General features: G+C 38.0%; 57 protein-coding genes and 2 other annotated features (1 of these 59 running past the window's edge). Of the genes, 4 read left to right on the top strand and 53 right to left on the bottom strand.

Annotated features, from left to right (window positions below; genetic code table 11):
* From dtd to GH754_RS18425, 7 genes are all read right to left on the bottom strand, one after another.
* On the bottom strand, nucleotides 1-75 hold the 5' end (the start) of the coding sequence (gene dtd, locus GH754_RS18455; protein WP_153730127.1) for a D-aminoacyl-tRNA deacylase. It extends 375 nt beyond the left edge of the window; only the first 75 of its 450 coding nucleotides appear in the window; it begins with the start codon at nucleotides 73-75; its stop codon lies beyond the left edge, outside the window.
* A 5-nt stretch (nucleotides 76-80) separates the two neighbouring features.
* Nucleotides 81-2,285 (bottom strand): RelA/SpoT family protein, encoded by a 2,205-nt coding sequence (locus GH754_RS18450; protein WP_153730126.1) that lies wholly within the window; start codon nucleotides 2,283-2,285, stop codon nucleotides 81-83.
* A gap of 185 nt (nucleotides 2,286-2,470) precedes the next feature.
* On the bottom strand, nucleotides 2,471-2,983 hold the full coding sequence (locus GH754_RS18445) for an adenine phosphoribosyltransferase (RefSeq protein WP_153730125.1): 513 nt from the start codon (nucleotides 2,981-2,983) through the stop codon (nucleotides 2,471-2,473).
* Nucleotides 2,973-5,312, bottom strand: coding sequence for a single-stranded-DNA-specific exonuclease RecJ (gene recJ / locus GH754_RS18440; protein WP_153730124.1), 2,340 nt, complete (start codon nucleotides 5,310-5,312; stop codon nucleotides 2,973-2,975). The genes GH754_RS18445 and recJ overlap by 11 nt, the downstream gene beginning before the upstream one ends.
* A gap of 493 nt (nucleotides 5,313-5,805) precedes the next feature.
* A complete protein-coding gene (locus GH754_RS18435) occupies nucleotides 5,806-6,141 on the bottom strand; it encodes a LapA family protein (RefSeq protein ID WP_323742109.1) in 336 nt (111 codons plus the stop codon).
* Between the two features lie 121 nt (nucleotides 6,142-6,262).
* Entirely contained in the window at nucleotides 6,263-8,533 is a 2,271-nt protein-coding gene (secDF, locus tag GH754_RS18430; protein WP_153730123.1) for a protein translocase subunit SecDF, read from the bottom strand.
* Nucleotides 8,534-8,618: 85 nt separating this feature from the next.
* Entirely contained in the window at nucleotides 8,619-8,924 is a 306-nt protein-coding gene (locus tag GH754_RS18425; RefSeq protein WP_153730122.1) for a post-transcriptional regulator, read from the bottom strand.
* A 179-nt stretch (nucleotides 8,925-9,103) separates the two neighbouring features.
* Between GH754_RS18425 and spoVB the strand changes: the two genes are divergently transcribed.
* Nucleotides 9,104-10,654, top strand: a complete 1,551-nt coding sequence (spoVB, locus tag GH754_RS18420) for a stage V sporulation protein B (protein ID WP_153730121.1) — start codon at nucleotides 9,104-9,106, stop codon at nucleotides 10,652-10,654.
* A 39-nt stretch (nucleotides 10,655-10,693) separates the two neighbouring features.
* Here the strand turns inward: spoVB and GH754_RS18415 are convergent, their stop codons facing one another.
* Together GH754_RS18415 and GH754_RS18410 are read right to left on the bottom strand one after the other, a co-directional pair.
* Nucleotides 10,694-11,344 (bottom strand): DUF421 domain-containing protein, encoded by a 651-nt coding sequence (locus tag GH754_RS18415; RefSeq protein WP_323742108.1) that lies wholly within the window; start codon nucleotides 11,342-11,344, stop codon nucleotides 10,694-10,696.
* A gap of 54 nt (nucleotides 11,345-11,398) precedes the next feature.
* Nucleotides 11,399-12,703: an ArsB/NhaD family transporter gene (locus tag GH754_RS18410; RefSeq protein ID WP_153730120.1), complete on the bottom strand. Its 1,305-nt coding sequence runs from the start codon at nucleotides 12,701-12,703 to the stop codon at nucleotides 11,399-11,401.
* Nucleotides 12,704-12,878: 175 nt separating this feature from the next.
* Between GH754_RS18410 and GH754_RS18405 the strand changes: the two genes are divergently transcribed.
* Complete coding sequence (locus GH754_RS18405; protein WP_153730119.1) at nucleotides 12,879-13,256, top strand: TIGR04086 family membrane protein; 378 nt, start codon at nucleotides 12,879-12,881, stop codon at nucleotides 13,254-13,256.
* A 50-nt stretch (nucleotides 13,257-13,306) separates the two neighbouring features.
* Here GH754_RS18405 and yajC read toward each other — a convergent pair whose 3' ends face one another.
* From yajC to GH754_RS18230, 35 genes are all read right to left on the bottom strand, one after another.
* Nucleotides 13,307-13,564, bottom strand: coding sequence for a preprotein translocase subunit YajC (yajC, locus tag GH754_RS18400; RefSeq protein ID WP_323742107.1), 258 nt, complete (start codon nucleotides 13,562-13,564; stop codon nucleotides 13,307-13,309).
* Between the two features lie 21 nt (nucleotides 13,565-13,585).
* On the bottom strand, nucleotides 13,586-14,722 hold the full coding sequence (gene tgt / locus GH754_RS18395) for a tRNA guanosine(34) transglycosylase Tgt (protein WP_153730142.1): 1,137 nt from the start codon (nucleotides 14,720-14,722) through the stop codon (nucleotides 13,586-13,588).
* A gap of 24 nt (nucleotides 14,723-14,746) precedes the next feature.
* Nucleotides 14,747-15,775 carry a tRNA preQ1(34) S-adenosylmethionine ribosyltransferase-isomerase QueA gene (gene queA, locus GH754_RS18390; RefSeq protein WP_153730118.1) on the bottom strand — a complete coding sequence of 343 codons (1,029 nt, stop codon included), beginning with the start codon at nucleotides 15,773-15,775 and terminating at the stop codon, nucleotides 14,747-14,749.
* A 24-nt stretch (nucleotides 15,776-15,799) separates the two neighbouring features.
* Nucleotides 15,800-16,000, bottom strand: a complete 201-nt coding sequence (locus GH754_RS18385) for a DUF2905 domain-containing protein (RefSeq protein WP_153730117.1) — start codon at nucleotides 15,998-16,000, stop codon at nucleotides 15,800-15,802.
* Nucleotides 15,993-16,997 carry a Holliday junction branch migration DNA helicase RuvB gene (ruvB, locus tag GH754_RS18380; RefSeq protein WP_153730116.1) on the bottom strand — a complete coding sequence of 335 codons (1,005 nt, stop codon included), beginning with the start codon at nucleotides 16,995-16,997 and terminating at the stop codon, nucleotides 15,993-15,995. The genes GH754_RS18385 and ruvB overlap by 8 nt, the downstream gene beginning before the upstream one ends.
* 17 nt (nucleotides 16,998-17,014) lie before the next feature.
* Nucleotides 17,015-17,638 carry a Holliday junction branch migration protein RuvA gene (gene ruvA, locus GH754_RS18375; protein ID WP_153730115.1) on the bottom strand — a complete coding sequence of 208 codons (624 nt, stop codon included), beginning with the start codon at nucleotides 17,636-17,638 and terminating at the stop codon, nucleotides 17,015-17,017.
* Nucleotides 17,639-17,739: 101 nt separating this feature from the next.
* Nucleotides 17,740-18,324, bottom strand: coding sequence for a BofC C-terminal domain-containing protein (locus tag GH754_RS18370; RefSeq protein ID WP_194841409.1), 585 nt, complete (start codon nucleotides 18,322-18,324; stop codon nucleotides 17,740-17,742).
* Between the two features lie 103 nt (nucleotides 18,325-18,427).
* Nucleotides 18,428-19,153, bottom strand: a complete 726-nt coding sequence (locus GH754_RS18365) for a YebC/PmpR family DNA-binding transcriptional regulator (protein WP_153730113.1) — start codon at nucleotides 19,151-19,153, stop codon at nucleotides 18,428-18,430.
* Between the two features lie 93 nt (nucleotides 19,154-19,246).
* Nucleotides 19,247-20,005: a (S)-benzoin forming benzil reductase gene (locus GH754_RS18360; protein WP_153730112.1), complete on the bottom strand. Its 759-nt coding sequence runs from the start codon at nucleotides 20,003-20,005 to the stop codon at nucleotides 19,247-19,249.
* Nucleotides 20,006-20,068: 63 nt separating this feature from the next.
* Complete coding sequence (locus GH754_RS18355; protein WP_153730111.1) at nucleotides 20,069-20,542, bottom strand: YhcN/YlaJ family sporulation lipoprotein; 474 nt, start codon at nucleotides 20,540-20,542, stop codon at nucleotides 20,069-20,071.
* A 70-nt stretch (nucleotides 20,543-20,612) separates the two neighbouring features.
* Complete coding sequence (nadE, locus tag GH754_RS18350; protein ID WP_153730110.1) at nucleotides 20,613-21,356, bottom strand: NAD(+) synthase; 744 nt, start codon at nucleotides 21,354-21,356, stop codon at nucleotides 20,613-20,615.
* Nucleotides 21,353-22,348 carry a protein kinase family protein gene (locus GH754_RS18345; protein WP_153730109.1) on the bottom strand — a complete coding sequence of 332 codons (996 nt, stop codon included), beginning with the start codon at nucleotides 22,346-22,348 and terminating at the stop codon, nucleotides 21,353-21,355. The genes nadE and GH754_RS18345 overlap by 4 nt, the downstream gene beginning before the upstream one ends.
* Entirely contained in the window at nucleotides 22,345-23,532 is a 1,188-nt protein-coding gene (safA, locus tag GH754_RS18340; RefSeq protein WP_153730108.1) for a SafA/ExsA family spore coat assembly protein, read from the bottom strand. Before safA ends, GH754_RS18345 begins: the two co-directional genes overlap by 4 nt.
* Nucleotides 23,533-23,695: 163 nt before the next feature.
* A complete protein-coding gene (pheA, locus tag GH754_RS18335) occupies nucleotides 23,696-24,574 on the bottom strand; it encodes a prephenate dehydratase (RefSeq protein WP_153730107.1) in 879 nt (292 codons plus the stop codon).
* A gap of 16 nt (nucleotides 24,575-24,590) precedes the next feature.
* Nucleotides 24,591-25,043, bottom strand: coding sequence for an ACT domain-containing protein (locus GH754_RS18330; protein ID WP_153730106.1), 453 nt, complete (start codon nucleotides 25,041-25,043; stop codon nucleotides 24,591-24,593).
* Between the two features lie 21 nt (nucleotides 25,044-25,064).
* Nucleotides 25,065-26,351, bottom strand: a complete 1,287-nt coding sequence (gene obgE, locus GH754_RS18325; RefSeq protein WP_153730105.1) for a GTPase ObgE — start codon at nucleotides 26,349-26,351, stop codon at nucleotides 25,065-25,067.
* A 150-nt stretch (nucleotides 26,352-26,501) separates the two neighbouring features.
* On the bottom strand, nucleotides 26,502-27,026 hold the full coding sequence (locus tag GH754_RS18320) for a Spo0B domain-containing protein (protein WP_153730104.1): 525 nt from the start codon (nucleotides 27,024-27,026) through the stop codon (nucleotides 26,502-26,504).
* 518 nt (nucleotides 27,027-27,544) lie between these two features.
* Complete coding sequence (gene rpmA, locus GH754_RS18315) at nucleotides 27,545-27,835, bottom strand: 50S ribosomal protein L27 (RefSeq protein WP_153730103.1); 291 nt, start codon at nucleotides 27,833-27,835, stop codon at nucleotides 27,545-27,547.
* 17 nt (nucleotides 27,836-27,852) lie between these two features.
* A complete protein-coding gene (locus tag GH754_RS18310) occupies nucleotides 27,853-28,179 on the bottom strand; it encodes a ribosomal-processing cysteine protease Prp (protein WP_153730102.1) in 327 nt (108 codons plus the stop codon).
* A gap of 11 nt (nucleotides 28,180-28,190) precedes the next feature.
* A complete protein-coding gene (gene rplU / locus GH754_RS18305; RefSeq protein WP_153730101.1) occupies nucleotides 28,191-28,499 on the bottom strand; it encodes a 50S ribosomal protein L21 in 309 nt (102 codons plus the stop codon).
* Nucleotides 28,500-28,513: 14 nt separating this feature from the next.
* Nucleotides 28,514-28,610 (bottom strand) — a sequence feature (ribosomal protein L21 leader region).
* A 39-nt stretch (nucleotides 28,611-28,649) separates the two neighbouring features.
* Nucleotides 28,650-30,104 (bottom strand): Rne/Rng family ribonuclease, encoded by a 1,455-nt coding sequence (locus tag GH754_RS18300; protein WP_194841408.1) that lies wholly within the window; start codon nucleotides 30,102-30,104, stop codon nucleotides 28,650-28,652.
* Nucleotides 30,105-30,118: 14 nt separating this feature from the next.
* Complete coding sequence (locus tag GH754_RS18295) at nucleotides 30,119-30,985, bottom strand: site-2 protease family protein (RefSeq protein ID WP_153730099.1); 867 nt, start codon at nucleotides 30,983-30,985, stop codon at nucleotides 30,119-30,121.
* Nucleotides 30,969-31,763, bottom strand: coding sequence for a peptidoglycan DD-metalloendopeptidase family protein (locus tag GH754_RS18290; protein ID WP_153730098.1), 795 nt, complete (start codon nucleotides 31,761-31,763; stop codon nucleotides 30,969-30,971). The genes GH754_RS18295 and GH754_RS18290 overlap by 17 nt, the downstream gene beginning before the upstream one ends.
* Before the next feature lie 131 nt (nucleotides 31,764-31,894).
* The gene (gene asnB, locus GH754_RS18285; protein WP_153730097.1) at nucleotides 31,895-33,742 is read right to left on the bottom strand and encodes an asparagine synthase (glutamine-hydrolyzing); all 1,848 of its coding nucleotides are present in this window, start codon (nucleotides 33,740-33,742) and stop codon (nucleotides 31,895-31,897) included.
* 158 nt (nucleotides 33,743-33,900) lie between these two features.
* Nucleotides 33,901-34,698, bottom strand: a complete 798-nt coding sequence (minD, locus tag GH754_RS18280; RefSeq protein ID WP_153730096.1) for a septum site-determining protein MinD — start codon at nucleotides 34,696-34,698, stop codon at nucleotides 33,901-33,903.
* Nucleotides 34,691-35,377, bottom strand: a complete 687-nt coding sequence (minC, locus tag GH754_RS18275; protein WP_323742106.1) for a septum site-determining protein MinC — start codon at nucleotides 35,375-35,377, stop codon at nucleotides 34,691-34,693. Before minC ends, minD begins: the two co-directional genes overlap by 8 nt.
* Before the next feature lie 61 nt (nucleotides 35,378-35,438).
* Nucleotides 35,439-35,969, bottom strand: a complete 531-nt coding sequence (mreD, locus tag GH754_RS18270; protein WP_153730095.1) for a rod shape-determining protein MreD — start codon at nucleotides 35,967-35,969, stop codon at nucleotides 35,439-35,441.
* Nucleotides 35,966-36,850 carry a rod shape-determining protein MreC gene (gene mreC, locus GH754_RS18265; RefSeq protein WP_153730094.1) on the bottom strand — a complete coding sequence of 295 codons (885 nt, stop codon included), beginning with the start codon at nucleotides 36,848-36,850 and terminating at the stop codon, nucleotides 35,966-35,968. The genes mreD and mreC overlap by 4 nt, the downstream gene beginning before the upstream one ends.
* A 39-nt stretch (nucleotides 36,851-36,889) precedes the next feature.
* Nucleotides 36,890-37,918, bottom strand: a complete 1,029-nt coding sequence (locus GH754_RS18260; RefSeq protein ID WP_323742105.1) for a rod shape-determining protein — start codon at nucleotides 37,916-37,918, stop codon at nucleotides 36,890-36,892.
* Between the two features lie 162 nt (nucleotides 37,919-38,080).
* Nucleotides 38,081-38,758, bottom strand: a complete 678-nt coding sequence (gene radC, locus GH754_RS18255; protein WP_153730139.1) for a RadC family protein — start codon at nucleotides 38,756-38,758, stop codon at nucleotides 38,081-38,083.
* 36 nt (nucleotides 38,759-38,794) lie between these two features.
* The gene (locus GH754_RS18250) at nucleotides 38,795-39,379 is read right to left on the bottom strand and encodes a Maf family protein (protein WP_153730093.1); all 585 of its coding nucleotides are present in this window, start codon (nucleotides 39,377-39,379) and stop codon (nucleotides 38,795-38,797) included.
* Between the two features lie 209 nt (nucleotides 39,380-39,588).
* Complete coding sequence (locus GH754_RS18245) at nucleotides 39,589-40,578, bottom strand: hypothetical protein (RefSeq protein ID WP_153730092.1); 990 nt, start codon at nucleotides 40,576-40,578, stop codon at nucleotides 39,589-39,591.
* 167 nt (nucleotides 40,579-40,745) lie between these two features.
* A complete protein-coding gene (locus GH754_RS18240; protein ID WP_194841407.1) occupies nucleotides 40,746-42,482 on the bottom strand; it encodes a sensor domain-containing diguanylate cyclase in 1,737 nt (578 codons plus the stop codon).
* Between the two features lie 117 nt (nucleotides 42,483-42,599).
* Nucleotides 42,600-43,892, bottom strand: coding sequence for a bifunctional folylpolyglutamate synthase/dihydrofolate synthase (locus GH754_RS18235; RefSeq protein ID WP_153730090.1), 1,293 nt, complete (start codon nucleotides 43,890-43,892; stop codon nucleotides 42,600-42,602).
* Nucleotides 43,893-43,958: 66 nt separating this feature from the next.
* Complete coding sequence (locus tag GH754_RS18230) at nucleotides 43,959-46,601, bottom strand: valine--tRNA ligase (protein WP_153730089.1); 2,643 nt, start codon at nucleotides 46,599-46,601, stop codon at nucleotides 43,959-43,961.
* 86 nt (nucleotides 46,602-46,687) lie between these two features.
* Nucleotides 46,688-46,929: a binding site (T-box leader), on the bottom strand.
* 119 nt (nucleotides 46,930-47,048) lie between these two features.
* Here GH754_RS18230 and GH754_RS18225 point away from each other — a divergent pair.
* Nucleotides 47,049-47,237: a hypothetical protein gene (locus GH754_RS18225; RefSeq protein WP_153730088.1), complete on the top strand. Its 189-nt coding sequence runs from the start codon at nucleotides 47,049-47,051 to the stop codon at nucleotides 47,235-47,237.
* On the opposite strand, the gene GH754_RS18220 is transcribed toward GH754_RS18225, so the two are convergent.
* The 8 genes from GH754_RS18220 to hemA all read right to left on the bottom strand — a co-directional run bounded on the left by GH754_RS18220 (nucleotide 47,234) and on the right by hemA (nucleotide 56,020).
* Nucleotides 47,234-48,241, bottom strand: a complete 1,008-nt coding sequence (locus tag GH754_RS18220; RefSeq protein WP_153730087.1) for a protein kinase family protein — start codon at nucleotides 48,239-48,241, stop codon at nucleotides 47,234-47,236. The two genes, GH754_RS18225 and GH754_RS18220, sit on opposite strands and share 4 nt — an antisense overlap.
* Nucleotides 48,242-48,263: 22 nt before the next feature.
* Nucleotides 48,264-49,370: a stage VI sporulation protein D gene (gene spoVID / locus GH754_RS18215; protein ID WP_194841406.1), complete on the bottom strand. Its 1,107-nt coding sequence runs from the start codon at nucleotides 49,368-49,370 to the stop codon at nucleotides 48,264-48,266.
* A gap of 378 nt (nucleotides 49,371-49,748) precedes the next feature.
* On the bottom strand, nucleotides 49,749-51,041 hold the full coding sequence (gene hemL, locus GH754_RS18210; RefSeq protein WP_153730085.1) for a glutamate-1-semialdehyde 2,1-aminomutase: 1,293 nt from the start codon (nucleotides 51,039-51,041) through the stop codon (nucleotides 49,749-49,751).
* A 31-nt stretch (nucleotides 51,042-51,072) separates the two neighbouring features.
* Nucleotides 51,073-52,050 (bottom strand): porphobilinogen synthase, encoded by a 978-nt coding sequence (hemB, locus tag GH754_RS18205; RefSeq protein WP_153730084.1) that lies wholly within the window; start codon nucleotides 52,048-52,050, stop codon nucleotides 51,073-51,075.
* Nucleotides 52,043-52,834 carry a uroporphyrinogen-III synthase gene (locus tag GH754_RS18200; protein ID WP_153730083.1) on the bottom strand — a complete coding sequence of 264 codons (792 nt, stop codon included), beginning with the start codon at nucleotides 52,832-52,834 and terminating at the stop codon, nucleotides 52,043-52,045. Before GH754_RS18200 ends, hemB begins: the two co-directional genes overlap by 8 nt.
* Nucleotides 52,831-53,766, bottom strand: a complete 936-nt coding sequence (gene hemC, locus GH754_RS18195) for a hydroxymethylbilane synthase (RefSeq protein WP_153730082.1) — start codon at nucleotides 53,764-53,766, stop codon at nucleotides 52,831-52,833. The genes GH754_RS18200 and hemC overlap by 4 nt, the downstream gene beginning before the upstream one ends.
* Nucleotides 53,767-53,781: 15 nt before the next feature.
* Nucleotides 53,782-54,606, bottom strand: a complete 825-nt coding sequence (locus GH754_RS18190) for a cytochrome C assembly family protein (protein WP_153730081.1) — start codon at nucleotides 54,604-54,606, stop codon at nucleotides 53,782-53,784.
* Nucleotides 54,607-54,634: 28 nt separating this feature from the next.
* Entirely contained in the window at nucleotides 54,635-56,020 is a 1,386-nt protein-coding gene (gene hemA / locus GH754_RS18185; protein ID WP_153730080.1) for a glutamyl-tRNA reductase, read from the bottom strand.
* Nucleotides 56,021-56,288: 268 nt separating this feature from the next.
* Here hemA and GH754_RS18180 point away from each other — a divergent pair, with 268 nt between their 5' ends.
* On the top strand, nucleotides 56,289-56,765 hold the full coding sequence (locus tag GH754_RS18180; protein WP_153730079.1) for a LiaI-LiaF-like domain-containing protein: 477 nt from the start codon (nucleotides 56,289-56,291) through the stop codon (nucleotides 56,763-56,765).
* Nucleotides 56,766-56,824: 59 nt separating this feature from the next.
* Here GH754_RS18180 and GH754_RS18175 read toward each other — a convergent pair whose 3' ends face one another.
* The gene (locus GH754_RS18175; protein ID WP_456114940.1) at nucleotides 56,825-57,469 is read right to left on the bottom strand and encodes an IS3 family transposase; all 645 of its coding nucleotides are present in this window, start codon (nucleotides 57,467-57,469) and stop codon (nucleotides 56,825-56,827) included.
* Nucleotides 57,470-57,671 lie beyond the last annotated feature (202 nt).

The following is a 57,671-nucleotide window of genomic DNA, read 5'->3' as shown; positions in this document are numbered from 1 at the left end:
GGTTGCAATTCTTCCTGATTCTTGATTTTCCACTTTCACATGTGCTTGATTGACTTTTTGAACGACTGCTCTCATAACTGTTACTGCACCTTTCTTCTCACGGTATAAACATCAGAAATTTGTTTAATTCTATCCACAATTTTACGTAAATGGCTGATATTATGAATCGATATCGTGACATTAATCGTCGCCATTTGCTTTTGATCTGATTTTCCCGTTACAGCAGTAATACTTGTTTTGGATTCATTAATGGCCTGTAGAACCTCATTTAATAATCCATTACGATCATATCCGGTGATTTCAATGTCTACACTAAACTGCTTACCTTCATCACCAGCACTTTCCCAGTCGACCTCAAGGAGTCTACCTTTAATATCATCATTCTTAACATTTGGACAATCCTCTCGATGGACCGAAACGCCCCGTCCTTTTGTAATATAACCGACAATTTCATCACCAGGAACTGGGTTGCAGCATTTGGATAATCGGATTAAAAGGTTATCAACACCTTTAACCTTTACACCAGAGTCTGTTTTTCGCCGTCTAAAAGTAGAGCCAACCTCCTGCTTAGCTTCCTCTAGTGCATGTTCAAAGTTTTGAACCTTCTTTTGATTCCGAACCTTATCTGCTAAGCGATTGGCAATTTGTGCTGCTGTAATCCCTTGATATCCTACTGCTGCGTACATATCTTCTTCATTGTTGAAATTAAATTTCTCCCCTACCCTGGCTAAATTATTAGGTGTGAGAACTTCTTTTGCATCAATGTTTAAGTTTTCTAATTCTTTTTCAACCAGCTCTTTACCCTTACTGATGTTTTCATCACGTTTCTGTTTCTTAAAGAACTGTTTAATTTTGTTTTTGGCTTGTGAGGTCTTGGTGATTTTTAACCAGTCCCGGGATGGACCATAGGAATGCTTGGATGTCATAATTTCAATAATGTCGCCTGTTTTCAGCTGATAATCTAACGGCTCCATTTTGCCATTAATTTTTGATCCAATTGTTTTATTTCCGATTTCCGTATGAATACGATAAGCAAAATCAATCGGTACAGAACCCGATGGCAATTCGATAACATCACCCTTAGGCGTAAATACATACACCATATCTGAAAATAAATCCATTTTTAAGGTTTCCATGAATTCCTCTGCATCATGAGTCTCATTTTGCCATTCTAGTATCTCTCTAAACCAGGTTAGTTCATCTTCAAAGGATTTCTTTGTTTTCGTATTTACATGTTTACCCTCTTTGTAAGCCCAGTGAGCCGCTATCCCGAATTCTGCAATCTCGTGCATTTCCTTCGTACGAATTTGGACTTCAAGCGGTTCTCCTTTAGGACCAATTACGGTTGTGTGTAGAGATTGGTATAAGTTCGGTTTAGGCATGGCAATATAGTCTTTAAATCTACCTGGCATTGGCTTCCAACAGGTATGGATAATGCCTAATACTGCATAGCAATCCTTAATACTATTGACCATTACACGGACAGCTAATAAATCATAGATTTCATTAAATTGCTTGTTTTGCATAACCATTTTTCGATATATACTATACAAATGCTTAGGACGTCCTGATATATCTGCCTCAATTTGGACATCTTCTAGCTGCTTATTAATCTCGTCAATCACTTCATGAATATAGGATTCACGCTCATTACGCTTTTGTTTCATTAAATTGACGATGCGGTAATATTGCTGTGGATTTAAATATCGTAATGCAGTATCTTCTAATTCCCACTTGATGGTTGAAATCCCGAGTCGATGAGCGATTGGAGCAAAAATCTCCAATGTTTCATTGGCTATTCTCCGTTGTTTTTCCGATGGTAGATGCTTTAATGTGCGCATATTGTGAAGACGATCGGCAAGCTTAATTAAAATCACGCGGATGTCTTTTGCCATGGCAACAAACATCTTACGGTGGTTTTCAGCCTGTTGTTCTTCTTTTGATTTATATTTAATTTTCCCCAGTTTGGTTACCCCATCAACAAGCATGGCTACTTCTTCATTAAATTCTTTTTCTAAATCCTCTAGTGTTATTTCTGTATCCTCGACTACGTCATGTAAAAATCCGCAGGACACGGTTGCAGGGTCCATTTCTAAATCAACCAAAATACTCGCTACTTGAATTGGATGATTTATATATGGTTCACCAGATTTACGAAACTGGTCCCTATGTGCATTGTCTGCGAATTGATATGCACGCCGAATAAAGTCTACATCTTTCTCTGAAAGATATTTAGACGCTCCCTTTATAACCTCATCCGCTATTGTTATATTATCTCTAGACATGAAATCACCTTATATCTACCATACTAAATTTTTTATATGTTTTATTCATTATTATAGAAATTGTGCACGTTTGTAAAGTAAAAAAGGATAGAAATGGAGGAAAATTTGTACATTTCTGTCCAATCCATTCTAAACCTCTATATTAATACAAAGAGTACCCTTAATGAAGAGTACTCTTTCCGATATTAATACTGCATGAGTGTTAACACATTGTAGTCTTTTAGTTTATCTCGTCCGTGTAAATATGTTAATTCAATAAGGAAGGCACAACCAACTACAATACCACCTAATTCTTCAACAAGCTTGATTGTTGCTTCGATGGTACCCCCAGTAGCGAGTAAGTCATCTGTGATTAGAACTCTTTGTCCAGGTTTGATGGCATCCTTATGAATAGTTAACACATCTTTTCCATATTCCAAACCGTAATCAACTTTAATTACTTCCCGTGGTAACTTCCCTTCTTTTCGAACTGGTGCAAACCCAACCTCTAGGGCATAGGATACAGGGCAGCCAATAATAAACCCTCGTGCCTCAGGTCCAACCACTACATCAATTTCAAGATCACTGGCATAGGCAACAATTTCATCTACAGCTGATTTAAAAGCCTTCCCATTATCCATCAAAGTAGTAATATCTTTAAATTTAATTCCTTCTTTTGGCCAGTCATCAACAACTGTGATGTATTTTTTATAGTCCATGAATGACTTCCTCCTTCAATTGGCTCACCTGAATGTGACCATCTATCCAATTTTTCAATTCTTTATAGGTTGAAAAATACAACGTTTTTTCGACTTCTATTTGGCTAAGCTTTAGTTGATAGGTAGCTGATTCTGTCAAATCTCTTTTAGCCGGTTTTGTAACATAATGTAAAACTCTATCCTCTATTTTAACAAATTGCAACTCTAAAAACACTTTAATTATAAAATCCAGAAAGTCGAGTGACCAACCACGGGACTTGGCAAATGAATTTTTCTCCTGATTTAGGTCGAGCTTTCCCCGTTTCATCATCATGCCATAAAATGTTTTAAAGTGCGATCTCGTTGGCACTTGACTGAAAAAATTCTGTTGATTTGTTTTAAAATATGCGTAAATATTTTTCGGTTTAATCTGGCTTAAGACATCACTTAATTCCTGTAATGATGACGGTAGATCAAGCAACCATAAACCGGACACTTTATCCCACTCATGTTCTTGCCATTCATCTATATGAACACAGCTAAATTGCTCAAAGGCCCATGGTTCAACTAATGTAGAATCCCCAAAATATAAGCCCACATGTTCTTTCATATCTAAACCTTTTATCTGTTTAGCTACATGCTTTAAACCACGAAAATCGAACAGCTGCCATTCATTAACCTTAACATCTTTCAGCATAATTTGAAGCTTTTTTCGCCCGTTCCACTCATTTATCCCAAGTTCTCCTACCAAGGATAGTGCAGACTGTGGAGCAATTTTAGGAAAGAGGTCCCCCATCCCAAATCCAATGGCATCAAGTGAAACTGATTCTCTCTGAAAGTTCATTTTCAAATGGTTTTCTTTTGAACCAATTAATCTGATTTCACTAGGAGTTTGCTCATCTATTTGAAATAAAGGCTTCGGATTCGCCATTCCAAAAGGAGCTAATTGCTCGATTTCCTTGATTGTTTCTAGGGATATATCCTCAAGTTCAACCTTTTGATCGATGGATAGGACCGGCTGAAAATCTGCTTCTGTAAGTTTATCATTCGCTAATTTGTTAATTGCTGTTCGTAATTCATCTATCTTGTCCACTCCAACTGTCATCCCGGCTGCTTGTGAGTGTCCACCAAAAGCAATGAAAAGATGTTTAATTTCCATACAGTTCTCAAAAAGATTAAACGCATCAATACTTCGAGCCGAGCCTTTCGCTTCACCTTTTTCAGAATCAATACCAAGAACAATAGCGGGCTTATGATACATATTGCCAAGTCTAGATGCCACAATTCCTAGTACACCCGGATTCCAATCTTTTTTGGCAACAACTAACACTGCATCTTGCTCCATCTCTTGTTCTTGAATCATCTTTTTGGCTTCATTTGCTATTTCTGTTACCAACTGTTGCCTTTTTTGATTTAATTGTTGAACCTGTGCAGCGAACTCACGCGCCTGGTCTATATCACGCTCTAAAAGTAATTCAACTGCCAATGATGCATCCTGTAATCGACCAACTGCATTTAGTCTTGGGCCAATCCCGAAACCGATATTTTCTTCCGACACTTCGCCTGTTATCCCACACACTTCTTTTAGCATTTGAATTCCCGGACGTTGAGAGGAGGTTAAAAACTGTAGTCCATGAGCTACCATTACTCGGTTCTCGTCCTTTAATGGCACTAAATCAGCAACCGTTCCTATGGCAGCTAATTCAAGAAAATGCTTTGGTAATGTACCTAATAGCGCATGTGCAACTTTAAAAGCAACACCAACACCCGCAAGTTCATCAAATGGATAATCCTCGCATAGCTTTGGATGTATGATGGCATATGCATCTGGTAGTATTTCCTGTTGTTCGTGGTGATCGGTTATAATCAAATCCATGTCCAAATCTTTCGCGACCTTCGCTTCATCTACCGCTGCAATTCCTGTATCAACTGTCAAAATTAAAGAGACGCCAGCATCCTTAGCTTGTCTAAAGGCTGCCTCGTTTGGGCCATATCCTTCCGTAAAACGGTTCGGTATGTAAAAATCCACGACCGCCCCTTTTTCTCGTAAGGATTCTACTAGTAATGTTGTAGATGTTACACCATCTGCATCATAATCTCCAAATACTAAGATTCTTTCATTAGCCTCAATGGCTCTCTCTACTCTATCTTTTACTTTTTTCATGTCAGAAAATAAAAAGGGATCATGAAGATCCTCTAGTGAAGGTGATAAAAACTTTTTAGCTGTATTGGTATCACGAATTCCTCTTTGAAGTAAGAGGTCTTTCGTTACATTTGATATGGGTAAGTCAATGTCACACTCTATTTCCTGCTGTCGATTAGACTTCCATAGCGCTTTACTTTCTAACATATATTCACCCCTAACGAAACTATTATACTAGAGCTTGTTAGGGGGAGCAAATTGAATTTTGACATAAAAGATAGAAAATGTGACGTAGTTAAAACTTTTAAGAATCGTTCTGATGAATATTAGAGTGCATGCAAACCGTTCCGGAGGAAATACACGGAGACTCCTGGTCGGTTAAAAACGGCCACGTCCAGTGGCAGAGCACCGACACTTGAACGTCCGGTTCTTCGTGGGAGCAAAGAGACAGGTGAGACCCCGCAGCGTTAGCGAGGAGGCTCACCGCTCGCCCGCGGCAAAGAAGACACTATGAAAACGACCAAATGGAGTTTGAGTAGATGTCGCACTTGTGCCCTTGGGTGAAAGCGAAGTGTATTTCCGGAGCGATGGTTTCGTACTCATCAAATAGATATTTAGAAACGAGTCACGCTAGAGTTACGTCGCATTTTACATCTATTGTGAACTATAATAAACAAAATACCTTCATAAAACAGTCTCCTTATTTGCTTGGTTCCTGTTCCTCATTTTGGTTATCGTCAGTTTCTTCCTGTATGTCTTCGCCTTCCTGAATTTGCTCTGCTGGAGTATCTTGTTGGAGGTTCATTTCTTTTTTCATTTGCCTAATTTGCCTCTGTAGCTGCAAAATCTTTACGAGTCCAAATGCTGCTGTGATAATACTTCCCATTAAAACAGATATTAAAATAACGAGAATAAGTGGTGCCTCTCTTGTTGCAAAGAAAAAGTTAACAGGTACGGAATCGACATTAATGACCGCAAATATGGCGACAATTAATGCAAAGATAATAGCTAATATAATGGACGTTTGACCTTTCACGCTCGTCACTCCTTTTATCTTTCTCTAATGTTATTGTTTTACCCAGCGTAAAACATATGTAAACCCTTGTCGTTTTTCGCCGACAAGGGTTTCATTCTTGATAACTTCTTTGAATTCCTATTTATACCTGTGGACCACCAGTATTTTTCTTCTTTTCAAATGTGATCGGTTTTTCATCTAGCTTTTTCCCTCTCCATATTAGCCAAAGTTGAGCTGCTAAGAAGAGAGAAGAATACATACCGGCTATAAGACCGACGATTAAGGCAAATGAAAAGTTTGTAATGGCTGTTGCCCCAAAGATAAACAGCATTAAGGCTGCAAATAAGGTTGTGATAGTTGTATTCACACTTCTTGTTATAGTCTGCATTAAACTCTTATTCACAATTGCCGCTAATTCCTTAAAGGACTTCACACGTCTTTTCAGTTTTAAGTTTTCTCGGATTCGGTCAAAGGTAACAATTGTATCATTGATTGAGTACCCCACAATTGTGAGGATTGCTGCAATAATGGTGATGTCAAATTCGAGATGGAAAATGCTAAACAATGCTAGTACAAAGAACGCATCATGTAATAATGCGATAATAGCTGTAATAGCAAAAAAGAATTCAAATCGAATCGTTACATAGATAATAATCCCGAGCGATGCGAATAGTACAGCTAATATAGCATTCTGTGCTAATTCCTTCCCGACTTCAGGTGTTACGGTGCTGGCACTAGGTTCGTTTCCATAAACAGAACTAAAGTGCTCCTTCACTTCTGCAATAGTATCTTCTCCCAAAACCTCGTCAAAGCGAACCATTGCGATTTCATTATCATCACCTGCTTGAGTAATTTCAACCGGTGTTAAACCTAAGCTTTCAAAATCTTCCTCAACCTCTTCCACCGTAATTGACTCGTCTGCAAGAACCTGAATTCTTGAACCAGCGGTAAAATCAATTCCTAAATTTAGGCGGAAGGCAGCTAAACATATAATTCCGACAATAACTAAAGTAGCCGAAACCGTAATGAATCTCTTTCGGTGTCTTACAATATTAAAGCTTTTACCAAACCATTTTGGTTCCACTTCTTCCCCTTTGGTAATATCCTTAATGTCTTCTTGTTTAACACCAAAGTAACCAGGCTTTTTATTTAGGGCTTTACTATTTACCCATAGTCCAAGTAACAATCTGGAACCATAAACAGCGGTCAAGAAACTAACTAAAATACTCACAATTAACATGGTAGCAAACCCTTTAACCGAGCTTGTTCCATAGATAAACAAAACAATGGCTGCAATTAAGGTGGTTATATTTGCATCAAAAATAGCAGTAAGAGAGTGTTTATTCCCTGCCCGAAAAGCAGAAAGTACTGTTTTACCTGCTTTTAATTCCTCTTTAATACGTTCCATGGTGATAATATTGGCATCGACGGCCATTCCAACACCTAATACTAATGCTGCAAGACCTGGCAACGTTAATACACCATTCATTGCGTAAAAGACTAGTAAAATTAAGAATATATAAATGCTAATGGTTATGGAAGCAATAAACCCCGGAAATCGGTAATAAGCAATCATAAATATAAAGATTAATCCAACTCCAATAGCACTTGCAATAACGGTCTTCGTTAAGGCTTGTTCACCAAACTGTGCACCTACCGATACGGAGTATATTTCCTCCATACTAACTGGTAGAGAGCCGGCATTTAGAATGTCAGCTAAGCGTTGGGCAGAATCTACTGTAAAATCACCATTAATCTCCACTCGTGTTCCGTTAATGATCTCATCAACCGTAGGTGCTGAGACAAACTTTGGATCTTCTTTTTGAGATTCTTCTTCATAGGAATCTCCTTCTTCATAGTCCATCCAAATGACAAGACGGTTCTCTGGCACTAATGGCGTACTTGGGTCATCCATTCCCATGATTTTTTCTGTCACTTCGGCAAACTTTTTTGCACTCTTTAACTGTAAGGTAACGTTGGGCCGGTTCATTTGGTCATAATCCTGTTGTGCACTACCTTCTACGATATCTGAACCATCTAAGTACTCTTTATCATTTACATCACGGAAAGATAACCTAGCCTCAGTTGATAAAAGTTCACGAGCCTCGGTTTGATCTTGAATACCCGCAAGCTGCACTCGTATTCGATTATCCCCTTCGATTTCAATTTGGGTTTCATTAATACCCAAAACATCGACACGCTCACGTAAAGCCTGGACAGTACCTTCCATCATGGTTGGGGTTACTTCTTGTCCGTCATCTAAAGGCTCTATTTCATACAGGATTTCAAAGCCTCCCTGCAAATCTAGCCCAAGTGGTATTCCTTTTGTTATATCTGTTGTCGTTGTGCCAATGATTCCTGCAAATATGAAAACAAGCAAGAAAAAGGCGACAATTCTTCCCTTTTTCACCATGTTGACGTGCTCCTCCTTTAATCCTCACACCGTAGCTATTCAACTTATCTTTATTATGTACAAATATATAGCTTGTGCATGTAAACTAGTTTTCTTGATTCTCCAAATCCTTTAATGCTTCAATTTGGGATAATAAGTCGTCATCTCGATCTCTATAAATCTCTATTGTTAAATAGCTCATATAAATACCCGCATTAAGGTGCAGAATATCCTGAACAATTTCATGTAGTCGTTTTTCAACGTTCTTTTTCCAAACCTTCTTCATCAAACAGTTCCAAACATCTTCTTCCGTTGCTTTATCGTATCCTAGTACATGAAGCTCGTCCACCTTACTCGCAAGTGCCGGTGCGACGAAAGGTCTCCATTCAGCTACATTCCTCACTTCCTTCATTCTTGTTCCCCCTTTACCGTCCCAGCTCCATTATGGTCACACAATTATATGTACGCAAATAAAGCTATTCCATCAATTTTTTTGAAAAGCCTAGTTAGGCTTGTCATGCTTGACCAACCTTCATGCATATACATTCATTGTATATGATTTTTAAACTTTTGAGAAGGCAGGGCGAACGCATGTCAAAACAAACATTCATCCAAGGCACTCTTGTATTAATTGTAGCCGGATTAATTACTAGGTTTCTTGGTTTTATTAACCGTATTGTTGTAGCACGAATTATGGGAGAAGAAGGTGTCGGACTTTATATGATGGCCCTTCCTACCCTATTTCTCGTTATAACTGTTACTCATTTCGGCTTACCTGTCGCCATATCGAAACGAGTAGCTGAGGCGGATGCAAAAGGGGACAAACCAAAAATAAAAAAGATTTTGCTTGTATCCTTTACCTTAACTCTAATCTTAAGCACTGTATTTACCGTAGCCTTTCTATTTATTTCACCAATAGTGGCGCAATATTTATTAACAGATGAACGAACACTGTATCCATTGTACGCAATCAGTCCAATTATTCCTATCGTTGCGATGTCCGCCGTATTACGTGGTTATTTTCAAGGTCGACAAAATATGAAACCACAAGCTATATCACAGGTAATTGAGCAAATTGTAAGGATTGCGCTCGTTGCATTTTTAACAAAAATGCTTCTTCCCTACGGTGTAGAATTTGCAGCAAGTGGTGCGATGATATCAGTTGTGATTGGTGAATTCTGTTCCTTGATGTATATTATTTATCAGTTTAAAACGAACAAGCGAATCAAGCTAAGAGTAAATATCGTTCAGTCCTTACAAAAAGCTACTGGAACACTGAAAGAATTAATGTCAATTGCTGTTCCAACAACAGGTAGCAGGCTGGTTGGAAACCTAACTCACTTTTTGGAGCCCATTTTAGTTTCACAAAGTTTAGCCATTGCAGGATATACAGTAACCCAAAGCACCAAACTATACGGTGAATTAACAGGATACGTTTTACCCTTGCTCTTTTTACCAACATTTATTACAACGTCATTATCAACAGCATTAGTCCCATCTATCAGTGAAGCAGAGGCAAAAAAACAAATCAGACTCATCCATTTTCGAATACATCAATCGATACGACTCTCGTTTGCATCTGGTGCTCTTGCCACCATTGTCCTGTTTATCTTTGCCAAACCAATACTGCAATTTATGTACAACGACCCTGATGCCAGTCACTTTGTTACGTTAATGGCACCATTTTTTATTTTGCTATATTTTCAAGCACCTTTACAAGCAGCTCTACAAGCTTTAGATTTGGCCAAGCAAGCTATGTACAATAGTATCATTGGCTCTATCGTGAAACTAGCAACACTACTCATTTTAGCATCTCAGCCTCAGTTTGGAATTGCCGGGGTAGTTTTAGCCATTATTGTAGGGGTAGTATTGGTAACCTTCTTACACTTTTCTGTTTTAGTTAAATATATTCAATTCAGATTACCACTTGTAGACATTTTAAAAATGATTAGCCTACTTCTTGTCACCTATTATGTTGGACATAAGCTGTATGAGTTTTTTCCACAGGCCGAGGAACAACTCATATCATTATTGATTATTTTTGTGCTATTGACTGGCATTTATATCATCCTGTTGTTTATGTTCCGATTTATTACAAAAGAAGAATTAAATCAGCTTCCGTTTTTTAATAAGGAAAAATAAATTAGGTGCCTGCACTTGTAAATCAAGTGACAGGCACCTTTACTGTTCTAGATTGGATTCATCAACATGGAGACTACCATCCTTATTCATTGAACAATATGAAATACTCTTGGTGTCTTCATACCCCATATGCCTTAATTGACCCTCTAACCATTCCTCGCTTTTTCCCATCCGTTTTAATACTTGATATTGAACCTTACCATCTGCAATCAAAGGTTCGTAATATTCAACTGGGTTATTTTTCTTTTCAAATACTGAAAGCTTTCCATTAGGCTCTAAAATAGCAAGCTCTACGTCTTGTACCAATAGGATACCTTTTTCGTGTAAATTAATTAACAAATCATCTATATTGTAGCGTTGATGTTTCATCTCTTTTTCATCTATTTTTCCATTTTGAATAATAATAGATGGCTTACCGTCGATGATTTCTCTAATCTTTTGATTTTTTAAAGAGACCTTTGCTGAAATACGTTGAATGATCAGCAAAACCACCATAGGGATAATACTGTAAAAGAAGCCCTTTTTAAGATCTTCAATTGATATAACAGCCATTTCAGCTAACATAATGAAGATTACTAAATCAAAAATACTAATTTCTCCGAGTTCTCTTTTCCCCATTATACGTAGGAGCAAATAGAGAATCAAATACATGCCAAAGGTACGTAAAATTACAAGAGCAACAGCTTCCACGTCTACACTTCCTCTATCATTGCTGCTATTATTTATGACCACAAGGAAGTGAATTTATACTAGTGACCCCTGTAAATAAGGTAATAAATAACGAATGATCATATATAACGTTGCAATCACTAAGGAGAAAATAACGATGGGAATCCCATACTTCATAAATCGGAGAAACGAAATTCCTTCTCCATGGCTAGCGGCAATCCCCGCTACTACCACATTCGCAGACGCTCCGACTAGAGATCCATTTCCACCTAGGCATGCTCCTAACGCTAACGCCCACCACAGTGGGTCCAAATTCATCATTCCGAATTCCTTGAACTCCTCAATAATCGGTATGGTCGCCGCTACAAATGGTATATTATCTACAATTCCGGAGAATAGTCCAGATATCCATAAAATGATGAGTGCAGTCTTAGGCAAGTCCCCTTCTGTGACGAAGATAACCCCTTTCGATATTTCATCAATGACCCCTGTTGCTTGTAATCCTCCTACCAAAACAAATAACCCAATAAAAAAGAATAAAGTAAGCCATTCAACCTCTTTAAACACAACCTCAGCATTCACATCCCTGTCTGTAAGCAATAGCAATAACAATGCACCACTAACTGCTATTGTCGTTAAATCAACATGTAATACTGGATGAAGGAGAAATCCAGCTATTGTTAAACAGAGTACAAGTAAAGATTTATAGAGTAATGGTGATTTCTTTAAATAGTCATCTGGATTTAACTCTTTTATTTTCACTAGATTTTGCTGATCCGCCTTTAAGGTTGAACGAAATAGGAATAACATGAGCATTAATGTACTGACAAAAATAACGACTACAATCGGAGCTAGGTTCGTTAAAAACGAAACAAAGGTTAAATGCTCTACAGCTTGACCAATCATGATATTGGGTGGGTCCCCAATTAAAGTGGCCGTTCCTCCTATGTTCGAACTAAATATGATAATGAGTAAATAAGGAAAGGAAGGCAATGATAAGATATTTGTTAGGTTGAGTATAACTGGTACAAATAGTAACACTGTTGTTACATTATCTAATAAAGCCGAACCCATCGCCGTTAAAATGGCAACTACAATAAAAAGTTTAACTGGCTCTCCATTTACACGTTGAGCTAAAAGTAGAGCAATGTATTCAAAGAACCCTGTTTTTTGTGTAATCGATACTAGTACCATCATCGAAAACAACAATGTAATAGTATGCCAGTCAATATAGGACTGAAAAGCATCATTCCAGGTGAATACTCCTGCACAAAGCATTAATACTCCACCTGTTAATGCTACGAGTGCCCGATTCACTTTTTCCAAAATAATAAACAAATAACTAATCAAAAAAATGGCAATTGAAAATGCAGCTTCCATATAATATCTCCTTTTACCCTTGTCTTTTTCCTTACTGTCCTGATGAATGGAAATGAAAATCATGGTGGTCATTACTATATATATTCATGTCCATATATAAAATATTTTCATTCTATTTTAAATATTCATGAATACAATAAATTATAAGTGGACAAACAAGGAGGAGGAGTTTTAAATGGTAATGAAAAGATTTACAGCCTTACTCTATGGTTGGATTACCATTTTCGCATTAATGCTGTTGAGTAGTTTTATTTTAGCGTTGGTCATACGCTATACAGAAATCGGAAACAGTACATTAAACTGGCTAACACTTGGGCTAGGTCTTATCTATCTTTTTGCTGGTGGTCTTCTGTCAGGTATGAAAGGAAAAGAGAAAGGGTGGCTGTTAGGGACTATTACGGGACTTGGTTATAGTATATTTATTTTACTCTACCAATTTTTAGCCTATGATCAGCTTTTTAGTGGTAGTCAGTGGATTTATCATGCCCTTTTTCTAGCTGCAGCATTGCTCGGTGGCATTAGTGGGGTAAATATGCAAGGAAATCGAGACTAAAAAATGCTGTCCCACCTGTTGATGTGGGACAGCATTTTTTTTAATGTCATTTATCCTTCTGTACTTACAACTTCTCGAACTGCAGATCGATCATATGTAAGCTTTGTTCCATCTTCTGTACTGATTACGATGGTGCCTTCATCTAGCGCATGAATAACGCCGTGCATACCGCCAATCGTAATAATCTTATCATCCTTTTTCAAGTCACTCTGCATTTGTTGAACTTTCTTTTGGCGTTTTTGTTGAGGACGAATTAAAAGGAAATAGAAAATGACAAAGAACAAAATAATTGGAATTAATGTTTCCACCTATGTTTCACCCCTTTCCACTTAGAAGTTTTTTGCATTCGGTTTATTAAAACCATATTGTTCAAAGAATTCTTCTCGAAAGTCACCTAGAGAATCATTTCGAATCGCTTGGCGTACTTGTCCCATTAATTTTATCAAAAAATATAGATTATGATAAGTGGTAAGTCTAAATCCAAACGTTTCATTTGCTTTTATAAGGTGACGGATATAGGCTCGTGAGTAATTTCTACATGTATAACAATCACAATTTTCATCTAAAGGAGAAAAGTCTCTCGCATATTTTGCATTCCGAACAACCAATCTACCTGTTGATGTCATACATGTTCCATTGCGGGCTATGCGTGTTGGTAATACACAATCAAACATGTCAATACCGCGAATGGCCCCATCAATCAATGAATCTGGTGAGCCCACACCCATTAGGTATCTAGGTTTATGTTTGGGTAATAAAGGAGTCGTGAATTCTAATACTCTATTCATGACATCCTTAGGTTCACCGACAGATAATCCACCCACAGCATACCCTGGTAAATCTAATGAAATTAAATCTTCAGCGCTTTGACGTCTTAAATCCTCATATTCGCCTCCCTGAACAATTCCGAAGAGACCTTGATCATTTGGTCTGGCGTGAGCATTTAAGCATCTTTCTGCCCATCTACTTGTTCGTTCAACTGACCTCTTCATGTAGTCATGCTCAGCTGGATATGGTGGACACTCATCAAAAGCCATCATAATATCAGAACCAAGTGCATTTTGAATTTGCATGGCCTTTTCAGGAGATAGGAATAACTTTTCTCCACTTAAATGATTCCTAAAATGTACCCCATCTTCGGTGATTTTTCGCATATCACTTAGACTAAACACCTGAAATCCACCTGAATCAGTTAAAATAGCCCCATCCCAATTCATGAATTTATGAAGCCCACCTGCATCCTTAATAATATCCTCTCCGGGACGTAACCACAAATGATATGTATTGGAGAGAATAATATTGGCCCCCATTTCCTCAATTTCTTCTGGACTCATCGTTTTTACTGTAGCTAATGTTCCTACAGGCATAAATACAGGCGTCTCAAAGGATCCATGAGGTGTGTGAACCTTACCTAAACGCGCTCCTGTTTGTTTACATTCTTTTATGAATTCATAGGTTATTGGCATTGTCATTCCGTTACACTCCTAAAGTTATTCAATCAACATTGCATCCCCAAAGCTGAAGAAGCGATATTCCTGTTGAACAGCCTCCTCGTATGCTTTTAAAACAAATTCTCGACCAGCAAAGGCACTGATGAGCATGATTAAAGTGGATTTTGGCAAATGAAAGTTCGTAATTAATCCATCAATTGCCTTAAATTCATATGGTGGATAAATAAAAATATCTGTCCACCCTGATTGTTTCTTAAATTCTCCATGCTGATCCCTAGCAATGGTTTCTAACGTACGAGTAGAGGTTGTGCCTACTGTTATAATTCGGCCACCTTTAGACCTTACATCGTTAAGCAATTGGGCTGTTTCATCATCCACATGATAAAATTCAGCATGCATCTCGTGATTTTCGATATCCTCCACATTCACTGGACGAAAGGTTCCAAGCCCAACATGAAGAGTGATATAGGCAATGTGAACCCCTTTTTGAGCAATTTCATCAAGGAGCTCCGTAGTAAAATGTAGACCTGCTGTAGGGGCTGCTGCAGAGCCTTGTTCCTTCGCATATACGGTTTGGTACCGGTCACGATCGTCAAGCTGCTCTTTAATATATGGTGGGAGAGGCATCTCCCCTAATTGATCTAGCAACTCGTAAAAAATCTCTTCATATTGGAAGGTCAAAATGGCACCACCATGCTCCTTCTTTTCCTTACATTCTGCTTTTAACAGCCCGTTACCAAAAATAATCTCTGTCCCTATTTTCACCTTTTTGGCTGGTTTCAATAACACTTCCCAGTTATCTGCCTCTTGCTGATGAAGCAGTAACACTTCTACCTTTGCACCTGTTCCTTTTTTCTCACCGAATAGCCTAGCAGGCAAGACCTTCGTATTGTTCAGTACCAAACAATCACCAGGATTTAAGTAATTGGTGATGGCACTAAAATATTGATGTTCAATCGTTTGTTTTTCCCGATTTAACACCATTAATCTTGACGATGCCCTGTCCTGAAGCGGCGTTTGTGCAATTAAGGATTCTGGTAATTGAAAATCAAAATCTTCTATTTTCATGATGCTCTCCTTACTTATTTAACTTTAGCGAAATTTTCCGATCAAATAAAAAATCAGTGATAAGACAATGCTAACAATAATAGAGGTCATAATCGGAAAAAAAACTGTGATATTGCCTTTTTTAAAGGTGAAATCTCCAGGTAATTTTCCGATAAAGCTCCATAAAAGCCCAATAACAACAAAAACGATTCCTATCACAATAAAAATCTTACCAAAATCAGTCAATCCGTGGTACCTCCCGATTGAAATGTTTATAGGCTAGTGGAGTGACCACCCTCCCTCTTGGTGTTCGTTGAATAAACCCTATTTGTAACAAAAATGGCTCATAGACATCTTCAATCGTTTGTGGTTCCTCCCCAATTGTAGCTGAAATCGTATCTAATCCTACTGGTCCACCCTTAAACTTATCAATGATTCCCTCTAAAAACTTATGATCAATATGGTCAAGCCCCCTGGCATCCACCTGGAGCATTCCTAAAGCCTTCTTCGTGGTCTTCATTGAAATGGTAGTCTCACCACTCACCTGTGCAATATCTCTCACTCGTTTCAATAAACGATTGGCTATCCGCGGTGTTCCTCTTGATCGTCCGGCAATTTCAGTTGATGCATCCTTTTCAATACCAATATGAAAAATATCTGCTGTTCTGCTGACAATATTACGTAAATCCTCGGTTTCATAATAATCCAAGCGACATAAAACACCAAAGCGATCACGTAATGGTGCACTTAATAGTCCTGCTCTTGTAGTGGCTCCAACCAGGGTAAATGGAGGCAAATCAAGACGTACAGACCGTGCACTAGAGCCTTGTCCTAACACTATGTCTAAGCAGAAATCCTCCATTGCAGGGTATAGAACCTCCTCAACAGAGCGAGGGAGACGGTGAATTTCATCTATAAACAGTACATCACCTGGTTCTAAGGAGGATAGAATAGCTGCTAAGTCACCCGCTTTTTCAATAGCAGGACCTGATGTAGTCCGAAACTGAACGCCCATCTCGTTTGCAATGATGGATGCGAGTGTTGTTTTCCCTAAGCCTGGTGGACCATATAATAGCACATGATCTAATGGTTCATCACGCATTTTAGCTGCTTCGATAAAGATGCTCAAATTTTCTTTCGTTTTCGCCTGACCAATATATTGGCTTAATGTTTCAGGCCGTAAACTTAGCTCGATAGATGAATCTTCTTGTTGAAGTTCCCCAGATACCATCCGCTCGTCCATCTATGTTCTCCCCTTTTTTATTGATTTAGCATAAGAGAAAGGCCTTTTTTAATGTATTCATCAACTGTATGATAGGTTTCCTGACGTAAGCTTGGTGAAATTCGTTGCACTTCACGCTCAGAATAACCTAACGCTTTTAACGCTTCTAACGCCTCTTCAAAATGGACACGTTGCCCATCCTGCAGAAGCTGATCATTTGTTCCATGTGTAGAGTCCTGATCGTATACTGGGTGCTGAATCCATTCTGTAACTTTCCCTTTTAAGTCTAAAATCATTTGTCGTGCCGTCTTTTTCCCTACACCAGGAAATTTAGTGAGAAACTTTTCATCCTCATGTTCAATCGCAGCAGCTACTTCAGCCGCACTTGTGGTTGCCAAAATGCTGAGAGCACTTTTGGGACCAATACCCGAAACATTCAATAGTTTCGCAAATAGCTGTTTCTCCTCCACTTTCTGAAATCCATATAGTAATTGCTGGTCTTCGCGAATGTAATGGTATGTATAAATTCTAACCTGTTCATTTATTTGATGTTGGAATTGAAATGGGTTGGCACATACAACCTCATACCCAACTCCATTGACTAACACAAAGACACTTTGTTCGTCTATCGTGTCTATTTTCCCCTCTAAAAATGCAATCATCCTCATATTCCCTTTCTAGATAAGCTTTAACCTGATAACATTTTAACATACATTGTGAATCCCAACGTAATGAAAAAAGTTGACCCACGAGAAATTACCTCTCATGAGTCAACTAAATCGTCAACTGGTTCACTACTTGCATATTCTTTATAGGTTTCCATTACATCTTGAAAAGTGGACTTTTTCTCAATTTTAATTCCTGATTTCAATTCGTCAACTCGATAGCTTTTCAATTTTCCAACATCGATCTCATAGTAGGCTTTAATAACCTCATTATTTTCAGGCCTACCATTGAAAATAGACAGTACATTATCCTCTGTTAATCCAAAATACCCATTTTCTTTTACTGCCGGAGAAAGTTCTTCAATTTCTTTTCGAAAAACGACTCTGCCTTCTTCTTGCTTCATAAGCTTCCAGCTCTTATATCCTGACCAAAAGTCATGTAACGACCAGATTGTTTCTGTTTTTACTTCCTCATCAATACGACCATCCAAGTATTTTCGCTCTAGTACTACTTCAAGCTCTAGTGGCTCCTGCTCCCACGTTTTTCGGTCCTCTTCTTCTGTTATCCCATCATTTACTGCTTCTTCGTTGTTGTTTTGTTGACCTTCTGCAAGAACTTGAATTGAAACAAGTAACGTCATGATGAACACCAGTATAGGGAATATGGAAGTCTTCCATCTCATTTCCATCAACCCTTCTATAGTATAGTTTAATACAAAAAAGCTCTATTTCTAGTTTTGCCAGAAACAGAGCTTTTAATCATTGAATTATGGGAAAATCTTATTTTTATTCTTCCATGTTGTGGTAAATGTCTTGCACGTCATCACTATCTTCAAGCATATCAATAAGCTTGTTCATTTTCTCTACTTGATCTTCAGCGACCTTAGTTGATGTTTGTGGTAGCATAGTCACCTCAGCTGTAGCAAAGGAATACCCCTTTTCTGTTAAGGCCTCTTTCACATCGGTAAATGACTCTGGGTCCGTATAAATCTCAAATACCTCATCACTTGTTTCAATTTCATCTCCACCGGACTCTATAACATCAAGCATAAGTTCTTCTTCATCAACGTCCTGTTCGGAGCGATCAATGACCAAGTATCCTTTTCGTTCAAATAAAAAGGATACACAACCATTTTCACCTAGGTTACCGCCATTTTTTGAAAAGGCGTGACGTACTTCTGAAGCTGTACGATTACGATTATCTGTTAAGACCTGAACCATAACGGCAACACCACCAGGACCATATCCTTCATAGGTTGCTTCCTCGTATTCAACACCATCAATTCCACCAGTAGCTTTTTTGATGGCACGATCTATATTATCATTAGGCATATTATTGGCTTTTGCCTTATCAATCACAAGACGAAGTGCAGAATTTGTCTCAGGATCTCCGCCACCTTCTTTAGCTGCCACATAAATTTCTTTGGCATATTTCATAAAGATTTTACCTTTTTTCGCATCTTGACGACTTTTACGATGCTGAATATTTTTCCACTTGGAATGACCAGCCATAGCTAATCTCACCTCTCCGCTTAAATCCTTATTCTATTTACTCCTATATCACTATATCATAAACCGAAAGATTCAAAAAGCCTACACCATCGCCTATTGCTCTGGTAGCAATTCAGCTATGGAATAAATATGACCATTGTTAATTGAACTTGATAAAAGCAGCTTGATTATAGATTCAGCAACCTCTTGAGGATTTCTTAATAAGCCCTGTTCTTTATACTCTTGAAATTTTTCTAATTGCTGAAAAGACTCCTTCGATGCACCACGAATTATGCCTTGCATCGGAGTGTCCATAATACCAGGACTAACCGCGATAATTCTATGAATCGAGTCAGTGTTTTGTTGTTCTAAAGCAGTAGTTTCTGTAAACATATTAATGGCTGCTTTGGAACTACAATACATAGACCACCCGTGCATAGGTCGTTTAGCTGCGCCTGAAGTGATGTTAACTACATATGTAGGCACTTGGTTATCTACATGAAGAAATTTATTGGCAATGGTCATTGGAGCTATCGTATTGACTTGAAAATGTTTGGTAATCTCATTTTGTTCCAAGTTTCCAACTGTCTCAATTGGATCAACTACACCTGCATTATTGAGTACCCAAACTTGCTCAGGTTTTTGCTCTTGTAGGTCATAATGTAATTGATCTGTAACATCCTCTATTTCCTGTTCAGAAGATAAATCACACGAAAATTGTTTGTACATTGTTTCATGCTTTTTAGATAAGTCCTCGAGTTCTTTATTTTCCGTTCTTGATACGGTAAACACACTTATTCCCTTTTGAATACAGTCCTTTGCTAGCGCTGCACCTAAACCCTTTGATGCACCAGTTATAATGGCAAGCTTCATAATATATCCCCCTTTTCTTTCAAAAGGTGTAGAGAATTTAATCTCTACACCTTCATAACCATTTTATGGTCTTGTCTGTAAATTACGCAACCGATCAAAATAAGCTTCATCCGTATAAATTGAAATGTTTTCATTATCAGTCATTTGTTCAATAACATCTCTCACACGATTAGGAACAACCGGATTGGCTTGCTGGCGTTCTACAATATCTAATGCAACAAGAATGCGATCATCCCTCGTCACAACCTCGGCATTGTTTACCCCTTCAACTTCTAATATTTTCTCTCTTAATCGGTTAGCAAGCCCATTATCAGCGTCCTTTTGATTCCTAGTTGGAGATTTCATATTGGTATAGCTTTCCGGTTTGTTTGTGTATTGTTTATTTTGTTGATTTGTCTGGTTTCTTTCATATTTCATTGGTTGTGTTAAAGTGTTGTCGTTCGTATTGCGGTCTCCTCTTCCTGCTTCATCTTCCCCACCACAACCAGATATAATCATTCCAGTTGCAGCTAGTAGGCATAACAAAGTTTTCTTCATGATAAAACACCTCCTTTTTACTCTTTATTGTGTAAAAAGGAGGTGTTTTTATCCTGTTTCTTAAAGGAAATCAATCAAATTTGGCTGGTGACTTTGGAAGCTCTCGTTTATGGGCCGTTTTTGCGTGCATTTGTTCAATAATTTCTTTATCCTTTTCAGGAATTTCTTCCCCTTTTAGATATTGATCAATGTAATCATAGGTTGTACCCATTTCATTCTCATCCGTCTGACCTTCCCATAATCCCGCACTCGGTGGTTTGCTAATGATTTCATCTGGTACACCTAATTCCTTTGCCAGCTCACGGACTTCTCCCTTTGTATAATGAAGAAGGGGAACAAGATCAACGCCCCCATCACCAAACTTCGTAAAGTAACCTGTGTGCCATTCAGCCGCATTATCCGTACCCGTAACTAAATAACGATAATTGGTTGCCACCGTATATAACGTACTCATCCGTAATCTTGCCCTTAGGTTCGCATCTGCTAGCTTTTCTTGACTTTCATCCCATTCATTTTGATTAGCCAACTCCCTTTTTATGGTAGGGAATAAGACTTCATGGGTTTCTGTTAAATCAATCGTAAAGCTGTTAATCCCCGAGCTTTCTACAACCATTTGAGCGTACTTTTGATCGTCAGAATTACTTTTGCATGGCAAAATGATTCCAAGTGAATCATTCGGAAAAGCACGCTTTATTAGATGTGCTACTACAGCTGAATCAATACCTCCACTAAGTCCTACGACTAGTCCATTTAATCCTGATTCTTCAACTTGTTTTCGAAGCCAATTTGTTAATTGCTCAACATGTTTTTTCATCGAAATCGTTCTCCTCTTTTTGGATTATTATTACTAATCTTATCATAATTTGGTGTTTTATCATAAAATTTCTGACGTTTATGCCAATGTCTTTTAAATTTCTTAATATACTGTGAAATCTCCTGGTTAGAAGGATTTCGCTTTAAGAAGTGTAGCCACTCCCGAAACAAATCACTCGGAAATTTTAACCCATAATAAAAATAAGGATTTTGAACATAAAATTGAAATACAGGATAGGAAAGAAGCTCATCCCAATCATCCACACCATCATAGAGAAAACGTTGTGCGAGCTGTATCCATTCATATTCATATGGAGCATTTTGGATGAGGTCAAAATCAATTAAAAAGACCCCTGTGTTGTTTTTTATAAAGTTGTGTGATGCGGAATCTCCATGGATGATATATTTTTTCCTTTTAGCCCTTTTTTCTAACTCTGTCCATTTTAATTTCTTTATTGGTGTCCACAATTCTTCTGTGTATTTCATTATATTTTGATATAAAAACAAGGCATTATGCTGAAAAAAGATATTTTTCGTTCTTGAAAAACGTTTTTGTCTTTCTTCCAATTTCGTGAGGTAAGATATTGGTTTTGTTTGATGTATCACAATACCTTTCGATTCATGATGAAAGTCCTGTAGTAGGTGTATTGCGGATTTTCGGTCCTTATCATTTTTGTAGGACAGGCTTTCCCCCTCAACATAAGGATACATACACCATATCTGTTGCTTCTGATCCTCAATCCAGCGCTTACCATTGGGAAATGGGTAACTAATTATAAAATTGGATTCATCATCTAAGTAAGAGAACAATGACCATAATCTACTCATTTTTCGATGATAGCATTTTACAATCCACCATTGATTCCCATCAAAAACTTCATATACATTTTTTTTAATAGGAACAATCCTTTGTACGGTTAGTGCGCCCTTTTCCTTTAAAAAAGAATGGAGACGATTCAAGAATGAATCGTCCCTCCAAAAATCAGTTCTCATTCGTCATCCTCATCTTCTCGGTCCCAGTTGAAATATGGAGGCTGTTGTCCTCCTTGTGCAAATGGGGGTTGTGGCATGGTTGGCTGCTGTATCCCATATGGGGAAGAATAGCCTTGTTGACCAGGCTGATTAAACCCTTGACCTCCTATAGGAAAAGGCGATTGTTGTCCGTACATAGGGCTTTGGAAACTGGGCTGTTGATACATCCCTGGAGCTGCTTGCCACTGCTGGGATGGATTCATATTTGAACCCATCTGACCTGTCACATCTCCCCATTGACTTTGCTGTTGTGCCATATCATCAGGCATTTGTGGAGCCTGTGGCATTTCCAAGGATGGGGATTCATCATCAAGGTCCATATCTGGATAATTAGGCTCATTTTGCATATCATAGCTTGGGTTTGGCATTTGTGTTGGATTCATGGATCCCATTTGCTGCTGCGGGTACATTTGCTGTTGTGGATACATTTGTTGCTGTGGCATTTGCTGTTGCGGATACATGCCCCCCATTTGTTGTTGCGGATGCATTGGATAGACTGGCATGTAATATGTTGGAGGTCCACCACATCCACAAGGTTTTTTCGGTGGCATATGATGATAGGTTGGCATCATCGTATATGGCTGCTGTGGCATTTGTGGTTGTTGATATTGTGGCATTTGGTGGGTTGGGTATGGTTGTTCTGCTACATGGTGTTCGTCTGTGCTGCTACTACTGGATTCCTCTTCACTAACCGATGGGATCTTTGGCATGGATGGAAAATTTAGTTTGTGATCCCCTTTATTAAATTTTGACTTGGCTTGCTGCACAATTGGCATCATTACTTTTTCAAAGTTTTTCTCATCCTCTTTGACAACTGGATACATCTCAGGAGACTTATCCTTATATGGGTGTTCAGTTGGTTGCTGCTGAATTGGCTGTTCTTTTTTTGGCTGTTCTTTCGGTAGTTTTGGAGCCGGTTGCTGAGTAGGCTGCTGCTGGATTGGTTGTTGTTGAATTGGTTGCTCTTTCTTCTTCTCTTTTCTAATTAGCTTAGATTCGGAAGGTATTTTAATTTTCATTCCTGGCATAATGTTTTCAGGGTTGGAAAGTTGAGCATTAAATTCCTTTAGTTTATCAAAATCAACGTCGTATTTTTGAGCAATCTCCCTCAGAGTGTCTCCTTTTTGTACAACATGAATTTTCAATGACATTGCTCCCTTCATTCAATTTACAGACTGTTAATCGATTCCATATCAATATCAACATATGCACAGTTTTTATAAATGTTGAGTTAATCGTCTATTTTTTTGCAGAATAACCCAAAAAAGAAGTCTTAACCACATGAATGGTTAAGACTTTTAACCTTGATTATTGATTCAATTGTTTAATTTTTTCATCTGAAACGACATAAGTGGGATATGAGCCTAATACCCGAACCTGACAACCTAAGGCCCGTAATTCTGCTTGCACACCTGGAAATAAGACATCATCGTATTCCTGGTTAACATCGATAATAAAAAAGTAGTTCCCTAGACCCGTTTTCATTGGACGAGACTCAATTTTCGATAGGTTCATTTGCCGCCATGAAAACGCAGATAAAACTTGATGTAAGGCTCCAGCATAGTCTCGTGGTAGTGTTACCATAATTGATGTTTTGAACCCATTTTTTTCCGTGTGTTCAAGAGATAGTGGCTGTGAATCTTGTTTTAAGACGACAAAGCGGGTGTGATTGTTAGGATAATCATGAACATCAGATTTAAGAATTTTTAACCCTATTTCTCTAGCTGCTTTTTCATTTGCTATTGCGGCCGTCCTTGCTCCCTTTTCTAAAACTAACTGAGCTGCCTGCCCTGTTGATGCTGTGTATTCAATATGAGCTTGAGGGGCATTTTGATGTATAAATTGGTGGCATTGTGAAATGGCCTGAGTATGAGAATAAATTTCTTCAATATCACCTATATCCCCCTCAAAGGAAGGATGAACGAGTAAATGTTGACGAATTGGTACTGTTGCCTCGGCCACAATGGGTAAATCAACATGATGAATTAAATAATCTAAGGTTAGATGTACGGATCCCTCAATTGCATTTTCGATGGGTACAACACCTAAATCTACCTCACCGGCATTTACCGCATCAATACATGCTGGAATGGTTTTATAGCTTACTGAATCAATTTCATCAAATAGTCCGTCTACAGCCATTTTCGTAAACGTACCCTTTGGTCCTAAATAGCCTACTTTATTCATTTTTCATCCCCCTGGTTTATGCTCCTGAACTTAGAATTTCCACTCGTATGACAAAATCAAGCTTATTTAAACGCTGAATTAATTCTTCAATATCTATATTCATTAAGGATGTGTTTATTGATAACGTGACATTCGCCTTTCCTTGTAGTGGAATGGTCTGATGAATCGTTAAGACGTTACAGCCCGCGTTTGCAACTATTGCTAACAGTTTGGATAGCGTGCCAGCTCGGTCCTCCAAGTGAAAAAATAACGTAATCATTCTTTCTTTGACCATCGCCTGAAAGGGAAACACTGCATCTCTGTATTTATAAAAGGCACTACGACTTAAATCAACCTTTTGCACCGCTTCGTTAATTGAGGTCACTTTCCCTCGTTCGAGCAGTTCCTTTACTTCTAGTGTCTTTTGCATGGATTCTGGTAATACATCACTACGCACCAAAAAAAACTTTTCATCTAATTCTGCCACCATACTTCCCCTCGCTTTTGATCCTTACTCAACAAATTCAAATTCAAAATCCAACAAGCGAACCGTATCTCCATCCTTTGCACCCTTTTTACGAAGAGCGTCATCAACCCCATAGCTTCTCATTTGTCTTGAGAACCTACGAACTGATTCATCACGGGAAAAGTCCGTCATTTTAAATTGACGTTCAATCTTACTTCCTGATATAACAAACGTTCCATCAGGATCCCGAGTAATTTTGAAATCATCCTCTTCTGGCTTATGACGGTAAACCACTCTTTCTGTTTCCTCAGTCTCTTCCTCAAGAATATCTGTCTTAGGTATTTGATCTAATAAATCAGCAATGGCAAATAATACATCCTTGAGTCCATCTTTTGTATATGCCGAAATCGGGTAGACAGGAGCTTGATCATTTAGCTGTTCCTTAAAAAGCTCTAGGTGATCTTGAGCATCCGGCATATCCATTTTATTAGCAACGATGATTTGGGGCCGATCCTCTAAGCGAGCATCGTATTGCTTTAGTTCTTCGTTTATGGTGACATAATCTTCATAGGGGTCTCTACCCTCACTCGCAGCCATATCAATCACATGAACAATAACCCTCGTTCTTTCCACATGGCGTAAAAATTGATGACCTAAACCAATCCCTTCATGTGCACCTTCAATTAATCCAGGTAAATCCGCCATGACAAAGCTTCGCTGATCGGCTGTTTCTACAACCCCTAGATTCGGCGCTAACGTGGTAAAATGATAATCCGCAATTTTTGGCTTAGCTGCACTGACAACAGATAAAAGAGTAGATTTCCCTACACTCGGAAAACCAACCAAGCCCACATCAGCTAATAGTTTAAGCTCTAACTGCACATCAAGCTCTTCACCCGGTTCTCCGTTTTCCGCAATTTCTGGTGCCCGATTTCGAGCAGAGACAAATTTAATATTCCCTCTGCCACCACGTCCACCTTGGGCAATAATGGCCTGCTGCTTGTGTGTAACTAAATCTGCTATTAGTTCTCCTGTTTCTGCATTTCGAACAGTCGTCCCTGGAGGCACAGGAACAACTAAAGGATCGGCATTTCTCCCATGCTGACCTTTACTCATTCCATTTTGACCACGCTTAGCTTTAAAATGTCTTTGGTATCTAAAGTCCATTAATGTATTAAGTCCTTCATCTACTTCAAAAACGACGTCTCCGCCATTGCCACCGTCTCCGCCAGCAGGACCACCCTTTGGTTCATATATTTCACGACGGAAGGCCACAAGCCCATTACCGCCATCTCCTGCTTTAATATATACCTTAACCTGATCGACAAACATTGCTTTCACCTCATCATTTCAGAAAAGCGTAAGCGCCTTGCTCAGCCCCGACAGGCATAAGGCAAGCCCTGACGTGGCGGTCTTTGCCCGTGATCAGGATTGACTTATGACCCCGAGGGGCTAGGCGCTGGAGCTAGACATCTCTGATTTTTAACTATCTTTTTGTAACGATAATGTGATATGACATTCCTCTTCATCAATTTCTACATTATGTACAAAAGTCTTTGAATCTAAGCTTGACTTTAATTCCATTATTTTATAAATAGGTCCATTAAAAATAATATCTACATACACCTGATTTGTTTCATAAAAAACTATTTTCCCCGTATATAATTGCTCCTTTGATATATGTTTATGTATTTGTTGCATGATTTCTTTACTTATGGCTAAAAGGGTTAAATCATTAGAAGACATATCTGCCTTTTCCACATTTACTTCATAGTCTAACCTAAATTGTTTGTAAGTAGAATGAAAATTCATCACCCATAATGTAAAGTGGGGGCAATTGAGATTGGATAGCTTTCGTTCCTCCATAGTCTTTTTGACAAGATTTTGTGTCTTCTCCTTCACCATTTTCATATTGTCCATTTGCGCATAGCCTTGGATTAATTGCAAATCATTCAATAAATCATGGCGATAATGTCTCAATATCTCTATGACCTCATCTGCTCTCATCCGATTCCCCTCCGTATCATCCCTTTTCGAAATTATAGCAAATAATTCACCTTAAAGACACCATTGTTTTCCCTGTATGTACAACTGGCTAATTAAATAAATAGCAAATTAATTTGAAATGTGATATAGACCACTGCTCTACGGTTCTTTAGGATCGATATTAATAAACGCGTAATGATATATCCATGACGTACAAGTTAAAAAGAGGGAAATACGCATTATAGGGTACTTATGACAAGCGAAATATCAGCGGAAACAGAAATACGGTCGTCATGAACCCCTCATGACACCCGTTTTTGGCCCCTTGCTGTTTTTTCGGTTGTCATGACTCACTCATGACGACTGAAATATTCTGCTGAAACGGTATGCATGCACTTATCATCTAAACGACTTGGGGAGTCTTAAAACTTTTTAATTACGTTGCAGTTTATATCAACTGCGGCACCAGACCCCTACCTCTACCTCGATATAAAAAAAGCTCCAGCCTAAAAAATGTAGGCTGGAGCTTCTCTCTTTACTTACGCTTCTTGAGCTACTGGATAAACACTTACCTTTTTGCGGTCACGACCATAACGCTCAAACTTAACAACACCGTCAACTTTAGCGAATAAAGTATCGTCACCACCACGGCCTACGTTAGCACCAGGGTAAATCTTTGTTCCGCGTTGGCGGTAAAGAATAGATCCACCTGTTACCATTTGGCCATCAGCACGCTTTGAACCAAGACGTTTAGACTCAGAGTCACGTCCGTTCTTTGAACTACCTTGACCTTTTTTCTGTGAGAAAAACTGTAAATCTAGACGTAGCATTTGTTGCACCTCCTCTTTTAGGAAATGGTAATATATTGATGATAATCTCGTTCAATCGTCTCGAGAGAAACAACCATGCCTTCCAATAAATGCTGGGCTTTTAGATAAACTTCCTGATCCATGTACAGCGGAAGTTTCATTTTTAAATACCCACCTTCACCACCCTGTTCTATGATTGGCTCAATCTCACAAAGCTTTATCACAGCATTCACTGCACCAAATGAGACGGCAGACACTGCTGCACAAACCAAATCATGTCCATGGGGGCCACTTTCAGCATGTCCCTCAAGTTCGAATGAAGTAATCTCACGCTTTTCATTTCGATAAATTCGAACGTTAATCATATGAATTTACCTTATGCTTCAATTTTTTCAATTGTCACTTTTGTAAAAGGCTGACGATGACCTTGCTTACGCTTATAGTTTTTCTTTGGCTTATATTTGAACACCGTAATTTTCTTGCCACGGCCTTCTTTATCAACCTTAGCTGTAACCTTTGCTCCTTCAACGTATGGAGCACCAACTTTAGTTTCTTCGCCACCAACTACAAGTACCTTATCAAAAGTTACTGATTCACCAGCTTCTGCACCTAACTTTTCGATGAAGAGCTCTTGTCCTTCTTCTACTTTTAGTTGCTTACCACCTGTTTCGATAATTGCGTACATTCCTTGCACCTCCTCTTAAGACTAAGACTCGCCATTTAGGTACCTTCTCAAAGTGCTAAATAAGCACAAATCAAAAGTTTTAAAACCTATTCTGAGCGGTTGTAGCATACGGGTGCTACCTTTTAAACAACATTAAAATATTAGCATGGTTCAAATGAGTTTGTCAATAGCCACTGCCGTACTACCACTATGTTGTAACCAGTTAAGGTCACCAATAAACTTTATCACAAATTGACGTTCACCTAAAGTCTTTTTTTCTACATAAATAGGGATTTTCATATACTCATTGAACCTGTTGATATCAATATGAAGTAAAAATTGCTCCAGTACGTCTGGATTCACTTCTATGACAAGGGCAGCATGGTCCTGCCTCCGATAGGAAAGCAGTTCACGTTCTAATTGATACGCAAAGGAAAGGGCCGTCCATTCTCGTCTTGATGGCTGACACAGAATAGAGTAAAGATCAACACCTTCTCGTTTACGCGTCATTTCTAGAATACCCAAATTTGTAAAGCCGATTACTTGGCAAAAAGTCGGATCCTGCTGACACTGCTTCTTCATTTCCTGCCATACTTGATCATGATTCTCTATTCGTTTCATATCAATAAAATCAATGAGGATAATCCCTGATAAATTGCGTAATCGGATTTGCTTCGCCGCTTCCTTAGCCGCTTCTAAATTTGCCCCTAGTACTGTCTGTTCCTTATTCCATTTCCCGCTGTAAGTTGCGGTATTTACATCAATAACAGTTAAAGCCTCAGTTTTCTCGATTACAAGTTCAATACCTGATGATAGTTTTACGGTTTTATTTGTTAATGTCGCTAATAGCTGCGGAATAGATACCGGCGCTGCCTTTTCAATGTTATCTGTCCATTTAATCTTGCTTTGCAGATGTGGATATTTTATTTTCATTTCTTGAACAAGCTCTACCTCATCACAGATAACCTCTGTAACTTGATTGGTTGCATATTTTCTCAAAAAACGATCAGGAATTTCGCGATCGACAAACAAAGCTTGTGGCGGCTTTTCCTTTTTAGCTTTATCAGTAATTTCCATCCACTTACGTTGCAATAGATCCCACTCATTCTTTAACTCACGTTGCTCTGCTTGTGTGGCTGATGTGCGGAGAATCGCCCCTTCCTCCCCAGTTGACCACTCACGAATCATCGATTTTAGCTGCTCCTTATCTTGATCGTTCATCTTCTTCGATGCAGCAAAATAGTTTCCAAATGGCAAATATATAAAGTAATGGCCTGGAAGTGTAACGTTAGCGGTTATCCTAGCCCCTTTATGATCAAAAGGGTCTTTAACCACTTGGACGATAAGGTTCATCCCCTCATGAAGAAGATTCTCAATCGATAGTTTCGGATTCTCTCTTGATAATGGAACTTCCTTTTTGGGAAGGAAGGCTAATTTTTTGTGGCCTATGTCCACAAAGGCTGCCTGAAGTCCGTGATCGATCCTTTTTACTCTTCCTATATAAATCGTCCCCACTACAGAAGAAAAACTAGTACGATCTATCGAAACCTGTTTTACCTCATTATTTTGCTGTATCACTAGTCCAACCTTTTCGCTTGTCATGGTTTGTAAGTAAATCGTATTCAAAATCATCGCTCCTATTACGTATGCCCCGTTTCAGCTAACTGCCTCATTTCCGTATGAGGTAATTTTTGATCAAAGAAAGCCTCTAGACAGCGCTGTTCCCCAACCATCGCTAGTAATTGATTGCTTTCTAAAACATCAACATGATGATATTTCCCTTTATAAAATTTCTCTAACACGGAATATACCGTCATAGATGGTGAAACCGTAAGCTTTTTCATCAATGGAGGCGAAGACTGAGCATAACGCGACATCAAGTGCCGAATAAAAATATATTGTCTTCGCTTCCATTCTAGACGATTTTCTAGTAAAAGGAAACAAGCCAAGAGTATGGTGTGAAACGTTGACCATTCATTAAAGTAAGTAATGAACATGGCCATCATAATAAAAGCAATAGATAAAATAACCGTAAGACTGATCACCTGTTTAAAAGGGACCTTGTAGGACAAAAGCAATAGCAGTATTTTCCCTCCATCCAGCGGATAAATGGGAAGTAAATTAAATAATAATAAATTTGTATTATAGGTTAAGGCATACTCAACTAAATGGGTTGGGATATCTGTATTTGTAAGCATAAACATTAATACAAAATGAATCCATATATGCTGCATGGGACCTGCAAGCACAACTAAAAACTCTTCCTTATATGACCGGGTATAATATTCGTCTGTATTCATTACGCCACCAAATGGCCAAAACATAATACTCGATATACGCCAGCGAAAAAAAAGAGCCATACCGATATGGCCCATTTCATGAATAAAAATCAAACAAAAAATAATCGCAATTTCCACAAAGGAACCTGTAATGACAGCTAAAAAAAGTACTAACCACAATAGTGGATGGATATGAAATTTAGATAAAAAGTTATTTTTGATCGTCAACTTGAATCACCTTCACTGGGTCAATAAATTGTCGTTGGTCCTGGATTGCAAAATATAAGCTAGGCTGTTCACCTCCTGATTCAGCTTCAAGACTGCCAATAACTTCATTTCCTGAAACAAATTGATATTGGAATACATCGATTTCATCTAAATTCCCATAAATAGAGTAAGTTCCATCTATATGTTGAATCATGATCGTTTTACCGGTTTCCTTCTTTTTTCCCGCAAAAACAACCGTCCCTTCATTCATCGCGGTAACCTCCGTACTTTCAGAAGGACTAACAGAGATCATTACTCCCTCTCCATTTTGCTGAAAGGATTCAGATATGACTCCATTAACAGGTAAAATTAAGCCATTCTGCTCATTTACTGGCCGAACATCTTCATTCCCTTCTAAAAATGCAAATGGGGTTCCTAAATTCGTTCGATACCAGGCTTGAACCTTTGCAAATGGAAATTCCTCCGTTAGTGCAGACACCACAAAGGCTTTAGGCTTTTGAAACTCTTCCCCTTCCATCCTTAGTAAAATGGCCGATGAAAAAAAGAGAATCCCTGCTAGGAGAGCTTTGAACACAAAGGGGCTAATCCCATTTTGCTCCGACTTTTTGTATGGACCTTTCCCTGGAGTAAATGTAGGAAAGTAACCATGCTTTTCTTCTTCCTGAAGATAGGTTGCTTGGGCCATGTTTCCTTTTCCATAGCTTGTCCCTTTTAATTTTTTCTGACCTTTTCGTTTGGTTATATTTTTGCGTACAGCATCAATACTTTTACGGCTCAATTTACCTCATTCCTTACATTAAGTGTTTGTACAAGTCTATTCATTCCTACTTGTTTTATGACTAGGAATATAGAGTTCAAAAATCAAAACACCCTTGACAATAGCATGATAGCTATCGACAAGGGTGTTTCTTACTCATGAACCTTAACTTGATAGGTTCTTAGCCAGTAATCAATTTGACATAAATGTGCAATAAGTTGTGGACCTTTCATTAACTGACCATACCATGGATCCTTAAATTCTTTTCCCTCACTATTGACAATGGCGTCTACCTTCTTGCGGTCAACAAATTCAAAAATAGGAGACTCGGAATCTGCTAGGATTTCCTTCATCCATGTTATGACTTGTCTCGTATATTCTGGTTGGAATGTCTTAGGATAAGGGCTTTTTTTACGGTACAACACTTCATCTGGCAATATCCCTTCTAATGCTTTTCTGAGTATCCCCTTTTCCCTACCATGCAACATTTTCATTTCCCATGGGATGTTCCACACATACTCTACTAGCTTATGGTCAGCAAATGGAACTCTGACCTCTAAGCTTGCTCCCATACTCATTCGATCCTTACGATCAAGGAGTTGCGCCATAAACCAGTGCATATTTAAGTAAAAAAGTTCTCTTCTTTTGGCATCTTCCTCCCGTTCACCATCTAAACGGGGGGTCTCATTAATCGTTTCCTGATAACGTTGGTATACATAGCCTTTGAGGTTTAATTTTTTCTGCCATTCTGGATGCAGAAGATCAATTCTTGCATCTAATGACTTCATCCAGGGAAATCCTGTACCTTGATTCCCAGTCGGGTCATGGAACCATGGGTAACCTCCGAATATTTCATCTGCACATTCTCCTGATAGACTCACTGTTGTATGTTGTTTAATACGCTGACAAAACCATAATAAAGAGGAGTCAATATCAGCCATTCCCGGTTGGTCCCGTAATCGCACAGATTCCTTTAATAAATCAGCTAATTCAAAACCACTTATGACCTCATAATGATGATTGGTGGAAAAATGATTAACCATTTTTTCTATCCATGGCTGATCACTTGACGGTTGAAATTTACTAGCTTGAAAGTATTGCTCATTTCCTTCGTAATCGATTGAAAACGTCGTCAGAGTGCCTCTACCTTGTTGTTGAAAATAATTTGAGGCAATCGCAGTAATTCCACTTGAATCTAATCCTCCGGAGAGAAAGGTTGAAACAGGAACATCTGCTACTAGTTGACGCTGTACAGCATCAACAAATAGTTCTCTTACCTTTTTAGTCGTTTCCTCGATAGAATCATTGTGTTCATGACTTTGTACATTCCAATAACGAAAGATTTGTAAACCGTCCTTTGAAAAAGTTAAAGAATGTCCGGCTCTTAACTCATGAATATCCTTAAAAATACCATGTCCTGGTGTTCTTGATGGGCCTAACCCAAAAATCTCACTAAGTCCTTCCCGATCGACCACAGCTTTTGTAGATGGGTGGGCTAACAGGGCTTTTAATTCTGAACCGAATAAAAAACGCACTCCATCGTGAAGATAAAATAATGGTTTAACCCCGAGACGGTCTCTCGCCATAAAACACTGTTCCTTTTCCTCATCCCACACTCCAAATGCGTAAATACCATTTAAATATTGAACACAGTCCTCTTTCCACTCCATATAGGCAGTTAATAATACCTCTGTATCTGATGTTGTATGAAAGGGGTAACCCTTTTTCTTTAATTCCATTCGTAACTCATTAGTGTTATATAATTCGCCATTGTATACAATCGTGTAGGTATATCGATTGTCACTCTTACTCATAGGCTGTTTTCCGCCTTCTAAATCTACAACAGCTAGTCTCTTATGCCCAAATGCAGCATGCTCATCAATCCACAAATGGGAGTCGTCAGGACCTCGTAACGTAAGTGTATCTGTCATTCTTTGTAAGGACTCACGCTCGATTTCTACATTTTTCTTCCAATCAATGATGCCTGTAATTCCACACAAATGGCTTCATCCTTCCCGCTTGAATAGATTCGTTGTTAATTACGTGTTCATTCTATGCGGGGATATGGAAATTATGTCTTATAACAAATTACTATACTATGTACAGCGCTTACATTTTATTCAAACAAAAAAGCAGCCACTAAAAAGGCTGCTTTTCCTTATGATTTAATGCCGAAGAACTTTTTCACTTTTGACATCATGCCCTTATCATCCTCAAGGGACATTAGTGGTACAGATTCTCCTAAAATTCTTCTTGCGATATTGCGGTATGAAATGGATGCTTTCGTATTTGGTTGGAAGGCAATCGGTTCACCGTGATGAGATGATTTAATCACTTCATCATCATCCGCTACAATTCCTAACAAATCCACTGCTAGTATGCCGATAATATCATTAATATCTAACATATCACCGGTTTTAACCATATGAGTTCGGATCCGGTTGATGATAAGATGCGGCGTCCCTAAGTCTTCTTTTTCTAATAATCCTATGATTCTATCAGCATCTCGAACGCTCGATTTCTCAGGAGTGGTTACCACAATTGCTTTATCTGCACCTGCAATTGCATTTTTATATCCTTGTTCAATTCCAGCTGGACAATCAATTAATATGTAATCATAGTCTGATTTCAACTCATTGATAATGTCCCGAATTCCTTCAGGAGTAATCGCCGATTTGTCACTAGTTTGTGACGCAGGTAAGAGGTGTAAACAATCAAACCGCTTATCTTTTACGAGGGATTGCTTTACTTTACAGCGTCCTTGAACCACGTCGACAATGTCATATACGATTCTATTTTCAAGCCCTAATACAACGTCCAAATTTCGAAGCCCAATATCCGTGTCTATTAAACACACATTCTTTCCTAGCAATGCAAGACTTGTCCCGACATTAGCCGTTGTGGTCGTCTTACCTACACCGCCTTTTCCAGATGTAATAACAATTGCCTCACCCATTACTGATTCTCCTTTCCATCGAACGTAAATTAGGTCGAAGATTAGATAACATTTGTATTCTATCTATTAATATTTTGTCATGTTCTTCATCAACATAAGCACACTCCATATAAACACCTTCTGTCGCAAAATCAGGGGAGCGGCTTAGTAAATCAGCAATTCTTAACTGAGTTGGATTCATATATGCAGCAACGACAACAGCTTGCCTATCTCCCTCAAGTCCTGCATGGGCGATACCGTTTAACCTACCTAGTATGTAAATGTTTCCGGTGGCAGAAACACTTCCACCAGGATTCACATCTCCTACGAGTAATAAATCCCCCTGTACGTGTACTGTCTGACCTGCACGAACCATCCTTGTGATCGTCGATACTTCTAAATCCTTCTGCCATTCCTTTGCTTCATGTTTCGTAATTACGTTAGAAGTAATCTCATTAATAATTAAATTATTCTTACTGCGGACAATCTGTAAAAAATCATCCTTCATCTCCTTCGTCAAATACCTATTACCTAGATGAATATTAACCTTGACCATCGGATGGTCTTTATCTACAACTGATGATGATAATTTCGTCTCTAGTTCTTTGAGAATTTGATCAAATGAACAGGTTTCATCAATGATGAAAGTCAACCCATCCTTTGTTCCTTTAATTGTAATTGCTTGTTTATTGTTATTCACAGAGGTTCACCTCAATAGTACAATTTCGATAAAAGATAGCAAAAATCCTCTTTTCCAATTTTTACTTTTGTGTAAAATGCTCAAATGACCATTTTTCTAACCTATTTCGGTACATAGGATATACAATCATTAAAAATAGCAAGTTTGAGAGCATCGTTGGAATTAGTCTGTTTTTTAAATAAACGGACCAACTAATATCCGCAAAACCAATCATATAATACATTGCATAAATGAGGTGATCAGCAAAAAAGACAGCAACAAATCCTAATAAAAACGTTACAATAAAGTTTGGATGTAAAAGCTGTTTAAATCCTAATACTATAAATATGGTTAAGCCATAGGTGAACATATAAACACCCAAGGTATCCGTATAGGTAAAATCAAATAGAAATCCAAAAATTATCGCATACACTAGCGAATAAATAGAATTATCTTGATCATAAAAAATGGCAATTAGCACTGTAAATAATAACACCCAGTGAGGAATAGGCTGCATTCCACCAATCAGCCACTGTTTTGGAATTTGATCTGTAGCCGTACTTTCTAATATTAACAGAGCTAAAAGGATAAGAGGAGGGAATATGCGTGTCATGATTCTTCCTCCTCAGGATTTGGTGCTTCTGGTGAGTTCATTTTGCGATCCACAACCATCACATGATTGATATCATATAAATCAGCTGCTGACTTGACGTAAGCGACTTTTGTTAAACCGTAGGAATCCATCTCAACTGACTCAATTTCACCGATAACAAGACCCTTAGGGAATACTCCTCCCATACCGGAACTTACAACCAATTGACCCTTTTCTACTTCCTTATCTGTAGATTTTATGGTTAAAATTAAGGACTCTCGTTTATCGTCATAACCTTCAATTAAGCCAAACACAGGATCTTCCTTGCCCTGTACTAAGACGGAAATTCGATTGTTACGATCAAAGCCACTTAATAGCTGAACATCAGAGGTGAATTGGTAGGCTGTTGTCACTTTTCCTACCATCCCCTCTGCCGTTATAACCGCCATATTAGGCCGAACACCATGTTGTTTTCCCTTATTAATTGATAACTGTTGCATCCATAATGGCTCAGGACTTCGGCCATTAACCGATGCCTGTATGACATTATAATCTCTTAGTGAATCCGCATCCTTCTTCTCTAATAGGGCTTGGAGTTCCTCATTTTCTTCTTCTAAAGCTTGTACCTCATACAATAAATCTTTATATTCGGATAGACGCTCTTTTAAGACTTCATTCTGCTCAAAGGTAGTTTTGAGCTGATTAATATCATCAAAAAAATCTGTAACAAATCGGACAGGTACTTGGAATACTCCTTGTACCCATCCAATTGTATCCTTTAAAAGTTCTTCAGGTAAGCTAACCTCTTCTCGATCTCTCATCGAAAAACCAATAAGAGCAACGAGCAAAATCACACTTACAAGAATAATAATTAAAGCTCTTCTCCTCAAAAAGGACCACATCTATTACACCTACTTCTTTCACTTCTTCAAATTAAAATACTATCGGTTTGAAATACTAGGATTTGCACGGAAATGGTGAATATAGTCTAAGGATTTACCTGTTCCAATGGCAACACAATCTAAAGGATCCTCCGCTACAAATACAGGCATTTTTGTTTCTTCACTAATTTTTTTGTCTAGATTTTTTAATAATGCTCCTCCACCTGCTAAAACAATACCTTTTTCCATGATGTCTGCAGATAATTCAGGAGGTGTTTTTTCCAACGTATTTTTGACTGCTTCAACAATCGAGTTTATCGTATCTCGAAGTGCCGCTTCAATCTCCAAATTCGATGTGGTAATCGTTTGCGGCAAGCCTGTTACTAAATCCCGTCCTCTAATTTCCATTTCTACCGTATCGTGTACTTCACCAGCTGAACCAATCTCCATTTTAATGACTTCAGCTGTATGTTCACCAATTAATAAATTATATTTCTTTTTTATAAATTGAATAATAGCGTCGTCCATCTCATCTCCTGCAATCCGTATGGACTGACTCGTGACAATTCCACCTAACGATATAATGGCGACTTCTGTTGTTCCCCCACCAATGTCCACAATCATACTTCCTGTAGGCTCCCAAACTGGTAACCCTGCTCCAATGGCTGCAGCAAATGGTTCTGCAATTGGATAGGCATCTTTAGCTCCCGCCTGCTTCGTTGCATCGATGACGGCTCTTTCCTCAACCATTGTAATTCCTGAAGGTACACAGACCATTACATTTGGCTTTCTTGCAAATGGAGAACGACGTTTATGGGCTTTATTAATATAATATTTCATCATCATAGCCGTTGTTTCGTAATCCGCAATAACCCCATCTTTCATTGGTCTTATAACAGATATATTTCCAGGTGTACGTCCGATCATGATTTTGGCATTATTTCCTACTGCTTCAGTTTCCCCAGTTTGTAAATTTTTTGCTACAACAGATGGCTCACGTAATAAAATTCCTTTTCCTTTCATGTAAACCAACGTGTTAGCTGTACCCAAATCTATTCCTAGGTCTTGTGAAAAACCAAAACGCACCACATAAATCTCCCTCTCTCTGAGTGTTTTTTCACAAACCACTTCTTATGTACTATTGTATTACAAAAAATACAGTTAATAAGCGCCATTCAAGATTTACTTGAAAAATGGCGCTTTTTTACCCTTTTATCATATTATACGAAAAAATTTTTGAAATAGATAGTCCTATAAGTACCCTTTTTCTTTCAGGGAAACATATTTTCTATCACCTATCACCAGATGATCAAGTAATTCGATCCCTATCATTTTACCACATTCCGTGAGTCTTCTTGTAACATGAATATCTTCCTGAGAGGGAGAGGGATCTCCAGAAGGATGGTTATGGGCACAAATAATAGAGGCTGCAGAACGCTTAACAGCTTCTCGGAAAATTTCACGAGGGTGTACAATAGAGGCGTTAAGACTCCCGATAAAAACAGTTTGCTGATGAATGACTTGATTTTTTGTGTTTAAAAAAAGACAGACAAAATGCTCCTGTTTCAAATGTCTTAACTCTTCCATCACAAAATCTGCCCCGTCTTCAGGACTTCGAATAACATACCGTTCTGTAGGTTTAAAAGAGTACACTCTTTTTCCGATTTCAAGAGCTGCCATTAGCACAACTGCTTTGGCAGTCCCAATTCCTTTAATTGCTGTTAATTCTTCCACAGTTGCGTCTTTTAACAGCGGTAATCCTTCAAAATGGACGAGTAGCCGATGGGATAACGACATCACGGACTCGTTTTTTGTGCCTGTACCTAGGATGATAGCTAATAAATCCTGATTTGATAAATGGTTTGCACCTAAGTTCATTAACCTTTCTCTTGGACGGTCATTTTTAGGTACATCCTTAATACAAACCATGTCTTGTGACAATATACATTCTCCTCCCACACTAACTCATGATTGAAAAAAGCTAGGGTATATTGAAAAATCTCGTAGTTCTCTCACTACACGAGATATCGGTAAACCAACTACATTATAATAATCACCGATGATTCTTTTAACAAATGTGGCTCCTATACTTTGGATTCCGTAAGCTCCAGCTTTATCGAAGGGGTCCATTGTAGAAATATAATGATGGATTTCTTTTGAACTTAAAGGCCAAAATTCTACTTCCGTTTTCTCTGCCAATACTTTTATACGATCACTCGTTCGAATAGCTACTCCAGTATAAACCTCATGAACCTGTCCACTTAATGCAGATAGCATATTCATTGCATCTTCTTCCGTGTGAGGCTTCTCGAAAATATCTCCCTGGTAGGATACTACTGTATCAGCAGCTAAAATCACTTCTTGCTCTGTCAATAATGATACATGGTCAGCTTTCAATTTTGCTAGTTGCTCAACTTTACTTTCTGGTGAACGACTTGAAATTATAGATTCATCAACATCTGGTTTACGTATGTCAAACGGAATTTTCACTTGCTCTAGTAACTGTTGCCTTCTCGGTGAGGATGAGGCTAGTATGAGTTGTCGCGACATCAAATAACCCCCATTACATCTTTGGAATCTTTCTGTAATTATATTTTAAATAACTTGTACGTTAAATTCAAAAAGCAATTATTCATTATTGACTTCATCTTTTTCTCGAAAATTAAAATTATACTCATAAATAAATTCGTTTCCCATCCACCTAGTTAAAAGAAACTGTGGTTTTAATTGAATTAAAAAAGGACAGAAAAACTTCTGTCCTAACTATTCATATACTGTTGATACGCGTGTAAGATTCCAATTAACTGATTTTGGACTAGCCAATGAGATTCCTCGGATTGCTCAAGCAATTGATTATACTTAGCTGCAAATTGCTCGCCACTTTCACTAATGGATTCTGGTTTATTCTGATACCAACTACGAGTCTTATCTATTTGCGACGATAGCTCCTCCGAATAACTTGTTGCTAACGGAACTGTCTCTTTCCAAAGTGACATTCCTTCTTTAATCCAATTCCCTTCAGCTTCTGAAATATCTTTTTCACTAGCTGCCACAGCCCAAGACTTTACAAAGGCATCTTTCTCCGGATCAAAGCCTAATTCTTCAATACTTGTTTCGAGCTGCTTCGCTGTCTCATTGGTTAAACCTAGACTGGCAAACAAATAAAACATTCCTTCTGACTCCCAAATAAAAGGATAAACCCCTGAATCTTTAAACAGATTTTGTCTTTCTTGAGCTTTTCCTTCGCTCGAGTATACACCGACCTGCACAACATGGGAATCAACCCCATCGAATGAAACAGCCACTGTATTCTCATTTGCAGGTGAGGTTGTCACTGCATCTTCTCCATCAGTCCCTGTTGCGGATTGATTCGTCTCATCCTCTATCCCTAAAGCCTGTTGAGGTTCATCTATTCCTGATAGCAGATTTAATAGCACAAATCCTAAAATAGAACCAACGATAATGGCTGATACCCCTGCCGTGACTAATCGTTTTAGACTAGGCATATTTGAAAATAATGATCGTTTCTTTTGATAAGGTCTTTGTAATACCTCTACTTTAGGGGGTTCGTCTTGATTGGAAGTGTATGAAAAAGGGTTATTCTGATTGCTATGTCTAGGTTCTCTATTTTGGTCTAAAGCTGCAGCCATTTCCTTCTTCGCATCCTCATCCTTGTAGAATGATTTAGCTGTGACTTCTTTTTCTTCGCCATTAATTCGGACAGAAAGCTTTTTCTGATTCTTGTCCACTTAAATCCCCCACTTTTTCCTGCTTTTGTCTTGACCTTATCATGCTTACGAGAAAAAAGTTGTCGAGTTATGACAACCTATTAAACAATTTCATCTTGATTTTTCCCTATTTCTCCTCATAAACTGGCAATGTAATACAAAAAGCAGCTGATTCCACTAATCAGCTGCTACATTTGAATAACTTTTTCGTAGGTTGCTACTTTATTTCTACCATTATTTTTTGCTCCAACATACATGGCTCGGTCCGCGTGTCTAATAAGCTCTGTTGGGTCATCACAATCATCTGGAAAAGTTGCAATACCAATACTTGCTGTTAAATTAACTTGTATTGGATTGTCAACATCTGTGATATGCTGTTCCAGTTGAAATGGCTGTTCACTTATTATTCTTCTCAGTTTTTCCGCTTCAAACAGAGCCTCATCTTTCCCTCTGCCCTGTAATAGAACGACAAATTCCTCCCCGCCATATCTCGCAACAATGCTATTATTCATGGCTGTTTCTATTCGTTTTGCCAGCTCTCTTAAAACCTCATTTCCACTCTCATGTCCGTATGTATCATTCACGCGCTTGAAATAGTCTAAGTCTAGCAAAATTAATGAATGGATTTCTTTCACACCTTTGGCTATCATATCTTCAAAGAGATGATGTAGGTATTCCTCAAAATATCGGTAATTATATAATTTTGTTAACTGACAGCGCTCACTTTTCTGTTTAGTGGATTCATAGTGTCTAGCGTTTTCTATCGCAACTGCTAGATAGTTCGCCATGATTTCTACAAGCATATATTGATATTTTTCATAGGCTCGTTTATTTCGTGAGGCAATGGTGATGATTCCAACGACCTTTTCGTTTCTTCTAATTGGAACAGAGATGAGACTTTCTGCATCATTAGGTATCGAATAATCCGGTATACTACTTTCCCAAATCGTTCGTTTCGTGAAAAATAATCCCTCACCATTTCCATATACCATGCCACTAATTCCTTGGAATTTCTTGAAGGTCTGTGGTGATGGCGGTCCTTTCTGGTCTCCTAAGTTACGAACTAATGTTAAGCTTTCATTACTATTTAACACATCGTAAATGTAACCATAATGAACATCAAGTAGAGATGTAATTTCAGCTGCAAAAATATCTAAAACTTCCTTTACATCCAGCTTTCCAGTTAGCTTCTGACCAATATCACTTGTTTTTTGCATATATGTATTCAATTTTTTAGAAGCATAGTACCCCATAATCATAATAGATATCATGATGAAAGGAATTCCAACAAAATAAATTGCTTTAGCTCCAAGCTCGATATACAAAAGATATAAAACATAGCCAACAGGAATAGTTATGATAGACGTTAGAACATCCCATAATAGCGATCTTGAGAAAAATCGTTCCTTTTGGGAAGTAATAAACATTCGTAATAGATGTAATAAGATTTGGTTTCCAAATATAACACCAATTATATAGCCTAAAATAGGTAGCTGTTGTTCAACAGTAAAGGCCCGCGCTGCATCTGTGTTCACGCCACCTAACATAAAGTACACAGCGGCTCCTATAATCGAAGTTAATAGAAACAAGAGTAAATTAGCGGGAATGCGGTACAAATCCTCTTTTCCAATTCGAAGCTTCATGATTAAAGCAATCACAGCAATTTGTGTTAGGACTACTTCTGCAAACAACCCGAAATGCAAAAATACAGCAAAGCTTATCCCGTGTATAAAGAAAATAGGGGTTTCACCTACGATGATTGGAAAAAGGGAAACGATACACATTAGTAGTGCAAAAGAAATAATGTCAAACCAATTACCCTCAATGTTGACACGATGACCCATCAATTGATATAAATAAAAAATTAACGTAGGCCATATTAACAACCATAAGATCCAGATAATCCTTTTCTTCTGTTTTGTCATACTTTGCATCTCCCATTAACCCATTTTTCCAAACCTAATACTTTATCTCTATTTAACTATTTTTCACTACAAAAATTCTGATATTTTAATATATTAAAGTAATTTTATCATATTTTACTAATTAATTTCAAAATATTGTCTAATTACTGAAATAAAATATAAAGATCCTGAGATAATGATGACTTCATTCATAGGATCAATGGACTGGATAAGTTCTTTAATCGACGCTTCCCAATTTGACTTAAGATGCTTATTTGGATGATCACTCAACTCAAATAAATTTTCCGCCTTGGCTGCACGTTCGAATTCAAAAGTAGTAAAGGTAACAGTGGTAAACGCCTGATTAAACAGATTAATCATATCGCTTAAAGCTTTATCCTTCATTGCTGAAAACAGCAAATGTTTTCTTTTTTCCGGATAGAAACGCTCAACGGTTTGGATAAGCGTCTCAATCCCCTCCTTATTATGAGCACCATCAATAATGACTAATGGATGATGATGGACCGTTTCAAACCTTCCTGGCCAAGTTGTGCCAAATAATCCTTCTTTTACCTTTGTGGTATCTACTTGAAGATTGACCATTTTACTTAAACGCAAGAATGCTTGGAGTGCCGTTGAAGCATTTACAACTTGGTGGAAACCCCTCATTTGAATGGCTAATTCAGAATAATCTCCTAGCTTCGAAAAAAACGAAAAAGTTTCCAATCCATCATGTACTCCTAATTGTTTAGCTCTAAAGTCACTAGAAAAATGATCCAAAGGTACGCTCAACTCTGAGGCTTTTCGCTTTATTAAATGTAAAGATTGCTGTTCGGTAACAGCTGTAACTAACGGAATTTGTTCCTTCATAATCCCCGCTTTTTCATAGGCAATTTGTTCATATGTATTTCCTAATATTGCTGTATGATCTAATCCAACATTTGTGATGATAGTTAAAATGGGTTGTACCACATTGGTTGAATCTAATCTTCCACCTAGCCCAGTCTCAAATAAAACGTAATCCAAGTCCTGCTGTGAAAAATAATCAAATGCAATGGCTGTAATAACTTCAAATTCCGTTGGTGGGCCAAGCTCTGTCTTTTCTAATTCAAGACATAATGGCTTTATTTTTTCTACAAAACTAGTCATCTCATCATCTGGAATTGGTTGGCCATCAACACTTATGCGTTCATTAAATTTTACAATGTACGGTGATGTAAAGGTGCCTACAGAATAGCCGTGAGATTGCATAATATGCCTTAAAAAGGACAAGGTGGAGCCTTTGCCATTGGTACCAGCTATATGAATGGCTTTGATTTTCTTTTGCGGATGATTAAGCTTTTCCATTAACCATTCCATACGTTTTAATCCTGGTTTGATACCAAAAGTTTCGCGACTATGTATCCATTGAACAGCTTCTCTGTAGTCCATCTTAGTTCCCTCACTTTTTCAGCATGAAAATTAGGGGAACAGTACAACTGCCCCCCTATATAGAAATTACCCCTTTAAGTCTTTCATTCGTTGCTCTACTTTCGCTCGTTTATCTAAATAATCTTTTTCCTTATCTCGTTCTTGCTCCACAATTTGTTCGGGTGCGTTATTGACAAACTTTTCATTGGCTAATTTTTTCTGAACAAGGTCTACTTCAGCATTCCACTTTTCCCATTCTTTTTGTAATCGTGCTAATTCTTCTTCAATATTAATTAGACCTTCCAATGGTAAATAAATTTCTGCCCCTGTCACTACTGCACTCATCGCTTTTTCCGGAACATTTAACTCTGTATTAATCTGTAATTCACTTGGATTACAGAACTTTTCTAAATAATGGCGATTCGTTTCAAGACCTGCTTTAACGGTCGCATCATTTGCTTTAACTAACATTTTTATTTCTTTAGACATCGGTGTGTTCACTTCTGCCCGAATATTTCTCACAGAACGTATCAAGTCAACCAACAGCTTCATTTGAGAAGATGCTTTTTCATTCGTGAACTCAGGCTTCACTTGTGGCCATGATGAAACGGTAATGGATTCGCCATCATGTGGCAAATGCTGCCATATTTCCTCGGTAATAAATGGCATAAATGGATGCAACATACGCATTGTTTGGTCGAGAACATATACTAAAACTGATTTTGTCGTATGCTTCGCCTCTTCATCATCACCATATAAAGGTAGCTTTGCCATTTCAATATACCAATCACAAAACTCATCCCATATAAAGTTGTAAAGGTGCCGTCCTGCTTCACCAAAATCATATTTATCAATATTTCTAGTTACTTGTTCAATGGTTTCATTTAAACGAGTTAGTATCCATTGATCCGCTACAGATTTATCACCAGACAAATCAACCTCTTCATATTTCATCCCATCGAGGTTCATTAGCACAAAGCGGGATGCATTCCAAATCTTATTCGCAAAATTCCAAGTGGATTCGATCTTTTCCCAGTGAAATCGCAAGTCCTGTCCTGGAGATGAACCGGTGGAAAGGAAATATCTAAGTGAATCAGCACCATATTTTTCCACTACTTCCATTGGGTCGACCCCATTACCTAAGGACTTACTCATTTTTCGTCCTTCCGCATCTCGGACTAAGCCATGGATCAAAACATCCTTAAATGGTCTTCTATCCATAAACTGCTTCGATTGAAAAATCATGCGTGAAACCCAGAAAAAGATAATGTCATAGCCTGTAACAAGTACATCAGTAGGGAAATATCGGTTTAGGTCAGAGCTTTCCTGATCTGGCCAGCCTAACGTTGAGAACGGCCATAACGCCGATGAGAACCAAGTATCTAATACATCTTCATCCTGCTCCCAATTTTCAATATCCTTTGGTGCCTCTTTTCCTACATAAACCTCACCTGTTTCCTTGTGGTACCAGGCTGGAATTCTGTGCCCCCACCATAGCTGACGAGAAATACACCAATCACGAATATTTTCCATCCAGTTTAGATACGTCTTTTCAAAACGGTCCGGAACAAACTCAACTTTGTCATCTGTGCTCTGTAGGTCAACCGCAGCTTTAGCTAATGGCTCCATATTAACGAACCATTGTGTAGATAGGTATGGTTCAACAACAGCACCACTACGCTCGGAATGGCCAACTGAATGGGTATGTTCCTCAATCTTAAACAATACCCCTTCATCCTGTAGATCTTTGACAAGCTGTTTCCGGCATTCAAACCGATCCATTCCTTGATATTTTAAGGCATTTTCATTCATCGTTCCGTCTTCATTCATCACGAGTATTCGTTCAAGGTTGTGACGATTGCCAATTTCAAAGTCATTTGGATCATGAGCCGGTGTGATTTTAACGGCACCAGAACCAAATTCCATATCAACATAATCATCAGCAACAATTTCAATTTCACGACCTGTTAAAGGCAATACAACCTCTTTTCCAATCAGGTGTTGATAACGCTCATCTTTAGGATGAACAGCTACCGCTGTATCTCCTAACATCGTTTCTGGGCGCGTGGTGGCAATTTCAATATAGCCTGATCCGTCCTTTAAAGGATACTTCATATGATAAAATGCACCCTGAACTTCCTTATAGATAACCTCGATATCTGAAAGAGCGGTTTGTGTTTGTGGGTCCCAGTTGATAATATATTCGCCACGGTAGATTAAGCCTTTTTCATACAGCGTTACAAATACTTCTTTAACAGCATTTGATAACCCTTCATCAAGAGTAAATCGCTCTCTAGAGTAGTCTAGGCCTAAACCAAGCTTTTCCCACTGTTTGCGAATGAAGGAGGCATACTCTTCCTTCCAATCCCAAACCTGTTCCACAAATTTCTCTCGACCAAGGTCATATCTGTTTTTTCCTTCTTCTTTAAGCTTTGCTTCAACCTTTGCTTGAGTCGCAATTCCCGCATGGTCCATACCTGGTAACCACAATACATCATAGCCTTGCATCCTTTTATAACGCGTAATAATATCCTGTAAAGTCGTATCCCAAGCATGGCCGAGATGAAGTTTACCCGTTACGTTTGGCGGTGGAATCACAATTGTAAACGGATCCTTACTCTTATCATCCTTAGCCTCAAAAAACTTACCCTTAACCCAATAATCATACCGTCCAGATTCCACTTGAGTGGGATCATATTTTGGCGGCATCGAAACCTCTTGATTTCCCATATCCATTCCTCCTTAACCTTTTACAATCAATACCTATCAGGATGTAGTCGCCATTATAGAAATAAAAAAACCCTTCTCATCCTATTGAAAAGGACGAAAAGGGTTATTTCGCGGTACCACCTTTATTTACAGTTCAACTTTACTACAGTCGAATCTACTGTACACTTCATTTTTATAACGGGTTATCCGGTTTCTTCTACTTGGTTTCAAAGAAACTGCATCTTCCAGGGCGACCTTCCAAGGTAGTTTGTTCCTAGGAAACGTCTCAGCAAATCGTTTCCCTCTCTGAAGGCATACTCCTTGTACTCCTCCCTATCAAGGCATTTCTTCCTATTCCTTTGTATTAATTATTTTAGCCAGTTTTCGATATAAAAGTCAATTATCTTTTAACACTTTTTCCACTTTTACATCATATTATACTAACGAGTTTGTAAAAGGAGGATCATAATGGGAAAATTTTATCGTTATAAGTTGCCACCTTGGTTAAGACATTGGATATTTGTCATTGAAAGATGTACGGTGCCCCTAATGGTCTATCAAATTATTCGAACCTTATTAATCCCAACGACTTTAGATGTTTTCTTAACAGGTATTTTTGTCGGAATCTTTTTTGCCTTTTATTTAGACTGGATTTAAATGCTCTCATCATCATTGTTAATATGCTCATCTTGGAGGTGTTTTTGAACCTTTAATACGTGATCAAAGTAAAATTGATAACGCTGAAAACGCTGAATCCACTCAACTTCAGTACGGAGGTTTGGATTTTTCACATATTGATATACCTCCTGCAAGTAACGGTCTAAATTAAGTAAGTGAAGCGAAAGTATGGATATGTCCCCATTCATAAAAGTATGTTGGTCAACATAAATGTTTAGTCCTTCTATCAATTGCTCAATAGGAGCGTCATGGTAAAAACAGATAGAATAAAAAAACTGGGCAAGGTCCTTTGCTGGATGCCCATAAAAAGCTTTTTCCCAATTGATCAAGACCATACCATCGACGGAATTGATAAAGTGAGAGGGTGATAAGTTACCATGGCAAAGAGAAAAGGTCATTTTTTTCTCTTCCCTCACACGTTCTAGCCATTCACCGTACCAGTATTCCATCTGCATGGAGATTTCACGGATTAATCGGTAAGAATGGCAAATTAGTAATTCGGAAGGGGACATGTAATGATTTGCTTCAAATGAACCTATCCATTTTTCAAATTGGTTAAAATTCGTCTTCACTTTTGACTTTTGTGCTTGAATCCAATCCTGAACTTGGTCTACGTTGAGCCTTCTATCCACTGCTGTTTTGGTATGAATTACAGCTAATTCCGAAAAAAACGGCAGTAAGGAAGAAGAAAATGAAACATCTTGTTTTGATTTAAACCAAGGTGAAACATAATACGAATGCTTCTTTCCGAGTAAAACGGGTGATTGCTTATCATTTAAATATACTTGGGCTACTGACGATAAATTTTTCTTTTTAGCCAGCTGATAAACCATAGCAAATGTCCGGTTGACATGCGGTGTTTTTGTTTGCTTGAGTGCAACATACTGATTACCTGTATAGACTTTTGCCAATTTTTTCGTAATCATTTCACCTTGATATGGAAACATTCCATATGATTGCAAGACTTGTTTAAGTTTACTCAATTCAACTCATCCTCAATTTTAATCAAGAGGGATCTGTTTGTTTCTTTTTTACTGGAATATATAAAATATCACCAGTTTGGATTTCTTCATCCTCAAGCTTGTTGTAGCGTAAAATATGTGTGATCGGCATCTCGTATCGCTTAGCAATACTCTCCAGCGTATCGGATTCCTGAACAATGCACAATCGAATTTTGGAATACGTATCCTCTTCACGATCAAACATATTGACTAAATAAATAGCATTTTCTCTGCTCTCTGGACTTGGGGATTCCTCATAGCTGTCTACATTATATTCAACTGCTGGACTTTCATTATAAGGAGTATCTTCATAAAGACTATCCTCATATGGACTATCGCTTCCATCATCTTCATATTGGCTTTCATCATGATCCTTCTTAAAGAATTCCTCGAATGTTTGAGACTTTTTCTTAAACCATAAATCTCGGTCCTTATCATCTTCACTATTTTCTTCCTGTTCTACATCGTTTGCCTTATATTCCTCACCTACTACATCAGATGGATCCTCGAACAAAGAGCTGGAAGGACTAGCCGATTCTGCTTCTTCATCAAACTGTACATCAAATGAAAAAGGCTCACTCACCTCTTCCCATTGATTCTCATCCTCTCTGCCTTCAGCTAATTCCTCACTTCTTTCCTCTTCTAACGGCTCTTCTTCAGTAATTCCTTCTTGCTGAATTCCTGTAATTGCCACCTGAGCTTGTAGCTTCATTTGAGAAGTGTCTGGAATTTCATAGTCAAAGTAATCAATCTCGACCATCACATCGTCTAATGAAGGTACACGATATTTTGGAATGGTTATTTCGACGGGAATATTATAATGAAACTCATTTAGACCATCCTCAAATGAACGAACATCACTTATATAATTTTTAGCTGAACGGTCTTGAAAGGATAATATATGTTCATCATCACTTGAAGAATCAACGGTTGGCATATATTCACCAGTAAGTTCAATTACCCCCCTAACGGAAACAAAATCATCATTCTCTTGAATCGTAATATTAGGCTCAAGTGCAATTCCAATTAATTCTTTTAACTCCTGTCCCTTTTGAAACCATAAAAGTTCATTTAATTCAAAATTGAGCACGTTCCGGTTATCTTGATTCAAACGAACTCCTCCTCCCCTAAAAAATGCAAATATACCAATCTCTACACTTATATGTATGGATTTCAAGAATTATAACGAGAGAATGAAAATGAATGATAGGGGAGTGGTGATTTTTTACTTATGTGTATGGATTTTAGAGTGGATATGAGCATAGCGAAACGGTCCTTTAGCACAATTTATGTAAACTTCAGCATAGTATTTTTGACTTTAGCATCTCCCTGTGATTTTTCAGCAACTCCCGAGTAATCTTCAGCATAATAAAGAGTGTTTATCATTTTGTGCTTAAACTTCAGCTTGGAACCCTTAATCTATTGCACCCATCTTCACTTGAACCTTATCCCAGCAAAAAAAGCTGCCTCCTCAGAGACAGCTTTCACCTTATGATTCTTTAATTTTACGAAATGTATTTCTCGCCGCTTCAATCGTTTTCTCAATATCCTCATCTGAATGAGCGGTTGATAGAAAGATTCCTTCAAATTGAGAAGGTGGGAGAAATACGCCTTCTTCTGCCATTGACCGATAGTAGCTTGCAAACAATTCAAGATCTGCAGACTTAGCTGTTTCAAAGTTAATGACATCTTTATTCGTAAAGAATATACCTACCATTGAGCCAGCCCGGTTAATTGTATGTGGAATTTCAAATTCCGTGGCCGCTTGGCTAAATCCTTCTACAAGGCGGTCTACTTTTTGACTGAGTCCTTCATAGGCCTCTTTCGTCATCGCTGTTAACGTTTCATACCCCGCTGTCATGGCTAGTGGGTTACCTGAAAGAGTTCCGGCTTGATAGATTGAACCGGCTGGTGCAATCTTCTCCATAATCTCACGTTTACCACCATAGGCACCAACAGGCAAGCCTCCGCCAATCACTTTACCTAAGCAGGTTAAGTCAGGTGTCACATCAAAATGACCTTGTGCAGAATGATAACCAACGCGGAATCCTGTCATTACCTCATCAAAGATAAGCAGAGAGCCATTTTGTTCAGTGATTTCTCTTAGCTTTTGAAGCAAATTATTTCGTGGTGGGACTACACCCATATTTCCAGACACAGGTTCCACGATGACAGCTGCAATATCATTACCAAACTGTTCAAAAGCATACTTAACACTTTCTACATCATTGTAAGGCACGGTAATTGTATTTTGTGCAATCGACTCCGGCACACCTGGGCTATCTGGTAACCCTAATGTAGCTACACCTGAGCCTGCTTTAATAAGTAGGGAATCACCATGACCATGATAGTTACCTTCAAACTTTAATATTTTATCTCGGCCCGTATATCCTCGAGCTAACCGAAGCGCACTCATGGTTGCTTCCGTTCCTGAGTTTACCATTCGAACCATTTCAATAGATGGAACGCGGTCAATAATTAATTTAGCTAGCTCATTTTCAATTTCAGTAGGAGTACCAAAGCTCGTACCACCTTGAAGAACACGCTGAAGGGAATTGACTACTTTTTCATGAGCATGACCTAAAATTAGCGGACCCCAGCTAAGTACATAGTCAATATATTCATTTCCATCAATGTCGTAAATTTTAGAGCCTTTTCCTTTTTCCATAAAAATCGGATCCATTTGAACAGATTTAAAGGCTCTTACAGGTGAGTTCACTCCACCTGGCAATAAATCTACGGCCTCTTTAAACGCTTGTACAGATTTTTGATTCTCACGCATAACATTCACCCTCTTCTTCATGCTTTATCTACTATTCATTTAACCATTTTGCAACATCTTTAGCAAAATACGTTATGATTAAGTCTGCGCCAGCTCGCTTCATTGATGTTAGTTTCTCTAAAACAATCGCTTTTTCATCCACCCAGCCTTGTTGAGCCGCTGCTTTCACAAGTGAGAACTCTCCACTAACGTTATAAGCAACAACAGGTACAGGATGACGATCACGTATTTCTCTCATAATATCTAAGTATGAAAGTGCTGGTTTCACAATTAAGAAGTCTGCACCCTCTTCTATATCTGAATCAGCCTCTCGAAAGGCTTCTAGACGATTTGCTGGGTCCATTTGATATGCTTTTCGGTCCCCAGATTGTGGTGTACTTTGTGCCGCTTCACGGAATGGACCATAAAATGCAGATGCGTATTTTACGGCATAAGACATAATTGGAATCTTATGATAACCTGCCTCATCCAATCCTTGACGAATAGCCGCAACAAAGCCATCCATCATATTGGATGGAGCTATAATATCAGCACCAGCTTCAGCTTGAGCAATAGCCGTATCAACTAATAGTTTAAGTGATTCATCATTTTGGACATAGCCATCTTCAATCAGTCCGCAATGCCCATGAGATGTATACTCACATAAGCATGTATCAGCGATTACCGTAAGCTCAGGAACTTCTTTCTTTAGTGTCCGAATCGCCTCTTGTACAATTCCATGCTCATGAAAGGCACCTGTACCACATTCGTCCTTCTCTTCCGGTACTCCAAATAATATAACGGACTTTATCCCTAAGGAAACAACTTCTTTCATTTCCTCTACCAAATAGTCTAAAGATAAATGGTAAATTCCAGGCATAGATGAGATTTCTCGCTTTACCCCTTTTTCCTCTACCACAAATACTGGATAGATTAAATCCTCTTTATGTAGGTGAGTTTCGCGCACTAAAGACCTCATATTCTCATTGATACGTAAACGGCGATGGCGCTTAAAATTCAATTCATTCATGTTTAATCCCCTTTCTATTATCCATATGGTCAACTAGTCTATGTATCATACTAACCCCTGTAAAGTTTTCTGGAATTAGTATTCGTTGAAAGCCCATTTCTTCTGCCTTTTTCCTTGTTGTTGTCCCTATACAAATACAAAGCCGACCTAGGGTATTTTCATCAATTTCTTCTTTTCCAAGCTGAAAAAAAGCTTCAATGGTCGATGGGCTCATAAATGTTAGAACATGTATGGTGTTACTCTTTAATTCGTTAATTAGCTCATTTTTTATGTCTACATTCACACGAGTAGCATACACCGTTACAGAAGAGAACGGGATATTTTGTTCTGTAAAAAATTCTGGGAGAGTTGGACGTGATAATGTACCACGGACAAGCAATACCTTTTTAGGATGATGTTGCCTTAAAAATTCATCTCCCATATATTCAGCAGTGTATATCGTAGGCTCAAAATCAACAGTAAAACCATATTCCTTGAGCTTTTCACTTGTCTTCTTCCCTACTGCCCCAATTTGCACAGAGTGAAAGTGATCAAGTGATAGACCATAAGCTTCGATGCTTTTGATAAAATATCGAACTCCATTAACACTTGTGAAAAAAAGCCAATCAAACTCGTCTAACTGTTCAAAAGCCAAACGATTGGAAGGTTGGTCAATCCAATCATAGATAAGCAAAGGGATTTCAATTGGTACTCCGCCATATTGACGAATCAGATTCGAAATAGGCTCGGCCTGTTTCTTTTCTCTAGTCACCATAATATTCATTCCCTTTAAAGGGAGGTTCATGATTGATCTAGCTCCTCTTTTGCCTCATCAATCATTTCCTTACCGCCTTTCTTAAACATACGGTCTGCCGCTTCCTTACCAACTTCAACTGGATCTGTACCTCTTACTACCTCGTGTAATACAGTTGAACCATCAGATTTCGCAATGAGTGCAGTTAAAACAATCTCTTCTCCGTCTAAGTATGCATAGCCTGCAATCGGAACCTGACAGCCACCTTCTAGCAGATGTAAAAAGGTACGTTCTGCCGTTACTGTTCTTGCTGTATATTCATCATTAATTTTTTCTAACAGCTCACGAAGCTCCGTATCCTCTTCCCGACATTCAATTGCTAGAGCACCTTGGCCTACAGCTGGCACACACACATCAGGCTCTAAAAATTCAGTAACCATGCTTTCTGGCCAATCCATTCGTTTTAAACCTGCTGCAGCTAGAACGATGGCATCATAGTCCTCTTCCTTTAGCTTTCTCATTCTTGTTTCAATATTTCCGCGAATCGATTTAATTTTCACATCTGGACGTTGTACAAGAACCTGGGCAGCTCGTCTTAAACTACTCGTTCCAACAATCGCTCCTTCAGGTAGGTCCTTAAGCTTTGTTTGGCTATCCTTTGAAATAAATGCATCCCGGTGATCCTCACGTTCTGGAATTGACGCAATCACAAGTCCATCAGGCATCTCTGAAGGCATATCCTTCATACTATGTACAGCTAAATCTACCTCTTTATCGTACATAGCTTGTTCAATTTCTTTCACAAATAAGCCTTTTCCTCCAACCTTTGAAAGGGTTACATCTAAAATTTTATCCCCTTTTGTCATGATTTTCTTTACTTCAAACGTGTAAGGGAGATTTAAACCTTTTAACTTTTCAATCACCCATTCAGTTTGAGTTAAGGCAAGGTTACTTCGTCTAGAACCAATAACAATTTTTCGCATTGTAGTATCCTCCAATTAAAAATGAAAATTTGAAAGTGTGCTAAATAAAAAGTAGTTCACTAGTAAAAATAAAAAAGCATAAACATTAAAGTAGGCTAGTTTCTTTCCTTGCATTCCTTTGGCAACCCTAAAGAATAATAGAATTCCATAAACAATAATAACAAAAAAGGAACCTAATGTTTTCACGTCATACCAATAAAAGGGCTCATTTGAAGTATAACCCCAAATCACACCTAAAATTACGGCGATTAAAAGCATAGGGACTCCAAGGAGAACGGATAGGAACGAGAAATTCTCTAGTTGATTCAAATTCCCCAACCTTTTTAACCGAATTGACCACTTTTTCTCCTTTAACATCTTGTACTGTAATAAGTACATACAGGAAAATATAAAAGAAAACGTAAAAAAGCTATATGAAACAATGGCCAATGTAATATGCGTAATAAGCATTTCACTGACAAAATCAATTTCATTTACATCTACAGCATTTTGCGCCCGTGAAAATATGTACATAACCATTAAAAAGAAACCTAACACATTGGTAAAAAACACAAAAAAATCGACTCGAAACAGCCTGTTGATGATCAGAGAAAACGTAATCAAAATCCAAGCATAAAAATAAAGACCATCATAGATGGTTAGAATGGGAAAACGATCATCACTTAACATTCTACTAAACAAAAAAAAGGTTTGTAAAAGCCAAACCGTTGAAAGAAACCAGAAGGACAATCGATTGACCTTCTGGTTCTGTTGTATAAAATCAATAAAGTACCCCATAATACTTAAGCCATAAATAATAATAATAAGTTCATATACCCACTTGAAGTCGAAATGAACCATAAGTTCTTGTTCCTCTCATTTCAGTCGTTTACGAGTGAATAGAAGATTTTCCAAAGGTAGGTTTAAAGAAGGTTTTTCCTTTTCCTTCTACCTCGGTTTTTCCAGATTGTTTAAGCTTTGCTTTTTGTTCTTCAAGCTCGTTTTCCACTTCTTCTTCAATCCCAAATATTTTCGTGAAGAGTTCTAATGATTCATCAGCATTTTTTTCTCCGGCAAGCTCCTTAGCCTGAAGGATCGGTTGCTTCAACAATTGGTTAATAATACTTTTCGTATGCTTATTCAATACCTTTTGCTCACGCGGAGTTAAATCTGGCATTTTGCGTTCGATAGACTTCATTGTCTCGGCTTGAATGGTCAGCGCTTTTTGACGAAGGGCCGATATAACGGGAACGACTCCTAGTGTCTGCAACCATTCCTTATATTCATTAATCTCAGCTAGTATCAGTGATTCTGTTTCTAATGCCATTTCTTTTCTTGCTTCTAAGTTTGCATCGACAATTCCTTGTAGATCATCAATATCATATAAGAAAACATCCTCAAGTTCATTTAAGGCTGGATCTATATCTCTAGGTACAGCGATATCCATCAAAAAGAGAGGGCGTCCTTTACGTTTACGAATTAAGCTTTTCATTGTATTTTTATTTAATACGTATGAATTTGCTCCAGTTGAGCTAATCAATATATCAACTGACTGAATTACTTCATTCAGATCGTCCAGAGAATAGGCTTTACCACCCATTTTCTGTGCTAATTCTTCAGCTTTAGCTATGGTACGGTTTACCACTGCTACACTGGCAACCCCAGAACCATAAAGGTTTTTAAGTGCTAATTCACCCATTTTACCGGCACCTAGAATCGCTACCTTTTTTTGATCTAAATCGCCAAAAATTTTCTTCGCGAGTTCAACGGCAGCGTAACTCACAGAAACCGCATTTTCGCCTATTTCTGTTTCCTTGTGAGACCGCTTAGCAACGGTTATGGCTTGTTTAAACAGTTGATTAAAAATAGTTCCTGACGTTTTATGCTCTTGAGCCGCCAAAAATGCATGCTTCACCTGACCAAGTATTTGCGTCTCACCCAACACCATAGACTCTAGTCCACATGTTAAGCGGAACAAATGTTGTACAGCCTCATCTTCCTCATGAATCGCAATATATGAGGCTATGTCGTCTATGGATAAAGAAAACCATTCAGATAAAAATCGTTTTATATAATAACGACCTGTGTGTATTTGATCCACCACAGCATAGATTTCCGTACGATTACATGTAGAAACTATAACATTTTCTAAGATACTTTTCTCATCACTTAGCTTAGTCATTGCCTTTACTAGCTCATGATCGGAAAAGGCTAATTGTTCACGAATTTCTACAGGTGCTGTTTTATAATTGATACTAATGACTAGCGTGTGCATTGTTTCACCCTCCGTAACCCAGTCACATTAATCATTCATATTAATTTTATTATATCATGTCGATATATGAAATTTTTATGATTTATTGAACATATTTTGAATTTCTATGGTACTGTTAAGATAAATCCGATTTATTATATAATTATCAAATGAATACAATTTCACCTTTAGTACCATAGCATATCTAGGCCCGACAAGCAAGAAATGGACATTTTTTACTACATAACTTAATTGACATCATTTTGTTTTTTCTAAGGAGAGATACATCTTGGGTAAGCAACACATCTTCATCAGTACTTTTTTAATTGGAATGGGACTATATTTTCTTCTTCAAGATTATTCTATTCCACTTCTGGCTAATTTTCATTCTTGGCCAACAATCATTATTATTTTAGGGATATCATTTCTACTACAAAGTGGTCTGGGAAAAGCAAAGGATAGTATGTTCCCAGGGATACTTTTACTTGGACTCGGAATTCATTTTCATCTTCTCATGTATTATACATTTTGGTTCAATCACTGGAGTGTCTATCTATTGATAATTAGTTTAGCCTTCATTTTAAAGAGTGCGAAAGGTCAACGAGGCTTAGGATTTATATTATTAGCTATTTCCATTATTTCCATTCTTTTATATTCAAAACCGTCCTGGTTACACAATTTTAAACCATCCTTTATTGACGGGTTACCTTTATTACCGATTATTTTAATTGGCCTCGGAATTTATATGCTATTTAACAAAAAATAAAAGGTGCTCAATACTTGTTAACTAAATACAGTGGTTACCCCCAAAAGTTAGAGTTTTTATTATGTAGCTGATTGGATGGATTGAGTTCGATATTCTACTGGACTCATTCCATTCAATTTTTCTTTTGAACGTTCATGATTGTACCATTGGATGTATTCTTCAATCTGTCTTTTTAACTCTTCATAGCTTACTAATTCTTCCCCGTAATACATTTCTTGCTTTAAAATGCCAAAGAAATTCTCGATCGAAGCGTTGTCTGCGCAGGTTGCTTTACGTGACATGCTTTGGAANAATACCTTATTTTCTTTCAATGTACTTACCCATTTATTGTGTTGGTAATGCCAGCCTTGATCGGAATGGATGGTTGTGCGATATGTTGCACGATTCTTTATTGTCTTTATCGTTTCTTTTAAAGGTTCCATGACAATATCTAACGTTGGACGTTTTCTCATACCATAGGCAACAATTCCCCCATTATAAAGGTCAAGAATTGGATTTAAATATAACTTCTCTTCGCCTAGACATTTGAATTCTGTAATGTCGGTTACTAACTTTTGAAGAGGTATATGATACACTTTTTTATGGTTAAATTGAACAGCAGTTTCTAAATAGGAAGCANCTGTTTCTAGTATAAATTGTACTGCATCTAATTTAAATTGAACAGAATACTTCTGCTTCGTTTTTCTTCGTTTTAATCCATCCATGCCCTGGGCTTTATAGGCTCTCACCCAACTTCTTAATGGATTAGTACTTGCCATATTATATTTTTTCGATAATGATAGATATCCAAGATGCCCATACAAATACTCGGTAACAAGCTTTATTTTAAATTCCTCACTATATTTGACCATAAAAACACCCCCGAAAGTTAGATTTTCTACTCTAACTTTCGGGGGTCGGTACCAT

Source organism: Salinibacillus xinjiangensis (assembly GCF_009649735.1).
GTDB lineage: Bacteria > Bacillota > Bacilli > Bacillales > Alkalibacillaceae > Salinibacillus > Salinibacillus xinjiangensis.
The sequence above is the reverse complement of the archived record's forward strand: the minus strand, read 5'-3'. Positions and strand labels throughout refer to the sequence as shown.

Bases quoted from the DNA above. Each gene is read 5' to 3' on its own strand.
- GH754_RS18450 (WP_153730126.1), bottom strand. From the start codon at position 2,285: ATGTCTAGAGATAATATAACAATAGCGGATGAGGTTATAAAGGGAGCG.
- GH754_RS18235 (WP_153730090.1), bottom strand. From the start codon at position 43,892: ATGGACTACAGAGAAGCTGTTCAATGGATACATAGTCGCGAAACTTTT.
- queA (WP_153730118.1), bottom strand. From the start codon at position 15,775: ATGAAAATAGAAGATTTTGATTTTCAATTACCAGAATCCTTAATTGCA.
- secDF (WP_153730123.1), bottom strand. From the start codon at position 8,533: ATGGTGAAAAAGGGAAGAATTGTCGCCTTTTTCTTGCTTGTTTTCATA.
- obgE (WP_153730105.1), bottom strand. From the start codon at position 26,351: ATGTTTGTCGATCAGGTTAAGGTATATATTAAAGCAGGAGATGGCGGT.
- GH754_RS18330 (WP_153730106.1), bottom strand. From the start codon at position 25,043: ATGGTGGCAGAATTAGATGAAAAGTTTTTTTTGGTGCGTAGTGATGTA.
- GH754_RS18365 (WP_153730113.1), bottom strand. From the start codon at position 19,153: ATGGCTGGTCATTCCAAGTGGAAAAATATTCAGCATCGTAAAAGTCGT.
- GH754_RS18355 (WP_153730111.1), bottom strand. From the start codon at position 20,542: ATGAAGAAAACTTTGTTATGCCTACTAGCTGCAACTGGAATGATTATA.
- ruvA (WP_153730115.1), bottom strand. From the start codon at position 17,638: ATGATTGCATTTTTAGAGGGGAAAATAGACACGATAGACGAACAAAGT.
- GH754_RS18310 (WP_153730102.1), bottom strand. From the start codon at position 28,179: ATGATTAACGTTCGAATTTATCGAAATGAAAAGCGTGAGATTACTTCA.
- tgt (WP_153730142.1), bottom strand. From the start codon at position 14,722: ATGCCAATAACCTATGAATTCATAAAAGAATGTAAACAAACAGGAGCG.
- spoVB (WP_153730121.1), top strand. From the start codon at position 9,104: ATGTCAAAACAAACATTCATCCAAGGCACTCTTGTATTAATTGTAGCC.
- GH754_RS18240 (WP_194841407.1), bottom strand. From the start codon at position 42,482: ATGACAAAACAGAAGAAAAGGATTATCTGGATCTTATGGTTGTTAATA.
- radC (WP_153730139.1), bottom strand. From the start codon at position 38,758: ATGGTTTGTATTAAGGATGTACCTAAAAATGACCGTCCAAGAGAAAGG.
- GH754_RS18360 (WP_153730112.1), bottom strand. From the start codon at position 20,005: ATGAAGCTTGCCATTATAACTGGTGCATCAAAGGGTTTAGGTGCAGCG.
- nadE (WP_153730110.1), bottom strand. From the start codon at position 21,356: ATGAAAAAACATGTTGAGCAATTAACAAATTGGCTTCGAAAACAAGTT.
- hemB (WP_153730084.1), bottom strand. From the start codon at position 52,050: ATGAATGAATTGAATTTTAAGCGCCATCGCCGTTTACGTATCAATGAG.
- GH754_RS18190 (WP_153730081.1), bottom strand. From the start codon at position 54,606: ATGGTTCATTTCGACTTCAAGTGGGTATATGAACTTATTATTATTATT.
- GH754_RS18445 (WP_153730125.1), bottom strand. From the start codon at position 2,983: ATGGACTATAAAAAATACATCACAGTTGTTGATGACTGGCCAAAAGAA.
- GH754_RS18345 (WP_153730109.1), bottom strand. From the start codon at position 22,348: ATGAGAACTGATTTTTGGAGGGACGATTCATTCTTGAATCGTCTCCAT.
- minD (WP_153730096.1), bottom strand. From the start codon at position 34,698: ATGGGTGAGGCAATTGTTATTACATCTGGAAAAGGCGGTGTAGGTAAG.
- pheA (WP_153730107.1), bottom strand. From the start codon at position 24,574: ATGAATAAAGTAGGCTATTTAGGACCAAAGGGTACGTTTACGAAAATG.
- hemA (WP_153730080.1), bottom strand. From the start codon at position 56,020: ATGCACACGCTAGTCATTAGTATCAATTATAAAACAGCACCTGTAGAA.
- GH754_RS18225 (WP_153730088.1), top strand. From the start codon at position 47,049: ATGGGAAAATTTTATCGTTATAAGTTGCCACCTTGGTTAAGACATTGG.
- rpmA (WP_153730103.1), bottom strand. From the start codon at position 27,835: ATGCTACGTCTAGATTTACAGTTTTTCTCACAGAAAAAAGGTCAAGGT.
- recJ (WP_153730124.1), bottom strand. From the start codon at position 5,312: ATGTTAGAAAGTAAAGCGCTATGGAAGTCTAATCGACAGCAGGAAATA.
- GH754_RS18230 (WP_153730089.1), bottom strand. From the start codon at position 46,601: ATGGGAAATCAAGAGGTTTCGATGCCGCCAAAATATGATCCCACTCAA.
- ruvB (WP_153730116.1), bottom strand. From the start codon at position 16,997: ATGGACGAGCGGATGGTATCTGGGGAACTTCAACAAGAAGATTCATCT.
- hemL (WP_153730085.1), bottom strand. From the start codon at position 51,041: ATGCGTGAGAATCAAAAATCTGTACAAGCGTTTAAAGAGGCCGTAGAT.
- hemC (WP_153730082.1), bottom strand. From the start codon at position 53,766: ATGCGAAAAATTGTTATTGGTTCTAGACGAAGTAACCTTGCCTTAACT.
- GH754_RS18200 (WP_153730083.1), bottom strand. From the start codon at position 52,834: ATGAACCTCCCTTTAAAGGGAATGAATATTATGGTGACTAGAGAAAAG.
- GH754_RS18250 (WP_153730093.1), bottom strand. From the start codon at position 39,379: ATGTCGCGACAACTCATACTAGCCTCATCCTCACCGAGAAGGCAACAG.
- GH754_RS18425 (WP_153730122.1), bottom strand. From the start codon at position 8,924: ATGAAGGAAGTGAGGAATGTAGCTGAATGGAGACCTTTCGTCGCACCG.
- mreD (WP_153730095.1), bottom strand. From the start codon at position 35,969: ATGACACGCATATTCCCTCCTCTTATCCTTTTAGCTCTGTTAATATTA.
- rplU (WP_153730101.1), bottom strand. From the start codon at position 28,499: ATGTACGCAATTATCGAAACAGGTGGTAAGCAACTAAAAGTAGAAGAA.
- GH754_RS18410 (WP_153730120.1), bottom strand. From the start codon at position 12,703: ATGGAAGCTGCATTTTCAATTGCCATTTTTTTGATTAGTTATTTGTTT.
- GH754_RS18370 (WP_194841409.1), bottom strand. From the start codon at position 18,324: ATGAGATGGAAGACTTCCATATTCCCTATACTGGTGTTCATCATGACG.
- GH754_RS18405 (WP_153730119.1), top strand. From the start codon at position 12,879: ATGGTAATGAAAAGATTTACAGCCTTACTCTATGGTTGGATTACCATT.
- GH754_RS18320 (WP_153730104.1), bottom strand. From the start codon at position 27,026: ATGAGAGCAGATGAGGTCATAGAGATATTGAGACATTATCGCCATGAT.
- mreC (WP_153730094.1), bottom strand. From the start codon at position 36,850: ATGTGGTCCTTTTTGAGGAGAAGAGCTTTAATTATTATTCTTGTAAGT.